The organism is Pseudomonas sp. B37(2017) (assembly GCF_002112885.1).
GTDB lineage: Bacteria > Pseudomonadota > Gammaproteobacteria > Pseudomonadales > Pseudomonadaceae > Aquipseudomonas > Aquipseudomonas paraglycinae.
The window spans coordinates 56,124-113,024 of sequence record NZ_NEIX01000011.1 but is presented as its reverse complement, the minus strand read 5'-3'; the positions used below and the strand labels follow the sequence as shown (position 1 = coordinate 113,024).

Sequence of the window (56,901 nt, the reverse complement as noted above, 5' to 3'; positions counted from 1 at the left end):
GTTGACCCTTTCCGTGAATGCCGCGCCGCTGACCCGTGACAACGGTGCGGCGGTCGGCGACAACCAGAACTCGCAAACCGCCGGCGCCAACGGCCCGGTACTGTTGCAGGACGTGCAACTGATCCAGAAGCTGCAACGCTTCGACCGCGAGCGCATTCCCGAACGCGTTGTGCATGCCCGAGGCACTGGTGCCCATGGTACGTTCACTGCGACCAACGATCTGAGCGATCTGAGCAAGGCCAAGGTGTTTACTGCCGGCCAGGTCACGCCGGTGTTCGTGCGTTTCTCGGCGGTGGTTCACGGCAATCACTCTCCGGAAACCCTGCGTGACCCTCGGGGTTTCGCGACCAAGTTCTACACCGCCGACGGTAATTGGGATCTGGTGGGTAACAATTTCCCGACGTTCTTCATCCGCGATGCGATCAAGTTCCCGGACATGGTGCATGCCTTCAAGCCCGATCCGCGTACCAACCTTGACGATGATTCGCGCCGCTTCGACTTCTTCTCCCATGTACCGGAAGCCACTCGCACATTGACGGAGTTGTATTCCAACTCGGGAACACCGGCCAGTTATCGGGAGATGGATGGCAACAGTGTGCATGCCTACAAGTTGGTCAATGCCAAGGGCGATGTTCACTATGTGAAGTTTCACTGGAAAAGTTTGCAGGGCATCAAGAATCTCGATCCGCAACAAGTTGTGCAAGTTCAGGGCCGGGATTACAGTCACATGACTCACGACTTAGTAACAAATATTAACAAAGGTAATTTTCCCAAGTGGGACTTGTACGTCCAAGTCTTGAATCCGAAAGATTTGTCCAAGTTTGATTTCGATCCTCTTGATGCAACCAAGATCTGGCCAGGTATTCCTGAGCGAAAAGTTGGACAAATGGTCTTGAACCGCAATCCTGCGAATGTCTTCCAGGAAACCGAACAAGTGGCCATGGCACCCTCGAATGTGGTGCCGGGCATCGAGCCTTCGGAAGACCGCCTGCTGCAAGGCCGGATATTTGCCTATGCCGATACGCAAATGTATCGCCTCGGCGCCAACGCCCTGCAATTGCCGATCAATGCCGCCAAAACCGCCGTCAACAATGGCAATCAGGATGGCGCGATGAATGTTGGTGCGAGCAGCTCGGGCGTCAACTATCAGCCAAGCCGTCTGCAACCTCGTGAAGAGACGCCAGGTGCGCGATACAGCCAGACCGCGCTGCAGGGCAGCACGCAACAGGCGAAGATCCAGCGTGAGCAGAACTTCAAACAGGCCGGTGATCTGTATCGCTCGTTCAGCAAGAAGGAACGTCAGGATCTGATCGAGAGCTTTGGCGGTTCGCTGGCGGGCGCCGATGACGAGAGCAAGCACATCATGCTGTCCTTCCTCTATAAGGCGGATCCGGAATACGGCGCCGGTGTGACCAAAGTGGCCAAGGGTGATCTGGATCGGGTCAAGGCCCTGGCGGCCAAACTGGTCGACTGATAGCGGCCCTTTCAAGCCCCGGCAATTGCCGGGGACTGACCGGCAGCAGCGCCGCGCGTCTGGCCAGCGGAGAAATCCGTCCCGGCGCGCCGCGCTGATCGACGATGGCTGCGTTATCATCGCTGTTTTTGCCGGGGGTTCAGATGGCCAAGGCCAAGCGCATGTACGGCTGCACCGAGTGCGGCGCAACCTTTCCCAAGTGGGCCGGGCAGTGCGGCGAATGCGGCGCCTGGAACACCCTGACCGAAACCATGGTCGAGAGCGGCGGTGCCGCCGCCCCGAGCGGGCGTACCGGCTGGGCCGGGCAGCAGGCCCAGATCAAGACCCTGGCCGAAGTCAGCATCGAAGAGATTCCGCGTTTTTCCACAGCCTCCGGCGAACTCGACCGAGTGCTCGGCGGTGGTCTGGTGGACGGTTCGGTGGTGCTGATCGGTGGGGATCCGGGTATCGGCAAATCAACGATCCTTTTGCAGACCCTGTGCAACCTCGCCAAGAGCATGCCGGCGCTGTACGTCACCGGTGAGGAATCCCAGCAACAGGTCGCCATGCGCGCGCGCCGCCTGGGCCTGCCGCAGGATCAACTGCGGGTCATGACCGAAACCTGTATCGAAACCATCATCGCCACCGCCCGTCAGGAAAAACCCAAGGTGATGGTGATCGACTCGATCCAGACGATCTTCACCGAACAACTGCAATCGGCGCCGGGCGGCGTGTCCCAGGTCCGCGAAAGTGCGGCGTTGCTGGTGCGTTACGCCAAGCAAAGCGGCACGGCGATTTTCCTGGTCGGCCACGTGACCAAGGAAGGCGCGCTCGCAGGGCCGCGGGTTCTGGAGCACATGGTCGATACCGTGCTGTATTTCGAAGGTGAGTCCGATGGCCGGTTGCGTTTGCTGCGAGCGGTGAAAAACCGTTTCGGCGCGGTCAACGAACTCGGCGTTTTCGGCATGACCGACAAGGGCCTGAAAGAAGTCTCCAACCCTTCGGCGATTTTTCTCACCCGCGCTCAGGAAGAAGTCCCGGGCAGTGTGGTGATGGCAACGTGGGAAGGCACCCGGCCGATGCTGGTGGAAGTTCAGGCGCTGGTGGATGACAGCCATCTGGCCAACCCGCGTCGGGTGACGCTGGGTCTGGATCAGAATCGTCTGGCGATGCTGTTGGCGGTGCTGCACCGTCATGGCGGCATTCCGACTCACGATCAGGACGTGTTCCTCAACGTGGTCGGCGGGGTGAAAGTACTGGAAACCGCGTCTGACCTGGCCTTGATGGCCGCCGTCATGTCGAGCCTGCGTAACCGGCCGTTACCCCATGACTTGCTGGTGTTCGGTGAAGTCGGCCTGTCCGGCGAAGTGCGCCCGGTACCGAGCGGTCAGGAGCGATTGAAGGAAGCCGCCAAGCACGGCTTCAAGCGCGCGATTGTGCCCAAGGGCAACGCGCCGAAGGAAGCGCCTCCAGGTTTGCAGATCATTGCGGTGACACGACTGGAGCAGGCGCTGGACTCGCTGTTCGAGTGATCAGACGTCTATCAGCGCCGCGAGCTCGCGTTCCAGTTCGGTTTCGTCGGCCAGATTGAGTTCGATCAGGCGACGCAGGCGCTGAATCGACTCCAGGCTGATATGCCGGCACACGAAACCGAGCTGGCCGTGATCTTCATGAGCCAGTTGCACATCCATCTCGATGTGTACGTCCTCGCTCAGATGAATATCGACGAAAAAATCCTGCTCGGAATTGCCCAGCCAGGGCTCGGGCCGCTCGATCAACAGCCCCTTGAGCGACAGATCGATCAGCTTCACCGGCCAGATGTACTCGCCCTGGCTCAATTCGGTTCGGGCATCGAACGCGATACGTTTGAAGCGGCGACGCTCGGACGGGTGCTCGCTCATGGCGCAATCCTCAGGAAGGTCAGCTGACTATAGACCCGACCGGCGGGGTGTTGCCAACGAATGGACTGTCTAGACCAATGTCGGGGTATGGCCTTTGCCGCCAACAGCGCTAAACTCGGGGTGGCTGTCTTTCTTGTCCACCCTGGCTGGAATAATAAAATGAAAAATAATAATAGCCTGCTACGCCACTTACCCTGGCTGCTGCTGGCAATCGTAGGAGCGTGCGCCCTTGGCGTAGTGGCATTGCGCCGAGGCGAGGCGATCAACGCCTTGTGGATTGTGGTCGCCGCCGTGGCCATTTATCTGGTTGCGTACCGTTACTACAGTCTGTTCATCGCTAACAATGTGATGCAACTCGATCCGCGTCGGGCCACCCCCGCCGTGCTCAACAACGACGGTCTGGACTACGTTCCAACCAACAAACACATTCTCTTCGGTCACCACTTCGCGGCCATCGCCGGCGCGGGGCCGCTGGTCGGCCCGGTACTGGCGGCGCAGATGGGCTATCTGCCCGGCACGCTGTGGCTGATTGCCGGCGTGGTGCTGGCGGGCGCGGTGCAGGACTTCATGGTCCTGTTCATGTCGACCCGTCGCAACGGCCGTTCCCTGGGCGACATGGTGCGAGAAGAAATGGGCCGTATCCCCGGCACCATCGCGCTGTTCGGCTGCTTCCTGATCATGATCATCATCCTCGCGGTGCTGGCGCTGATCGTGGTGAAAGCCCTGGCTGAAAGCCCGTGGGGCATCTTCACCGTGATGGCGACCATCCCGATCGCGATGTTCATGGGCATCTACATGCGCTACATCCGTCCGGGCCGCATCGGCGAGATCTCGGTAGTCGGCGTGTTGCTGCTGCTGGGTTCGATCTGGCTGGGCGGGCAGATTGCCGCCGATCCGGTCTGGGCCAAGGCCTTCACCTTCACTGGCGTGCAGATTACCTGGATGCTGGTCGGTTACGGTTTCGTCGCCGCTTCGCTACCGGTGTGGCTGATTCTGGCGCCGCGTGACTACCTCTCCACTTTCCTCAAGATCGGTACCATCGTCGCTCTGGCGATCGGCATCCTGGTGACCATGCCCGAGCTGAAAATGCCGGCCCTGACCCAGTTCGTCGACGGCACCGGTCCGGTGTGGAAGGGCGGTCTGTTCCCGTTCCTGTTCATCACCATCGCTTGCGGTGCGGTCTCCGGTTTCCACGCGCTGATCTCTTCCGGGACCACGCCGAAACTGCTGGATAACGAAACCAACGCCCGCTACATCGGTTACGGCGGCATGCTGATGGAATCGTTCGTGGCCATCATGGCCATGGTCGCTGCCTCGGTGATCGAGCCTGGCGTGTACTTCGCCATGAACAGCCCGGCCGCCGTGGTCGGCGGTGACGTGGTGTCTGTGGCAACCGCAGTCAGCAACTGGGGCTTTGCAATTACCCCGGAAGCCCTGCAAGCCGTGGCGCATGACATCGGCGAAACCACCATCCTGGCCCGTGCCGGTGGTGCGCCGACCCTGGCGGTCGGTATCGCGCAGATCCTGCACAGTGTGCTGCCGGGTGAAAACACCATGGCGTTCTGGTACCACTTCGCGATCCTGTTCGAAGCGCTTTTCATCCTGACCGCAGTCGATGCCGGTACCCGTGCCGGTCGCTTCATGCTGCAGGACCTGCTCGGCTCCTTCGTACCGGCGCTGAAACGTACCGAATCCTGGTCCGCCAACCTGATCGCCACCGCCGGTTGTGTGGCGATGTGGGGCTGGTTGCTGTATCAGGGCGTGGTCGATCCACTGGGCGGTATCAACACCTTGTGGCCGCTGTTCGGCATCTCCAACCAGATGCTGGCGGGTATCGCGCTGATGCTCGGCACCGTGGTCCTGATCAAGATGAAGCGCCAGCGCTACATCTGGGTCACCCTGCTGCCGGCCACCTGGCTGCTGATCTGCACCACGACCGCTGGCTTCATCAAGCTGTTCGACGCCAACCCTGCGATCGGCTTCCTGTCGCTGGCCAAGAAGTACAGCGATGCACTGGCCAACGGTCAGGTGCTGGCGCCGGCGAAAAGCGTCGAGCAGATGCAACACGTGATCTTCAACGCCTACACCAACGCTACATTGACCGCGCTGTTCCTGTTCGTGGTATTCAGCATCCTGTTCTATGCGCTCAAGGTCGGCATCGCCGCCTGGGGCAAAAAAGAGCGTACGGACAAAGAATCGCCATTCCAGGCCCTGCCGGACGCGTAACCAGAGGATTGCAGCATGTTCAATGACCTGAGTCGCCTCGGTAAATACCTCGGTCAGGCCGCGCGCCTGATGGTCGGCATGCCCGACTACGACACCTACGTCGAGCATATGCAGACCAAACACCCGGACAAACCGGTGATGAGCTACGAGATGTTCTTTCGCGAACGTCAGGAAGCCCGTTACGGTGGCAAGGGTGGGCCGAAGTGCTGTTGATCTGACAGCCTTCGGTTGATGCAGTCCCCAACTGTGGGAGCGGGCTTGCTCGCGAAAGCGGTGTGTCATTGAGCAATGATGTCGACTGACACGACCCTTTCGCGAGCAAGCTCGCTCCCACATTTGTTTTGTGTTGTTCATCAATTTTGTGAAGGGGATCGATGTTGTCTTCTCCAATACCTGTAACGGTGCTCAGCGGTTTCCTCGGCGCCGGCAAGACCACCTTGCTGCGCCATCTGTTGAAAGCCGAGCACGGCCTGAAAATCGCCGTGATCGAAAACGAATTCAGCGACGCCGGCATCGACACCCAATTGCTGGGCGACGAGCCGGTGCAAGTCATGACCCTGGCCAACGGCTGCGTCTGCTGCACCATCCACACCGATTTGACCAAGGCTCTGTATCTGCTGCTCGAACGGCTGGACAGCGGCGAAATCGCCTTCGATCGGCTGGTCATCGAATGCACCGGCCTGGCCGACCCGGCCCCGGTGGCACAGACCTTTTTCATCGACGAAGAACTGCGCGAGCGTTACCTGCTCGACGGCATCATCACCCTCGTCGACGCGGCCCACGCCGAGCTGCACCTGACCCAGACCATCGCCCAGGCGCAGATCGGTTTTGCCGACCGCTTGCTGGTGAGCAAGACCGATCTGGTGGACGAGGCTGCCTTCACGGCGCTCAGCGAACGACTGACCCGCATCAACCGCCGCGCACCGATCCGCGTGGTCGAACACGGCAACATCGATCTGGCTGAATTGCTCGATGTGCGCGGTTTCAACCTGAACGCCGATCTCGGCGGCGGGGTAAGCCTGCGTCCAGTCAGCAAGGCGCCGTCCATCGACCGGATTTCCAGCCTGGTGCTGCGTACCGATCAGCCGCTGGATATCGATCAGCTCAGCGAATTCATGAACGAGTTGCTGGAAGAGCACGGCAAGCAATTGCTGCGCTACAAGGGCGTGTTGAACATCGCGGGCGAAGATCGGCGGCTGGTGTTCCAGGGCGTGCTGAAGCTCTACGGCTTCGACTGGGACACCGAGTGGCCCGAGGGCGAGACGCGGGAAAGCGTGATCGTGTTTATCGCCGACGATTTGCCGGAAGAGAAAATCCGGGCGGGGTTTGCTCGGGTGGCAGCACAGCAAAACTGAATTTGTGGAGTCTCGAAGGGCCTCTTCGCGAGCAAGCCCGCTCCCACAATAGATCGCATTATGTCAGGAAGAATGCAGTTCATTGTGGGAGCGGGCTTGCTCGCGAAGGCGTTCTAACCAGCAACACAATATCCAGACTCTGAACCCAGCAGTGCCTGCTCCAGGTGATCCAGATGACGGTTCATCAGCGACACCGCCTCGGCAGCGTCATCACGCTCGATCGCCTCGACGATCCGGGCGTGATCCTGCCAGCCGCAACAGCTGTGCGTGATTTCAGTGCATCGCGCAATCGCCAGTGAAGTCAAAGGCACCAGCGTGCCGAGAAAATGCGCCAACGGTGCATTCCGCGCCATTTTCGCCACCTGCAAATGAAACTCCCCGGACAGGCGAATCGCCGCCCCGCGCCGATCTTTATCCACAGCCTGGCGTTCGCGTTCGATCAACGCTCGCAGGCGCTTCAGATCTTCAGCCTGCGCATGCTGACAAGCCAATCGCACCAGCGTGTTCTCGGCCAGACGCCGGGCGTGCAGGGCCTGACGTGTCTGCTCGGCATCCGGCGCGGCCACTCGCGGTCGGTGGTTGGCCCGCAGCACGATGATCTGTTCGTGGGACAGCTGGGTCAGCACCCGACGCACATCAGCGCGGCTGACGCCGAACATCTGCTTGAGACTTTCTTCGGTGAAACGGCTGGCGGCATCGATGCGTTGCTCGAGGATTGCGTCGAACAGGCGCGGATACAGATCGTCCACCGGCGCTTGCAGGCGGGAGAAGGGCAGGGCCGCCGAGGTCGGGCGAGGGTGCGACGGCGTGGCAAGACTGTTCATGGCCGGTCTCCAGTGTGAGGCGTTTCAGTGGCTCAGGTTGTCATCCGGAATATTCAGCTCGATGCCCATCCGCTGGCCCTCACGCAAAATGTGCCGGCGCATTTCGGCGCTGGCCTGAGCGCTGTTCTTGCTGCGGATCGCGCGCACCACGGCTTCGTTTTCCTCAAGGCGTTCGGCCAGGTGCTCCGGCGAATTGCGCAGTACCTCGGCGCTTTGCTTGAGGGCGTTGCTGGTCTGTTGCACCACGCTCTGGAAAATCGGGTTCGAGGTCAGGGTGAACAGTTCTTCGTGGAAGGCGATGTAGGCGCTGACCCCGGCCTCGCTGTCGCCGGCTTCGAGGGCTTCGCGCATGTCCATCAGGGTCAGGCGCAATTGCCCGACTTCCTTGCTGCTGATCGACTGCGCCACCAGACCGACGATGAACGGTTCAAGGGTGTAGCGCAGTTGCAGCACGTCTTCGAGGCTGGCGCCGGCCACTGCGCTGTCGTGGCTTTGGCTGTCACTGGCTTGGGCGTCGAGAACCACCACGCCTTTGCCGGGCATCGAGCGCACCAGGCCAAGGGTTTCCAGCACGATCACCGCTTCGCGCAGGCTCGGGCGGCTGATGCCCAGTTGCTCGGCCAGCTCGCGCTGACCCGGCAGCATCTCGCCGGAGCGCCACTGACCACGGGCCAGCGCGGCCCGGAGTTTTTCCACCACTGAGTTGACGACGGTTGATGTAGTAATCACGTGTTCGCTCCATGAGCCGTGCCTGCATTGGCGCAGGCACGGCGCTCATTCAGAATTCTTTGGCCGCCGCTTGAGCGACCGTTTTTCTCGGCTGAAAGTTATAGCCCTGCTCGCCGTTGAGCACCTTGTTCGCCCGCTGCACGTCGATGTCCTTTTCCCAGCGGGCGATGGCCACGGTGGCGACGCAGTTGCCGATCAGGTTGGTCAGCGCGCGGCCGATGCCCATGAACCAGTCCACCGCCAGCACCAAAACTAGGCCGACCACCGGAATCGCCGGGATGGCCGTCAGCGTGGCCGCGAGAATCACCAGCGCCGACCCCGGAATGCCGTGGGCGCCTTTGGAGGTAATCAGCGACACCAACAGAATCGTCAGCAGATCGGTCATGGCCAGCGGCGTGCCGGTGGCGTTGGCGATGAACACGATGGCCAGGGTCAGGTAGATCGAAAAACCGTCGAGGTTGAACGAGTAACCGGTCGGAATCACCAGCCCGACGGTCGAGCTGCCGATGCCCAGATGTTCAAGCTTGCGCATGATCTGCGGCAGCACGGCATCGGAGGAGGCGGTGCCCATGACGATCAGCAGCTCTTCACGCAGGTACTTGAGCAACGGCCACATGCGCAGACCGGAAAGACGCATCACCAGACCGAGAATCAGCGCGACGAAGGCGATGCAGGTCAGGTAGAACAAACCGACCAGACTGCCCAGATGTTGCAGCGAATCCAGGCCATATTTACTGGTGGTGAAGGCGATGGCACCGAACACACCGATCGGCGCCAGACGCACGATCATGCCCATGATCCGGAAGATCACATGGCTCAGCTCGTTGATCAGCCGCGAGATCCCGGAAGCCGCTTCGCCCACCAGATTCAACGCGCTGCCGAACAGCACCGAGAACAGCAGCACCTGGAGGATATTGTTATCGGCGAAGGCGCCGAGTACCGAGGTCGGGATCAGGTCCATCAGGAACTGGGTGGTAGTGTGCATGTGCTGGCCGCGCTCGGCGATGTCGCCCATGTCGGCGGCGGACAGCTGCTCCAGATGGATGTTGGCGCCGCTGCCGATCCCGGTGCTGAACGCGAACACCAGACCGATCACCAGCGCGATGGTGGTCAGCACTTCGAAGTAGATCACCGACTTGAGGCCGATGCGCCCGACCTTCTTCAGGTCGCCGGCGCCGCTGATGCCGCTGACCACCACGCAGAACACGATCAGGCCGATGAGCATCTTGATCAGTTTGATGAAACCGTCGCCGAGCGGTTTGAGCTGGGCTGAGTATTCAGGAAGGGTCAGCCCGCAGACGATGCCGAGCACCAGTCCGAGAACCACTTGGAGGAAGATTGAACGCGAGCACCATCTGAGCATGGGAGGAATCCTGGTCGGTGTCCTGGCTGCCGTGCGCGGGGCGCATCAGATTCAGGACTTAATTATTGTGGTCTTACCGGTATGTCCAGTGCGGGTGCAGTCTAGGCGCTGTTTTTTACGGATCGCAAGTGAAAAATGACGAATTGGCATGACCGGTCTGACCAGTTGGGTGCAAGGCCCCGATCTTGAGCCATTCACAGTCCGAAACTTTTTTGCGGACGAAAAAAAACCGGCCAATCACTTGGCCGGTTTTTCAGCTGCGGGTTTAACGTCGCAATTAAGCGCCGTATACCGGCAGTTTCTTGCAGATGGCTTTAACTTTTTCACGAACGGCGTCGATTACCGCTTCGTTGTTCAGGTCAGCCAGGATGTCGCAGATCCAGCCGGCCAGCTCTTTACACTCTGCTTCCTTGAAGCCGCGAGTGGTCACAGCCGGAGTACCGAAGCGCAGGCCGGAGGTGACGAACGGGGAGCGTGGGTCGTTTGGCACGGAGTTCTTGTTCACGGTGATGAACGCTTTGCCCAGAGCGGCATCGGCGTCTTTACCGGAGATTTCCTGTTTGATCAGCGACAGCAGGAACAGGTGGTTTTCAGTACCACCGGAAACCACGTCGAAACCGCGCTCGATGAACACGCCGGCCATGGCCTGGGCGTTTTTCACCACTTGTTGCTGGTAAGCCTTGAACTCAGGCTGCAGTGCTTCCTTGAAGCAGATCGCTTTGGCGGCGATCACGTGCTCCAGCGGGCCACCTTGGGCGCCCGGGAATACGGCGGAGTTCAGCTTCTTCTCGATGTCGGCGTTGGCCTTGGCCAGGATCAGGCCACCACGTGGACCGCGCAGGGTCTTGTGGGTGGTGGTGGTCACGACGTCAGCGAACGGAACCGGGTTCGGGTAGACGCCAGCGGCGACCAGACCGGCCACGTGAGCCATGTCGACGAACAGGTAGGCGCCAACCTTGTCGGCGATGGCGCGGAAGCGTGGGAAGTCGAGGATCTGCGAGTAGGCAGAGAAACCGGCCACGATCATTTTCGGCTTGTGTTCAACCGCCAGACGCTCGACTTCGTCGTAGTCGATCAGGCCGTTGGCGTCGATGCCGTACTGGATGGCGTTGTACAGCTTGCCGGAGGAGGAAACGCTGGCGCCGTGGGTCAGGTGACCGCCGTGAGCCAGGCTCATGCCCAGAATGGTGTCACCGGCCGACAGCAGGGCCAGGTAGACAGCGGCGTTGGCTTGGGAGCCAGCGTGCGGCTGAACGTTGGCGTAGTCGGCGCCGAACAGTTCCTTCGCGCGGTCGATGGCCAGTTGCTCAACAACGTCGACGTACTCGCAACCACCGTAGTAGCGCTTGCCCGGGTAGCCTTCGGCGTACTTGTTGGTCAGTACCGAGCCTTGAGCTTCCATCACCGCTGGGCTGGTGTAGTTCTCCGAAGCGATCAGCTCGATGTGTTCTTCCTGGCGCTGGGCTTCTTGCTCCATGGCGGCAAAAAGATCGGCGTCGTACTTGGCAATAGTCAAATCACGGCTGAACATGGCGGTCCTCAAGGATCGGGGGCAGAAAAGGGGGGCATTCTAACCCATCGGGTTTTGGATGGCATATGAAACGACATCATGTCGCAGACAAGTGGCGTTCATGACAGATGTGCGGTGCTTTGAAGGCCTCACAATGGCCGCGTTTCAACCGGAGAATACTGATCCACAGCAAGGCCCTGTGGGAGCAAGCCTGCTGGCGATGGCTGCACCGCAGATTTTTCCAGCGTCTGTACCGGCCCTTTCGCGAGCAAGCCCGCTCCCACATTTAACCCGGTTTCTTCAGGAAAAATGCGGTCCACTGTGGGAGCGGGCTTGCTCGCGAAGGCGTCATGAGCAGCACCGCAAAAAATCAGTCGAACATGAACAGCGCATCATTGCTGAACTGCGCCTCGAACCGTCCCGCCGGCATCGGCCGGCCGAACAGATAACCCTGAACCTCGTCGCAGCCATGCTCGCGCAGGAAGTCCAGTTGCTCATGGGTTTCCACGCCCTCGGCGATCACTGCCAGATTCAGGCTGTGGGCCATGGCGATGATCGCCCGGGCGATCTGCGCGTCCTGCTCGCCGGACGGCAGGCCGTCGACGAAGGTGCGGTCGATCTTCAGCACGTCGATCGGGAATTGCTTGAGGTAGTTCAGCGATGAGTAACCGGTGCCGAAGTCGTCTACCGCGATGCTTAAACCGAGGTTTTTCAGGCCGGCAAGGATCTGCATCGCTTCGCTGACTTCGCGCATCAGGATACTTTCGGTCAGTTCCAGCTCCAGGCACGCCGGCGGCAGGCCGGTTTCCTTGAGGATGGTGGCGATCCGCGTGCCGAGCTGGCCGTCGGAGAACTGCCGGGCGGAAATGTTCACCGAGACCTTCGGCACGCGCACGCGGCTCTGGTGCCAGGTCTTGAGCTGGCGACAGGCCTCGCTGATGACCCAGTCGCCGACGTCTACCACCAGCCCGAGCTCTTCGAGCACCGGAATGAAATCTCCCGGCGGCACCAGCCCGCGACGCGGATGACGCCAGCGCAGCAGCGCTTCGGCGCCGGTCAGGCGTTTGCCGTCGCCGCTGAACTGCGGCTGGTAATACAGCACGAATTCGTTTTGCTCGAGGGCGTGGCGCAGATCGCTTTCCAGCTCCAGACGCTCCAGCGCACTGGCGTTCATGTCGGCCTGATAGAACTGGAAGTTGTTCTTGCCGCGCTCCTTGGCGTGGTACATCGCGGTGTCGGCGTTCTTCATCAACTGGCTGAGTTCGTTGCCGTCCTGTGGGCTCAGGGCGATGCCGATACTGGCGGTGACGAAGAACTCGCGACCTTCCAGCACGAACGGTCGCACCAGACTGGCAAGAATCTGCTCGGCCACGTGGATCGCGCGGTTCAGCGCCATCTCGCGGCTGGAGCGGTGTTGCAGCAACAGGGTGAATTCGTCGCCGCCCATCCGCGCCACGGTGTCGTCATCGTCGACACAGGCCAGCAATCGCGTGGCCATGTCCTTGAGCATGCGGTCGCCGGCGGCGTGGCCGAGGGAGTCGTTGATCGGTTTGAATCGGTCGAGGTCGAGGAACATCAGCACCACCCACGACTTCTGCCGCTCGGCCGATTGCAGCGCGGTGTGCAGACGATCCTGGAACAGCGTGCGGTTTGGCAGGTGGGTCAGGGCGTCGTAGTAGGCGAGGCGGTGAATCCGCTGCTCGCTGGCCTTGCGCTCGCTGATGTCGCTGAAGAAGCACACGTAACTGGCCAGATCGCCCTCGTCATCGAGCACGGCGGTGATGCCGACCCACGCCGGGTAGTGCTCGCCGTTGCGGCGCTTGAGCCAGACTTCACCTTCCCAGGTGCTGTGCTGATGCAACTGCTTGAGCACGTAGCGCAGGTGCGCGTCCTGCTGTTCGTCGACGGTCAGCATGTTCGGCAACTGGTCGAGCACCTCGCTCACCGCGTAGCCGCTGACCCGGCTGAACGCCTCGTTGGCCTGGACGATGTAACCGGCCGGGTCGGTGATCAGGATCGCCGAGGTCGAGTGCTCGAAAACCGTGGCCGCCATGCGCAGGTCTTTCTCGGCACGGCGCTGCTGGCTGATGTCGCGACCAACCCCGAGCACGCCTTCGAAGGCGCCGTGTTCGTCCCACACCAGCACCAGACGCAGTTCGATCGGGATCTTGCGGCCGTCGGCGCGCAGGCAGTCGAACAGGAACATCTGGGTCTGCACCTGGCTGCGCAAAATCACCAGTTGCTCGGGTTTGCCCAAGGCTTTGCTGACCCGATCCATCAGGTGATAGATGCCGCTCAGCTGCTGCGGGTTGGCGATGGTCGATTGCCAGCCGTTCTGGAAAATCCACTCGGCGTCATAACCCAACACCGCTTGTACCGATGGGCTGACGTAGTTCAGCGACAGCTTGCTGTCGGTGGAGAAAATCACGTCGCTGATGCTTTCGGCGAGCATCCGGTAGCGCTGTTCGCTGTCGCGCAGGGACTCGCTGGCTTCGATCTGCTCGGTGATGTCCTTGGCCACGCCGATGATCCGCGTGACCTGATCGTGCTTGTCCCGGGCCAGCGCCTGTTCGCGAATGTCGAAGCGCCGCCACTTGCCGTCGCGATGACGGAAGCGCAACTGACACTGCAACAACTGGCTGTAACCGGCGTGACGCTGCATCTGCCGCGAGCGGTGGTAATAGTCGGCGTCTTCAGGGTGCAGGAGGATTTCCCAGAAGTACTCGCCCATCTGATGCAATTCGGTACGGTTGTAACCGAGGGTCTGGCCGAGGTGGTGGTTGCTGAAGATCATCCGCTGGCTGATCACGTCCTGCACATACAGATGATCCGGCACGGTACGCACCACGTCCGACCAGAAACCTTCGCGCTCCAGCAGCGACAGCTCGATCAGCTTGCGGCTGGTGATGTCGTTGATGCTCAGGATCACGGCCTTGTAGTCGTGCTGTTCCTGAGGCAGGCGCAGCACCAGCCACAGGTGCTGGTCGCGGCCATTGATGTCCGGCAGTTTGATTTCCAGTTCCAGCTGCTTTTGCTGCTGGAGCACCGCGTCGAGCACCTGATTGCCGATGGCGCACTGACTGTGTGGCTGGCCGTCGATCAGCAGTTGCCAGGCGTGGTCGCAGGAATTGACGTTGAGCAGTTGCAGCGCAACCTGGTTGACCTCGGTGACCCGCAGTTCGTGGAGCAATTGCTGGCGCTGCGCCGGCTGGTCGAGCCAGGCCTTGAGCTGGTCGCTGGTCTGGATCTGGGCCTTTTCAAAAACCTGCTTTAGCCCCGAAAGATCCAGCACGCACAGCGCCACGCCGGTGCCTTCGAAAATATCCTGATAACGCCGACGCCCTTCATGCACCTGACGCTGACGGCGGCGCATGTTGAGCAGCGCGATAAACGGCAGCAGCGAGAGTGCCAGGCCCAACAGGCATTTGCCGATGAACGCCGGCAGCAGTTGTTCGAGCACATGCTGGCGGTCGAACAGGCCACGCAGTTGCCAGTCGCTGCTGCTCAGCGGCACGGTCAGTACGCTGTTGGCCAGATCGTCCGGGGTCAGGGTGCTGGTCTTGGAAGAAGGCAGGGCTTCGTCGCGGCTGATGATCTGATGGTTGACGCGGTTTTCCACCAGCCACAGCGGGCGGATACCGCTGTCGCCCTGTTTGGTCAGTGCGTCGAAGAAGGTCGGCGTCAGGCGCAGCGCCCAGTAACCGCGCGTGCTGCCGCTAGCCTGATGCAGCAATAGATGCACCACCGAACCGTCGTCGGCGTTGCTGAAGTAGTGGGCCTGAGCGCGGCTGCGGCGTACCAGATCGCTGAGGTAATCGGCGTCGTGGCTGTCAGTCGCGCTGTCGCTGAGGATTTTGCCGGACGGGCTGAGCAGGGCCAGGCTGCGCAGGTCAGGCAGCGATTGCTGAAGCTTGCGCAGCAGCGCCTGCTGTTCGTCGGCCGATTGGGGCTGTTCGACGATCGGTAGCAGATTGAGGGCGATCTGCGCGTTCAGCGCCATGTTCAGGCTGACCTGAGCGGCGAGGTCAGCGGTGTAGTCGATGGTGTACTGACGCTGGTTTTTCTGGGTTTCGCGCAGTTGATCGAGCAGCTGCCAGAACAGCAGCGCTAGCAGCAACAGCACCAGTGTCGCCAGCGCGCCTTTCAATGTTCCGCGCAGGGACGAGCCGGGCGCCGGTTGGGTGCTGCTCACAGAGGCTGGCGGAGTGACGTTGGACAAGCTGTAATCCTGCGGTCTGGCTGGACTGGCGCGACGTGCACTATAAGCCGGACGCCCAAGGGGCGGCTAGCATGCCTTGAGTTGTGGCGAAGTGCCAGCCCCACTCGGCTGGACTGCCATCGGTCATTCAGGTAGCTTTGCCGGTTACGCGGGAGCGTTCCAGCTCCTAGAATCAGACTTTTTTCAGCGCGCACGCATTGATCACCATCAAGTGAACGACGCGCATGGTCTGGCCGGGCATCGCCTGCGCTCCAATCATTCATCTGTCACTGACCCAAGGTTCTCCATGGCTCAATACGTCTTCACCATGCATCGGCTGGGCAAAGTTGTTCCGCCGAAGCGGGAAATCCTGAAAAACATTTCGCTGTCTTTCTTCCCCGGCGCCAAGATCGGCGTACTCGGCCTCAACGGTTCGGGTAAATCCACGCTGCTGAAAATCATGGCCGGCGTCGACACCGAGTTCGAAGGCGAAGCGCGCCCGATGCCGGAACTGAACATCGGTTACCTGCCGCAAGAGCCGCAACTGGATCCGACCAAGACCGTGCGTGAAGTGGTCGAGGAAGCGGTCAGCGTGATCAAGGATGCGCAAGCGCGTCTGGACGAGGTCTACGCCGCTTACGCCGACCCGGATGCCGACTTCGACAAGCTGGCCGCCGAACAGGCCAAGCTCGAAGCGATCCTGCAGGCCAGCGACGGTCACAACCTGGAGCGCCAGCTGGAAGTTGCCGCCGATGCGCTGCGTCTGCCGGCCTGGGACGCCAAGGTCGAACACCTGTCCGGTGGTGAAAAACGTCGTGTGGCCCTGTGCCGTCTGCTGCTGTCCGCCCCGGACATGCTGCTGCTCGACGAACCGACCAACCACCTGGACGCCGACTCCGTTGCGTGGCTCGAACACTTCCTGCACGACTTCCCGGGCACTGTGGTAGCGATCACGCACGACCGTTACTTCCTGGACAACGTCGCCGGCTGGATTCTGGAACTCGACCGCGGCGCGGGCATTCCTTACGAGGGCAACTACTCGGGTTGGCTGGAAGCCAAGTCCGATCGTCTGGCCCAGGAATCCAAGCAGCAATCGGCCCACGAAAAAGCCATGAAGGAAGAACTGGAGTGGGTGCGCAAAGGCGCCAAGGCCCGCCAGTCGAAATCCAAGGCTCGTCTGCAACGCTTCGAAGAAATGCAGTCGCAGGAATTCCAGAAGCGTTCGGAAACCAACGAGATCTACATCCCGGCCGGTCCGCGCCTGGGTGACAAGGTCATCGAGTTCAAGAACGTCACCAAGGGCTACGGCGATCGCGTCCTGATCGACAACCTGTCCTTCTCGATGCCCAAAGGCGCCATCGTCGGCGTGATCGGCGGTAACGGTGCCGGTAAGTCGACCCTGTTCCGCATGCTGATGGGCAAGGAAACCCCGGATTCCGGCAGCATCGAGATCGGCGAAACCGTGCAACTGGCCTGCGTTGACCAGAGCCGCGAAGACCTGGACGGCAGCAAGACCGTGTTCCAGCAGATCTCCGATGGTTCCGACCAGATCCGTATCGGCAACTACGAGATCCCGTCGCGTACCTACGTCGGTCGCTTCAACTTCAAGGGCGGCGATCAGCAGAAGTTCGTCAAGGACCTGTCCGGTGGTGAGCGCGGTCGTCTGCACCTGGCGCTGACCCTGAAGGAGGGCGGCAACGTCCTGCTGCTCGACGAACCGTCCAACGACCTCGACGTTGAAACCCTGCGTTCCCTGGAAGAAGCCCTGCTGGACTTCCCGGGCGCCGCCATTGTGATCTCTCACGATCGGTGGTTCCTTGACCGCGTCGCGACTCACATCCTGGCGTACGAAGACGACTCGCAAGCCGTGTTCTTCGAGGGCAACTACACCGAGTACGAAGCCGATCGCAAAAAGCGCCTCGGCGAAGCAGCGGCCCAGCCACACCGGGTACGCCACAAGAAACTGGCCTGATAACAGGTTGGTTGCATGAAAAAGCGGGGCCTTCGGGCTCCGCTTTTTTTTGCCTGCAATGCAGACTGTTTTATAGCGTGTGTACTATTTGTTTTCATAAATGCGACATTTTTGTCTGTTGCTGTGTACATATCGTTTGTTACAGTCCGGCTCAATCTCCTCCAACGACAACAAATTTGCCGAGACTTTTCCCATGATCGAATCCGTCGAATCCTTCCTCGCCCGTCTGAAAAAGCGCGATCCGGATCAACCCGAATTCCACCAGGCCGTCGAAGAAGTCCTGCGCAGCCTGTGGCCGTTTCTCGAAGCCAATCCGCACTATCTGACCTCGGGGATTCTGGAGCGCATTTGCGAGCCGGAGCGGGCGGTGGTGTTCCGTGTGTCGTGGGTCGACGATCAGGGCAAGGTCCAGGTCAATCGCGGTTTCCGCATCCAGATGAACAGCGCCATCGGCCCGTACAAGGGCGGCTTGCGCTTCCACCCTTCGGTGAACATGGGTGTGCTGAAATTCCTCGCCTTCGAACAGACATTCAAAAACTCCCTGACCTCGTTGCCTATGGGCGGCGGCAAGGGCGGTTCGGACTTCGATCCGAAGGGCAAGAGCGACGCCGAAGTCATGCGTTTCTGCCAGGCGTTCATGAGCGAGCTGTACCGCCACATCGGTGCCGACGTGGACGTGCCGGCCGGTGATATCGGTGTCGGCGCCCGGGAAATCGGTTTCCTGTTCGGCCAGTACAAGCGCCTGAGCAACCAGTTCACCAGCGTGCTGACCGGCAAGGGCATGACCTACGGCGGCAGCCTGATCCGCCCGGAAGCCACCGGTTTCGGTTGTGTGTATTTCGCCGAGGAAATGCTCAAGCGCCGCGAGCAGGCCGTCGAAGGCAAACGCGTGGCGATCTCCGGTTCCGGCAACGTTGCGCAATACGCGGCTCGCAAGGTGATGGATCTGGGCGGCAAAGTGATTTCCCTGTCTGACTCCGAAGGCACGCTGTATTGCGAGGCGGGCCTGAGCGAAGAACAGTGGCTGGCGCTGCTGGAACTGAAGAACGTCAAGCGCGGACGGATCAGCGAATTGGCTTCCGCCTTCGGCCTGGAGTTCCGCGCCGGTCAACTGCCATGGTCGTTGCCGTGCGACATCGCGCTGCCTTGCGCCACCCAGAACGAACTCGACGCCGAATCCGCCCGCACCTTGCTGCGCAACGGCTGCATCTGCGTGGCCGAAGGCGCCAACATGCCGACCACCCTCGAGGCTGTCGATATCTTTATCGAGGCCGGCATTCTGTTTGCGCCGGGCAAGGCATCGAATGCCGGCGGCGTGGCGGTGAGCGGTCTGGAAATGTCGCAGAACGCCATGCGCCTGCTGTGGACCGGCGGCGAGGTGGACAGCAAGCTGCACGGGATCATGCAGTCGATCCACCACGCCTGCGTGCATTACGGTGAGGAAAACGGCCGGATCAACTACGTCAAAGGCGCGAACATCGCCGGCTTCGTCAAAGTCGCCGACGCGATGCTGGCGCAAGGCGTAGTTTAAGAACGCTCGATGCGGATCACTTCGATCAGTTGATCGCCGGCCGGACGCTGCCACAGCACTTCATCGTTGAGCCGCGCGCCAAGCAGCGCACGGCCCAGCGGTGAGGCCCAGTTGATCAGACCGTTGGCCGCATCGGCCTGATCCTCGCCGACCAGTTGCACCCGGCGCTCGGTGTCGTGTTCGTCGGCGTAGGTCACCCAACTGCCGATCTGCACCTTGTCGTTCGACGTCGGGGCCGGGGCTACTTGAGCGCTGCCGACCCGTTGATTGAAATAACGCAAATCCCGTTCGAGATCGGCCAGCCGCTGCTTGTCGGCCTGTTCGCCCTTGGCGGACTGTTCGGCGTGCAGGGTTTGCAGTTCGGCGACTTTCGCCTGCAACTGGGCAAGGCCTTGCGGCGTGACGTAATTGGGCTGTGTGCTGACCTGCCGTTCGACCGGCTGATCGGCTTGCGCAGCGGCGTTGTCTTCGTTGACGAAGGCGCGACTCATGATGGGCTCCTGTTACAACCGTTGGGCCATGGTCGCAGGCAAAAGGTTTCGCTGGATGTCTGGAAACGACCTACTGCGAACGATAAGCCCGCGCTGCGCCCTGATCCTTTTCCTGCTGCCAGGCGCGCTCGCGCTCGTCCCAGTGCTCGTTGCGATACTGTTCGCGATCCTTGTTTTCCAGCATCGCCTGACACTGGCGGAAGCCGTCGCTCCAGCCTTCGGCGTATTGCTTGTCCTTGAGATAGCGCGGCACGTTCTTGCGAAACTCGCCGCTGATCGAACCGGCCGCCTGCCGACCGCTGATGCAACCGTCATCGAACCCGTCGGCGAACGCCGGTGGATAACCCTTGGCAATCAGATCTTCGTGGGTGCTCTGACAGCCACCCAGCAACAGCAACACGCCCGCAAAAACCGCACACCGCCACATCACACTCTCCCGGGCCGTTAAACGGCTGATAGGGAAAGTCTAGAAGCGGATTCGTCGATGGGGCGTGAAAGAAAGATCAAAACCTCAGTAGTGATACCACTTCACTTCCAGCATCACTTCGGTTTCCGGCGTGGCCAGATGGCTGAACTCGCGCTGGGCGCTCAGGCGCAGGCCAAGGTTGCGCGACAATTCCCACTGCTGATTCAGACTCAGGCTACGGCGCACTTCACCATTGAAGAAGTAATCGCCTTTGGCCTCCAGGCTGAGATTGCCCAGCGGGTTTTTCCACAACACGCCGGTATTGAAACCGCCGGCGGGTGAAACGAACTCGGCGAAATCATTGTTGTGTTCAACGCGCACCGTACCGAGGGCAAAACCCAGCACATCGTCACCCAGCGCCCAGGTGCCGCCTCCGCCACCGTTGACGTGGCTGACCAACGTCTCGTCATCATGCTTGCCCGGTACACGTTCAAGACCACCGGTGACTTGCCACGACAGCGGCTGCAACAGCGCATTGCGCGGCGTCAGCGAGCGGATGGTCGCCAGATCCAGTTGCTGGAATTGCCAGTGATTGCCTTCGTACTGGCGCAGCTTCATTTGCAGGATTTCGATCTGTGCGCCGAGGGGGAAACTCTCGGCGTTGTCGTTGAGGTCGTGATAGGCCATGCGCAAGCCGTACTCGCCGAAGGCGCGGTCACCGCGCGTGCCGAGACCGGCCTGCCAGGTGCGCGATTCATGGCCGTCTTCGGGCAGGCCCGGTTGTGGAATCTGCAGCTCCGGCGCCGGATTCTTGTTGATCGCCCGCAGCAATTCGAAACTGCGCTGCGCTCGCTGTGGATCACGTTCCTGGCCGTTGGCGCGGTAGCGCTCCAGCCGATACGCGGCGTCGATGATCAGCGCTTGCCGGTCGCGGGGCAGGGCCTTGAAAACCGGATCCTGCAATTGCTGTTGATCGGCGCTGACTTTCAGCACCCAGTCCTGTTCTTCGCCGCTCAAGGGCTCGGCGCGGCTGAGCAGTTCGCGCTCGCGGGACGGGCGGTATTCGATGTGTTCGACCAGCCCGGCTGCTTTCACCGCTTTGACGGTGTCGGTCGGGATCGCGGTCAGCGGGAATTGTTCGGTCAGGCGCAGGCTCGGGCGCGCCACCTGCAACAGTTCGAGCAGGCGATAGGAGCAGTTTTCATCGAAGAAGAAGTAGTCGAACTGGATCTGCTTCAACTCCCACACATGCTCGACCATCCGCGCGGTTTCGGCTTGCGTCAGATTGAGCCGGTACTCCCACAGGTCGCGGTTTTCCAGACTGCGGTATTCCGAGAGTTTTTCCTGATAGGGCACCAGCGCGAACAGCCCCGGATAGCCGCCCATCAGGCCTTTCCAGGCGTAAAGAATGCTGTTGTCCGAACCTTCGATGTAGGCGCCGAAGTTGATCGCGTAACTGAGCAGCGAAGTCTTGTCGCTCTGTACGTCAGCCTGGTCGATGCGCAGCAGGGTGTGGCCGAACATCGACGACGGGCTGTTGAGGTAGGCCGCGGGGAAAATCATCACCGCACTGTGGGGCGAGACGTCCTTGAACCACTTCTTGAATTCGGCGCAGTCCGGTGTCGGCAGGTCGGTCAGGTTGAGTTGATCCTTCAACCAGCGGGTGCGTGCCGGGTAGACGCACTGGGCGTGTTGCTCACCGAGACTGGCGGGGGCGTACAGCGCTTGCACGGTGGCCGCCAGTTCATGGTCGGGGTGTTCGTTGCCGTCGGCGGCAAGAAAGAATTTTTTGTCGCTGACGTAGCTGCGCCAGCCACCGAGTTTGGCGGTTTCGTAATGACCGAGGGAAATCCAGAAGCGGTCGTTGGCCAGTTGCTGCAAACGTTGAGGGTCGACGTGAGGCGCGGCGGACAGCGGGGCGCAGACACACAGCGCCAGCCAAGCAAGGCGTTTGAGCATAAATGGCAACTTAAGTCGAAAGAAACAAAGCCCAGGAAGGGCGGGTCGAAAAAATAAAACCCGCTTCCCGAAAGAAGCGGGTGGGTCGAGCTTAAGCCTGAGTCGCGTACTTGGCCAGACGTGGGTCTGCTTTCAGAACGGCCAGGGTGTTGGTATGCACGTCTTCGGCGGTCACGTCAGCCTTGCTGAAGATCTGCTGGAAGTGCTCGTGAGTGACGGCGGCGAAGTGCGCACGGTCTTCCGGCGCCACGCCCAGTACCACGGCATAGGTCGTCAGCGCTTCGCCGTTGCCCTTTGCCATGTCTTCGGACAGCTCGTTCATCATGCCATTCATGGCAAACCAGGATTTGCCGCCGTAGGTCAGCGATGCGTTGGTGGAGCAACCGTTGGTGCCGGACGTCATGCCGAATGTGGCATTGCCGGAGGTGCCGTTGGTGGTGGATGCCAGGAAGTGAGCAGGGGTGCCACGCTGACCTTCGAACAGCATGTTGCCCCAACCGCAATCCGGGCCGCCTGGAGCTTGCGCCATTGCGTTGATGGATACAGCGGTGAAGAGAGTACCGAGAAGAATCCGTTTCATAGCTTTGTTCTCTTTATGTGCATACCAATGGACAGGGTTCTGGCCCCCCAAGCTCTGTAGAAACAGATCCAAACGAAGCCAGTGGGCCGGTATTAGTTCCAGCCGCGCAGTTTGGAGTTTAGGCACGTTCCCGGGGTTCCGTGATTTTTTACAAAAGATTTGGCAATCCCCCCGGTTTCACTGGGGCTGCGTCAAGGTTGGCCGGTTGTCTATGCTTTGTCGTATGGCGCGCCTTGCCAGTGGGGCTCGGGCAGCGCCAGAATGCCGCTATCTGCCCCGCCTGATTGTTAAGGAAGCCCGATGCCTGATCCTGTTGCTGCCAGCTTGCGTCTAGCGCCCGAAGCGCTGACCCGTCCGTTTTCCGCTGAACAGTTCAGCTTCACTACCACCAATGATCTGGAGCCCTTTCGCGGTGTGCTCGGCCAGGAACGTGCGGTCGAAGCCTTGCAGTTCGGTGTGGCCATGCCACGCCCCGGTTACAACGTATTCGTCATGGGCGAGCCCGGCACCGGCCGTTTCTCGTTCGTCAAACGCTACCTGAAGGCCGAAGGCAAACGCCTGCAGACCCCGGCGGACTGGGTTTACGTCAACAATTTCGATGAGCCGCGCGAACCCCGCGCCCTGGAACTGCCATCGGGCAGCGCCGCCGCCTTCATCGGCGACATCAACGGCCTGATCGACAACCTGCTGTCGACCTTTCCAGCGGTGTTCGAGCACCCGTCCTACCAGCAGAAGAAGAGCGCCATCGACCGCGCCTTCAACCAGCGCTACGACAAGGCGCTGGATGTCATCGAACGTCTGGCCCTGGAAAAAGACGTCGCCCTGTACCGCGACAGCAGCAACATCGCCTTCACCCCGATGCTCGAAGGCAAGGCGCTGGACGAAGCCGAATTCGCCCAGTTGCCGGAGACCGAGCGCGAGCGCTTCCACGAGGACATTTCCGGCCTCGAAGAACGCCTGAACGAAGAACTCGCCAGCCTGCCGCAATGGAAGCGCGAGTCGAGCAACCAGCTGCGTCAGCTCAACGAAGAAACCATCACCCTGGCCTTGCAGCCTTTGCTCGCACCGCTGTCGGAAAAGTACGCGGAAAACGCCGCCGTCTGCGGTTACCTGCAAGCGATGCAGGTCTATCTGCTGAAAACCGTGGTCGAGCAACTGGTCGATGACAGCAAGACCGACGCTGTCGCGCGCAAGCTGCTGGAAGAGCAATACGCCCCGAGCCTGGTGGTCGGCCATCCGGCCAGCGGCGGTGCACCGGTGGTGTTCGAGCCGCATCCGACCTACGAAAACCTGTTCGGCCGTATCGAGTACACCACCGATCAGGGCGCGCTCTACACCACCTACCGCCAGTTGCGTCCGGGTGCACTGCACCGCGCCAATGGCGGTTTCCTGATCCTTGAAGCAGAAAAAATGCTCGGCGAGCCGTTCGTGTGGGATGCGCTCAAGCGCGCCCTGCAATCGCGCAAGCTGAAGATGGAATCGCCGCTGGGCGAGATGGGCCGTTTCGCCACCGTGACGCTCAATCCGCAGCACATTCCGTTGCAGGTCAAAGTGATCATCATCGGCGCCCGTCAGCTGTATTACACGCTGCAGGACCTCGATCCGGACTTCCAGGAGATGTTCCGCGTTCTGGTGGACTTCGACGAAGACATCCCGATGGTCGACGAAAGCCTGGAGCAGTTCGCCCAGTTGCTGAAAACCCGCACTTCGGAAGAAGGCATGGCGCCGCTGACCGCCGACGCGGTGGCGCGTCTGGCGACTTACAGCGCGCGTCTGGCTGAACACCAGGGGCGTTTGTCGGCGCGGATCGGCGATCTGTTCCAGCTGGTCAGCGAGGCGGATTTCATCCGGCATCTGGCCAACGATGAAATGACCGACGCCGGCCACATCGAGCGTGCGCTCAAGGCCAAGGCCACCCGCACCGGTCGGGTGTCGGCGCGGATTCTCGACGACATGCTGGCGGGGATCATTCTGATCGACACCGACGGCGCGGCGGTCGGCAAATGCAACGGCCTGACCGTGCTCGAAGTCGGTGACTCGGCGTTCGGTGTGCCGGCGCGGATTTCCGCCACGGTGTACCCGGGCGGCAGCGGCATCGTCGACATCGAGCGCGAGGTCAACCTCGGCCAGCCGATCCATTCCAAGGGCGTGATGATTCTCACCGGGTATCTGGGCAGCCGTTATGCACAGGAATTCCCGCTGGCGATTTCCGCGAGCATCGCGCTGGAGCAATCCTACGGCTACGTCGATGGCGACAGCGCGTCGCTGGGTGAGGCGTGCACGCTGATTTCGGCGTTGTCGAAAACCCCGCTCAAGCAGTGCTTCGCGATCACCGGCTCGATCAACCAGTTCGGTGAAGTGCAGGCGGTGGGCGGGGTCAACGAGAAGATCGAAGGCTTCTTCCGTCTCTGCGAAGCACGCGGGCTGACGGGCGAGCAGGGCGCGATCATTCCGCAGGCCAACGTCGCCACCTTGATGCTCGACGAGAAGGTGCTGGCGGCGGTGCGTGCCGGGCAGTTCCACGTTTACGCGGTGCGTCAGGCCGACGAAGCGTTGAGCCTGCTGGTGGGCGAGCCGGCCGGTGAGCCGAACGAAGAGGGCGAATTTCCGGAAGGCAGCGTTAACGCGCGGGTAGTGGAGCGCCTGCGAGTGATTGCCGAGATGATTAGCGAAGAGGATCTGAAAGAAGCCGAGAAGGAACTGGCACAGGAGGCGCTGGCGGAGGCCAAACCGGCCTGATATCAGTCTCCTTGTAATGCCCCTGTGGGAGCGAGCTTGCTCGCGAAGGCGTCCTGTCAGTCGACGAAAATGTTGCCTGATGCGCCGCTTTCGCGAGCAAGCTCGCTCCCACAGTTATTTCGGGTGCAATCATCGAAAGTGCCATCACTCTGGCGTCAATATTCACACAATGACCATTCGGCGCCTTCTGGTTCTGTGCGGCTTGCGTGGCGGACTTTTCTTCTATTCTCTGCTCAAGGACATCGACAGTATCACTGGATCGAAACAGCTCTTCAGCAAGGGCTGAACACCGGCTTTACCGAGGGTCGCCGCCATGTCGCGCAACCTCTGCCTCACCCGTCAATGCCTGGGTCTCGTGACCCGTATCGAATGCGCCATCAAGCCGTTGGCCGGCGATAACGGCATGTGGACGTTGCTCTTCGCCGCCGGCATGGCCGGTGAACAACCTTCCGCCATCAAGGCCCAGGGCCCGTTCCACGGGCCGATCGCCGCCGAGTCGATTCTCGACACCATCGTTGAAAGCCTGACGATGCACGGCTATGAGCTGGCCAATGATCCACAGATCTGGTCGTTGCATCTGCAGGCGCAGTTGCGGCAGATCAACGGTGGGCGCGGACGCAGCATCGGCACTTTCGATCACTAGATCATCAGCGCCGACCATTAGCGTCGATCAGGGCGCAGCGCCCTGGGTCTGCGCCTTGTCGAGTTTGACCTCAAAGCCGTATTGCACGGTGGCGAGGTTGGTTCGCTGATAGGTTTCCACGCGCGTCGGACGGCCGTAGAAATAATGCACGCCGAATAACGCTGGTCCTTCAGCGCTTGCGTCGTGGCTGACCGACAGAATCTGTTTCAGATAATGACCGCTGTCGTCCTTGACGAAGAATCGCCATTCGTTGGCGGGGTATCGCTTCAAATCCACCACCAGCGCGTTGTTTCTGATTTCGAGCCCTTTGGGCAGGGCCTTGGCTTCGTAAGCCTGTTTGTCCACCGTGGCCAGGAACAACGGCATCGAGCCGACGGCAATCGCCGGGGTTTCCGGGAACAGGTTCAGGTCGTAGGTGATGGTCGCCTGTAGCGGGTCGACCTGATACGCCTCGGGCGGCAGTTCGATCGGCTCGTCGAGTTTGCCGTTGTGCTTTTCAGTGAAGAACGTCACCGGGCTTTCGCCGGGGCTGAAGTCGTCGCCGAGCATTTCATCGTTGAAAGTTTTGCGATGCTCGAACTCGATGCGCGCGGCGCTCGGTTCTTCAACCGACTGGCGGATATGAACGCCGCTTTTCAGCTGTTCTTCTGTCAGAGATGCACCCTTGAGCCAGTCGGGCGCCTGGTCGTCGTAGACGGTGATCGGCAGGTCGAGCGGCTGCACGGTTTTTTCCGTGGTGTGTGGATCGAATTCGCGCACGGGCAGATCCAGCGCCTTGCGGGTGACGGTCGCTTCCGAAAAATCCAGCAGGCTGACTTCGAGGGTGTCGATCGGGCCGTTGAAATACACCTTGTTGTAGTGGTGCGGATGCTGCTGTTCAAAGGCCTGCTGTTCATCGTCCAGCTTTTTCTCCAGCGTCTCGCTCCAGGCTTTTTGCTGTTGCAGGTATGCCAGCTGTTTTTGATAGAACGCCACCTGCTCGGGGTTTTCGTTGATGGCGCCGGCACGCACCAGATACTGGCCCGTCGAGTCGCGGGCCTGGACGATCAATGGATTGAGCCGGGTGTTGGCAACTTCCGGGGCGAGCGGCAGCTGGTTGCTGAACTCGAGTTCGGCGTAGTGTGTGTCCAGTTTCAGCAGGGTCACGCTGAGGTTGCCGTCGGAGCGGGTCTGGCCGACATCCTTTTTACCCAGATTGAAACTGTGCAGGCGTTTCGGGGCGATGACTTCCACCTGGCCTTGCAGGCTGACCGGGCGCGGCAGGTTCTTCTTGTCGACATTCAGCCCTTCGATGAACGGGTAGGTGACGGTCAGGTCATCGGGGTTGGTGACGTTGGAGCTGGACGGACTCAACTGAATGCCCGGATCGGTTTCCGACCATTCCGGCTGATAGGCGATGACCCGTTTGTTGCTCAGGGTTACCGATTGCCATTCCACGCCATGGGGGAACAGAAAGCCGCCGGGGATGTTGAGCACGAAAGGGAACACCGGTTGCAGGTCGGTGAGGTAATCGGAACTGGAATCCTTGTGCAGCACAAACAGGCCGTTGATGAAGGTGTCGACCAGCGCCTGCGGTGTCGGGTAATGCCGGAGTACGCCGAGGGCGTCTTCGCCGTATTCGGTCCGGGACGGTTTGTTGTCGAGTCGCTGTTGCGCGCGTTCGAGCAACAGCAGCGAGCCGCCGAGTTCGGTCACGGCGTCCTTGAGTTTCGGGTCGGTGATGGCGTCCAGCGATTGCTCGAACTGCGCGGTCTTTTCTTCGAGGCTGACGGCGGGTTTTTCATCGCCGGGCGAACACCCGCCCAGCAACAGGGCGAAGCAAATTCCGGCAGTCGTTATCGGCAATCGCACATCCATTTCCAGTCGTCCTGTCCACTGTCGCTGGGCTGTCAATGGTTTGGACACTAGCAGAAAAACTTTGACACACACACGCAGGTGGCGGATTTCCGGGCGGTTTCTGGCTGTCATGGGCGACTGGTATACTCGCCGCCGATTTCAACCCTTCTTGTGTGAGAGTCAATGGAACGCTTTATCGAAAATGCAATGTACGCCACGCGCTGGCTGCTGGCGCCGATCTACATCGGGCTGTCCCTCGGGCTGCTGGCGCTGGCATTGAAATTCTTCCAGGAAGTGTTTCATGTCATTCCCAATGTTTTCTCCATGGCTGAGTCCGAGCTGATTCTGGTGCTGCTGTCGCTGATCGACATGGCGCTGGTCGGCGGCTTGCTGGTGATGGTGATGATTTCCGGCTACGAGAACTTCGTGTCCGAGCTGAACATCGATGAAGGCAAAGAGAAGCTCAGCTGGCTGGGCACCATGGACTCCTCGTCGCTGAAGATGAAAGTGGCGGCGTCGATCGTGGCGATTTCCTCGATCCACCTGCTGCGAATCTTCATGGATGCCAAGAACGTCGATCCCGAGCACCTGATGTGGTACGTGATCATCCACATGACCTTCGTGATTTCGGCGTTCGCCATGGGTTATCTGGACAAGCTCACCAAGCACTGATGAGCTGACGATTGCTGTAACAAAACCGCCCGTCTGTTGCGAAACAGACGGGCGGTGTCGTTTGTGGCTTGTACTTTGATCCGCCGAGGCATATCCCTGTAGGTCTCAAGGCTCGCCACCGTGTGAGGTGCGTTCATGAACCTGCAAGAACTGAATGCGTTTGCCGTCGCCAGAAAGGTCGACGAACTGAACCTGATCTCCATGGAAGGCGGGATCTATCTGCTTGAAGCCCGGATGCATGGTGCGGCGTATCCGCTGAGCGATCCGCAGGGGAAAATGCTGATGCTGCGTTCGGTCGAGCATGCCCGGGATGTGCTGCATAACTTTCCGGTGCTGCCGTTCAATCTGGTGCACACCTCGGTGCACGATGAAATGTGCGGTCTTGGCGCCAGCGGCGAAGAAAGCCTGAAGGTGCCGCTGGCCTGGCGATCCGCGCTGTAGGCCCGAGGGCCTGATCAATGCCGGAACATCTGTGCTAGTCTGCTCGCCCTTTTGGTTCCGGGCGCGCCGGGACGCGCTGTGCACGCACGGCATGTCCTGAGGCCGTCCGCACAGCGGAGCAGTGTCATGTCCGAAGTAAATCTGTCCACCGACGAAACGCGCGTCAGCTACGGCATCGGCCGTCAGCTGGGTGACCAGCTGCGCGACAACCCGCCACCGGGTGTCAGCCTGGACGCCATCCTGGCTGGTCTGACCGACGCATTCGCCGGTAAGGAAAGCCGTGTAAGCCAGGAAGCCATGTCCGCCAGCTTCAAGGTGATCCGCGAGATCATGCAAGCCGAAGCCGCTGCCAAAGCTGAAGCCGCTGCTGGCGAAGGCCTGGCATTCCTGGCTGAAAACGCCAAGAAAGAAGGCATCACCACCCTGGCTTCCGGCCTGCAGTTCGAAGTGCTGACTCAAGGTGAAGGCGCCAAGCCGTCCCGTGAAGACACCGTGCGTACTCACTACCACGGCACGCTGATCGACGGCACTGTGTTCGACAGCTCCTTCGAGCGTGGTCAGCCGGCTGAATTCCCGGTTGGCGGCGTTATCGCTGGCTGGACCGAAGCCCTGCAACTGATGAATGCCGGCAGCAAATGGCGTCTGTACGTGCCGAGCGAACTGGCTTACGGCGCTCAAGGCGTTGGCAGCATCCCGCCGCACAGCGTTCTGGTGTTCGACGTCGAGCTGCTCGACGTTCTGTAATCCCGTTACCCTGCACAAGCGTGGCTTGTGCAGGGTTTCTCCGTCGTTCTCATACTTCGATCTTGTTGTGCAGTTCACTGGTCGGGCGCAAGGCCCGGGCATAGCAGAACAGGAACAGATTGCGCACCAGCTCCTTGAGCACCAATGGCTCGCTGGAACTCAAGCCGCTGACGTCCAGATCCCCTTGATCCTGCAACTCGTGCAGGGCTTCTTCTTCCAGTACCGCGCAGACTTCACCGGTTTCCCGATGCAGGATCCTGAGGTACGGGTGCGGGCGATCCAGCCAGGCGTCGATCAAATAAGTCATGGGTCTCATCTCCATTGAAAGGGTTTCAATGAGAATAATTCTTATTCGTCAAATAGCAAGCGCCTATTGGCGGTTTGTGATTTTTTGCGGGTAAAGATTGCGTAAGGTCAAAACGGCTGGCGCTTGGCAATCGCGAGGATTTGCTGGGGATTGCGGGGGAGGGCGAAGCTCCATCCCACGGCGGGCGCGGGATGGAAGACGGCAGAATCAGACTTTTCTGACGAACTCGGATTTGAGTTTCATCGGGCCGATGCCGTCGATCTTGCAGTCGATGTCGTGATCGCCATCGCACAGGCGGATGTTCTTGACCTTGGTGCCGACCTTGACCACCAGCGAGGTGCCCTTGACCTTCAGGTCCTTGATCACGGTGATGGTGTCGCCGTCCTGCAGGACGTTACCGACCGAATCCTTTTTCACGGCATCGTCGGATGCCACTTCGGCTTCACCGCCGGCAGACCACTCGTGGGCGCACTCCGGGCACACCAGTTGGGTGCCGTCTTCGTAGGTGTATTCGGAATTGCATTTCGGGCAGGGTGGCAACGTGCTCACTAAGGCTCCTTGGAGAGGGGATCGCTAAAAGTCGCACATTGTATAGGGTTTTAGCCGCTGATGGCAGGCAACAAAAAACCGCAGGCTCCGACGGAGGCTGCGGTTTTTTATGATGCGGCGTTGATCAGTGCGTGCGGGCGACCGCGAACTCGCTCAGCTCAACCAGTGCATCGCGGTATTCGCTGGCCGGCAGCGCGTCGAGGCACTTGATCGCGCGGGCCACGTAGTCACGGGCCAGTTGCGCGGTGTATTCCAGGGAGCCGGAGGCTTCCACGGCGATGCGGATGCTTTCCAGGTCTTCGATCCCGCCTTTCTGAATCGCCTGGCGTACCAGTGCAGCTTGCTCTGGCGTGCCTTCGCGCATGGTGTAGATCAGCGGCAGGGTCGGCTTGCCTTCGGCCAGATCGTCACCGACGTTCTTGCCCAGGGTTTCGGCGTCGCCCTTGTAGTCGAGCAGGTCGTCTACCAGCTGGAATGCCACGCCCAGGTGGTCACCGAAGGTACGCAGCGCTTCGCTCTGCTCGGCGGTGGCACCGGCCAGCGCGGCGGCGCTGTGGGTCGAAGCCTCGAAGAGCATCGCGGTCTTGCCGCGGATGACTTCCATGTAGGTTTCTTCAGTGGTGCTGGCGTCGCGAACCTTGGACAGTTGCAGCACTTCGCCTTCGGCGATGATGCGCGTGGCCTGGGACAGGATCTTCATTACCGGCATCGAGCCCAGTTCGACCATCATCTCGAACGAGCGCGAGTACAGAAAGTCGCCGACCAGTACGCTCGGGGCGTTGCCCCACATGGCGTTGGCGGTCGAACGGCCACGGCGCATGCCGGACATGTCGACCACGTCGTCATGCAGCAGGGTCGCGGTGTGCAGGAATTCGATGGTGGCGGCCAGCAGGCGCATGTCGTCGCCTTCGCGACCCAGGGCCTTGCCACACAGCAGCACCAATAAAGGGCGCAGGCGTTTGCCGCCGGCCGACGTGATGTAATCGCCGATTTTCGATACCAGCGGCACTCGGGAAGTCAGCTGCTTCTTGATGATGCCGTCGACGGCGCTAAAATCGTCCGCCACCGCGCGGTAGAAAGCTTGGGGTTGCATCAGCGACAGGTGCTCCAGAAGGGTTGCGCGGCATGCTAGGACCCACGTCCGGGCCTGTCAAGGCGCGATGGACGGCCCCTTGCATGACTTCGAAGGCTTGCGTACAATCGCGCACCCTGAACTTCCTGGGCAGCACCTGCCTTACGCAATTGCAAACGGGCCTCCAGCCCATTGCAGCCATGCCAGCCAATACCTCTTCTTATAAAGAGCTGGGTGAGCAGGATTATCGGAGAAATACCATGTCTTATGCAGTAATCGTTACTGGTGGCAAGCAGTACAAAGTTGCACCAGGTGAATACCTGAAGATCGAAAAACTGGAAGTCGCTACTGGCGAATCCGTAACTTTTGATCGCGTTCTGTTGGTTGCCAATGGCGACGACGTGAATATCGGCGCTCCAGTTGTTGCTGGCGCTACCGTTGTGGCTGAAGTGATCTCCCAAGGTCGTCACGATAAAGTCCGCATCATCAAGTTCCGTCGTCGTAAGCACCACATGAAGCGTATGGGCCACCGCCAGTGGTACACCGAGATCAAAATCACCGGTATTCAGGCTTAATTTCAGCCTAATTCCTCACTAGGAGAATTGACTCATGGCACACAAAAAAGCTGGTGGTAGTACCCGTAACGGTCGCGACTCAGAAGCCAAACGCCTTGGCGTGAAGATGTATGGCGGCCAGGTCATCAAGGCCGGCAACATCATCGTGCGTCAGCGCGGCACCCAATTCCACGCTGGCTACGGCGTTGGCATGGGTAAAGATCACACTCTCTTCGCGAAAATCGAAGGCGTGATCAAGTTCGAAGTAAAGGGCGCTTTCAACCGCCGTTACGTGAGCGTAGTCGCGGCTTAATCGCGAGTATGCTGGAGAAGCCCTGTCTTGCGACGGGGCTTTTTCGTTTGTGGGGTGAGTCTCTTGCAAAGCTGTTTGTATGGGCTGTCGGCGTGCGATGCAGGTCGTGAGTTGGGGTCGCTGCGCTCATTTTTGCAAGAGTCTTATGTCTTGATTGTTTTTCGGCTCGTCCGTACGGCGAGAGGCGTTGGTTATGAAGTTTGTTGATGAAGTATCGATCCGCGTAAAGGCTGGTGACGGCGGCAATGGCTGCATGAGTTTCCGTCGGGAAAAATTCATTGAAAACGGCGGTCCGAACGGTGGTGACGGCGGTGACGGCGGTTCCATCTTCATGATGGCCGACGAAAACCTCAACACCCTGGTGGACTACCGTTACACCCGGCACTTCGATGCCGAGCGTGGTTCCAACGGTGGCAGCACCGACTGCACCGGCAAGAAGGGTGAAGACCTGATCCTGCGCGTGCCTGTCGGCACCACCGTGATCGACTCCGCCACCCAGGAAGTCATCGGTGACCTGACCAAGGCCGGTCAGAAACTGATGGTGGTTCAGGGCGGCTGGCACGGTCTGGGCAACACCCGTTTCAAATCCAGTACCAACCGTGCGCCGCGTCAGACCACCCCGGGCAAGCCGGGCGAGCAGCGCGACCTGAAACTGGAAATGAAGGTTCTGGCTGACGTCGGCCTGCTGGGTCTGCCGAACGCCGGTAAAAGTACCTTTATCCGTTCGGTATCGGCTGCCAAGCCGAAGGTCGCCGATTACCCGTTCACCACTCTGGTGCCGAACCTGGGTGTTGTCAGCGTCGATCGCTGGAAGAGCTTCGTCATCGCCGACATTCCGGGGCTGATCGAAGGCGCTTCCGACGGTGCCGGTCTGGGCATTCGTTTCCTCAAGCACCTGGCGCGTACTCGTCTGTTGCTGCACCTCGTGGATATGGCGCCGCTGGACGACAGCAGTGCGCCGGACGCCGCTGAGGTAATCGTCAACGAGCTGATCAAGTTCAGCCCGTCGCTGGCCGAGCGTGATCGCTGGCTGGTACTGAACAAGTGCGACCAGATCCTCGAAGAAGAACACGAGGAGCGGGTCAAGGAAGTGGTCGAGCGTCTGCAGTGGGAAGGTCCGGTCTACGTGATCTCTGCCATCGCCAAAGAAGGCACCGAGCGCCTGACGCGCGACATCATGCGTTATCTGGAAGATCGTGCCGATCGCCTGGCCAATGACCCTGCCTACAAGGAAGAACTGGCCGATCTCGATCAGCGCATCGAAGACGAAGCCCGTGCTCAGTTGCAGGCGCTGGATGACAAGCGTGCCCTGCGTCGCAGCGGCGTGAAGTCGGTCCATGACATCGGCGACGATGACTGGGACGAAGAAGATGTGGATGACGAAGACGGTCCGGAAATCATTTACGTGCGTGACTGATTCGTTGCAGTAAACTTAAGCGCCGCTCAATCGAGCGGCGTTTTAGTATCTGGAAATCGATTGTTGGTCACGAAGAACCACGAATAACGTCACGGGCAGTGCCAGGTCGCGCTGCCCTCAAGCTAAGGTTGAAGATGATGCGGAGCAAGGTGACAGGTGCGCAGCGTTGGGTCGTGAAGATCGGCAGCGCTTTGCTGACAGCGGATGGCAAAGGGCTGGATCGCGCGGCAATGGGTGTCTGGGTCGAGCAGATGGTGGCTTTGCATGAGGCCGGCGTCGAGCTGGTGCTGGTGTCCTCCGGGGCAGTGGCGGCGGGCATGAGTCGCCTCGGCTGGACCGCGCGACCCAGTGCGATGCACGAGCTCCAGGCCGCTGCAGCAATCGGTCAGATGGGCTTGGTGCAAGCCTGGGAATCGAGCTTTGCCGAGCATGGCCGGCACACTGCGCAGATTCTCCTGACTCACGACGACCTGTCCGATCGCAAGCGCTACCTGAACGCCCGTAGCACCTTGCGTGCGCTGGTCGAGCTGAAAGTCATCCCGGTAATCAACGAAAACGACACCGTGGTCACCGACGAAATCCGTTTCGGCGACAACGACACGCTCGCGGCGCTGGTGGCCAACCTGGTCGAGGCTGATCTGCTGGTGATCCTGACGGATCGCGACGGCATGTTCGACGCTGATCCGCGCAATAACCCTGACGCCCAGCTGATTTACGAAGCGCGCGCCGATGATCCGACGCTGGATGCAGTGGCGGGCGGTACTGGCGGTGCATTGGGTCGTGGCGGCATGCAGACCAAGCTGCGCGCGGCGCGTCTGGCGGCACGTTCCGGCGCCCATACCATCATTGTTGGCGGGCGTCTGGAGCGCGTGCTCGATCGGCTGAAAGCGGGTGAGCGCATTGGTACGTTGCTGTCGCCTGAGCGCGGCATGCTCGCGGCGCGCAAGCAGTGGCTGGCCGGGCATCTGCAAACCCGTGGCACGCTGGTGCTGGATGATGGCGCGGTTTCCGCGTTGTCCCAAGGCAACAAAAGCCTGCTGCCGGTCGGCGTCAAACTGGTTCAGGGCAGTTTCCGTCGTGGCGAAATGGTGGTTTGCGTGGCGCCGGACGGTCGTGAGATCGCCCGTGGCCTGGCTAACTACAGCGCGCTGGAAGCACAAAAAATCATCGGTCAGTCGTCGGATGCGATTGTCGGTTTGCTGGGTTACATGGCTGAGCCGGAACTGGTTCACCGTGACAACCTGATTCTGGTGTAAGGAAAACGCGATGCGCATGGCAAAAGGATTGTTGGGCTTGTTGATGGCGCTGCCATTGCTGGCCTCGGCCGAGGAAATCGGTCAGGTGTCGACGGTGTTCAAGTTTGTCGGGCCGAACGACCGGATCGTGGTCGAGGCATTCGATGATCCGAAGGTTGAAGGCGTGACTTGCTACCTGTCGCGCGCCAAGACTGGCGGTGTGAAGGGTGGGTTGGGTCTGGCCGAGGATCGTGCCGAGGCGTCCATTGCTTGTCGTCAGGTCGGGCCGATCAACTTCAAGGGTGAATTGAAGGATGGCGAAGAGGTGTTCAAGGAGCGCACTTCGCTGGTGTTCAAGACCATGCAGGTGGTGCGCTTCCTCGACAAGAAGCGCAATACGCTGGTGTACCTGGTCTACAGCGATCGCCTGATCGAGGGTAGTCCGCAGAATGCGGTGACGGCGATCCCGATTCTGCCGTGGGCGTCGGCTCATTAATCGCGCGTAAAAAAAGAGGAGCCGGCTGGCTCCTCTTTTTTTGCCTGCGATTTGCTGAAGTCAGGGCAAATCGCAGGCAATAAAAAACCGACCCTGAGGTCGGTTTTTTAATGACTACGTCGCTTAGGCAGCTTCTTTCAGTGCCTTGACGTGGCCATTCAGACGGCTCTTATGACGAGCAGCCTTGTTCTTGTGGATGATGCCTTTATCGGCCATACGGTCGATAACTGGCACAGCCAGAACGTATGCAGCTTGAGCTTTTTCAGCGTCTTTTGCGTCGATGGCCTTAACTACATTCTTGATGTAGGTACGAACCATGGAACGCAGGCTGGCGTTGTGGCTGCGACGCTTCTCAGCCTGTTTTGCACGTTTTTTGGCGGAAGGTGAGTTGGCCACCGTCGAGCTCCTCGAAAGACTTTTTAGGAAATAGCAAACAAAATAGGCCGCGAATCATGCCGATGAAGAGATGTCTTGTCAAGGGCGCTTGAGACGTTCCGCTAAGTGGTAGGTATAAAGAGGCGGGATATTTATTTCCGGCGCTTGACCTGTAAACTCGCGAGCTTTGGCTCTGTGCTGTTGCGGCGCGGAGTATCGCACAAGTGGGCGCGTTATTCGCCTGCTGTTTATCGACAGGCACACATTCCTTCAATGAATCTGCTCAAATCGTTGGCCGCCGTCAGCTCTATCACGATGCTTTCCCGGATTCTCGGGTTTGTTCGCGACACGCTCATCGCCCGCACTTTCGGCGCCGGAATGGCGACCGACGCCTTCTTTATCGCCTTCAAACTGCCCAATCTGCTGCGCAGGATCTTCGCCGAGGGGGCGTTTTCCCAGGCTTTTGTGCCGATCCTGGCCGAATATAAAAGCCAGAAGGGTGAAGAGGCGACCCGCACCTTTATTGCCTACGTTTCCGGCCTGTTGACGCTGGTACTGGCGCTGGTCACCGCGCTGGGCATGATCGCCGCGCCCTGGGTGATCTGGGCCACGGCCCCGGGTTTTACCGATACGCCGGAAAAATTCCAGCTGACCTCCGACCTGCTGCGAGTGACCTTCCCCTATATATTGCTGATCTCCCTGTCTTCACTGGCGGGTGCGATCCTCAATACCTGGAACCGTTTCTCGGTGCCGGCATTCGTGCCGACCCTGCTCAACGTCAGCATGATCGTGTTTTCGCTGTTCCTGACGCCGTACTTCGATCCGCCGGTCATGGCGCTTGGCTGGGCGGTGCTGGTGGGTGGTCTGGCGCAGTTGCTCTATCAACTGCCGCACCTGAAAAAGATAGGCATGCTGGTGCTGCCGCGCCTGAACCTGCGCGATACCGGTGTCTGGCGGGTGATGAAGCAGATGTTGCCGGCAATCATCGGCGTCTCGGTCAGCCAGATTTCCCTGATCATCAACACCATCTTCGCCTCGTTCCTGGTGGCGGGCTCGGTGTCGTGGATGTATTACGCCGACCGTCTCATGGAGTTGCCGTCCGGTGTGCTCGGTGTGGCGCTGGGCACGATCCTGCTGCCGACATTGGCCAAGACCTACGCCAGCAAGGATCGCCACGAATATTCGCGGATTCTCGACTGGGGCCTGCGCCTGTGCTTCGTGCTGGTGCTGCCGTGTGCGCTGGCGCTGGGGATCCTGGCCGAGCCGTTGACCGTTTCGCTGTTCCAGTACGGCCAGTTCAGCGGGTTTGACGCTGAGATGACTCAGCGGGCGTTGATTGCCTATTCTGTCGGTCTGCTCGGAATCATCGTGATCAAAGTGCTGGCGCCAGGCTTTTATGCGCAACAAAACATCCGTACGCCGGTAAAAATCGCAATCTTCACCCTGGTGGTCACGCAGCTGTTCAACCTGGTGTTGATCGGCCCTCTGGCGCATGCCGGTCTGGCACTGGCGATCAGCGCCGGTGCCTGCCTGAATGCCGGGCTGCTGTTCTATCAATTGCGCAAACAGCAGATGTATCAACCGCAGCCGGGCTGGTTGAAGTTCGGTTTCAAGCTTGTGGTTGCGGTGGCGGTAATGTCAGCGGTGCTGTTGATCGGCATGCATTTCATGCCCGCTTGGGATCAGGGACACATGCTGGAGCGCTTCCTTCGTCTGGGCGCGTTGGTGGTTGCCGGCGTGATCGCTTATTTCGGCATGTTGCTGCTGCTCGGTTTCCGCCTGCGCGACTTCAATCGCAAGGCGTTGAGCTGAGGTTTTTTCCCTGAAAAACGGGCGCGAGCCGGCAGTTTTGTCGGCTCGATCACTTTGGGTTACGGTGTTGCCTGTCGTCGGCCGTCGGGTGTGGTTATAATCGGCCACTTTATGAGCAAGAAGCGCGTTATGCAGCTGGTTCGAGGCCTCCACAATCTGCGCCCCCAGCATCGGGGCTGCGTCGCCACTATTGGCAACTTTGACGGTGTTCACCGTGGTCACCAGGCTATTCTGGCCCGACTGCGTGAGCGTGCGCTCGAGTTGGGCGTACCCAGCTGCGTGGTGATTTTCGAGCCGCAGCCACGGGAATTCTTTGCCCCGGAGACCGCGCCGGCGCGTCTGGCCCGGTTGCGCGACAAGCTGCAACTGCTGGCCGCTGAAGGCGTCGACCGGGTTCTGTGCCTGGCATTCAACCAGCGCTTGAGCAAGCTCAGCGCCAGTGAGTTCGTCGATACGATTTTGGTCGATGGCCTCGGCGTGCAGCATCTGGAGGTCGGTGACGATTTCCGCTTCGGTTGTGACCGTCTCGGCGATTTCGATTTCCTCCTGCAGGCCGGGCAGGTCCACGGTTTTACCGTGGAAGCCGCGCAAACCGTCGAGCTGGACGGCATCCGCGTCAGCAGCACCCAGGTGCGCAACGCATTGGCCGCCGCCGATTTTGCCTTGGCTGAACGCCTGCTGGGCCGTCCGTACCGAATTGCCGGACGCGTGCTGCATGGCCAGAAACTGGCCCGCCAACTGGGTACGCCCACGGCGAACATTCAACTCAAGCGCCGTCGCGTGCCGTTCACCGGGGTTTACCTGGTCGACGTCGACATCGACGGCAAGACCTGGCCCGGCGTCGCCAATATCGGCGTGCGGCCCACGGTGCAAGGTGATGGCAAGGCCCACCTTGAAGTCCATCTTTTAGATTTTGCCGGCGATCTGTATGACCGGCGTTTGACGGTGGTTTTCCACCAGAAGCTGCGTGAAGAGCAGCGTTTCGCCTCCCTGGAGGCATTGAAAACGGCGATCAGCGCGGATGTCGCCGCCGCCCGTGCACTAGCCGCACCTAGCGCCCATCGCTAATGAAGAGCCTTAAATGACCGACTATAAAGCCACGCTAAACCTTCCGGACACCGCCTTCCCAATGAAGGCCGGCCTGCCACAGCGCGAACCGCAGATCCTGCAGCGCTGGGACAGTATTGGCCTGTACGGAAAGTTGCGCGAGATTGGCAAGGATCGTCCGAAGTTCGTCCTGCACGACGGCCCTCCGTACGCCAACGGTACGATCCACATCGGTCACGCACTGAACAAGATTCTCAAGGACATGATCATCCGCTCGAAGACCCTGTCGGGCTTCGACGCGCCGTATGTCCCGGGCTGGGATTGCCACGGCCTGCCGATCGAGCACAAGGTTGAAGTGACCCACGGCAAGAACCTGGGCGCGGACAAGACCCGCGAACTGTGCCGTGCCTACGCCACCGAGCAGATCGAAGGGCAGAAGTCCGAATTCATCCGTCTCGGCGTGCTGGGCGACTTCGCCAACCCGTACAAGACCATGGACTTCAAGAACGAGGCGGGCGAAATCCGCGCTCTCGCCGAAATCGTCAAGGGCGGTTTCGTGTTCAAGGGCCTGAAGCCTGTGAACTGGTGCTTCGATTGCGGTTCGGCTCTGGCCGAAGCGGAAGTCGAGTACGAGAACAAGAAGTCCTCGACCATCGACGTGGCCTTCCCGATCGCTGACGAGGCCAAACTGGCCGCCGCGTTCGGTCTGCCGTCGCTGGGCAAACCGGCCTCGATCGTGATCTGGACCACCACCCCGTGGACCATCCCGGCGAACCAGGCGCTCAACGTTCACCCGGAATTCACCTACGCCCTCGTCGACATCGGCGACAAGCTGCTGGTGCTGGCTGAAGAGCTGGTCGAATCCTGCCTGACCCGTTACGGCGTCGAAGGCACCGTATTGGCGACCGCACCGGGTTCGGCGCTGGAACTGATCAATTTCCGTCACCCGTTCTATGACCGTCTGTCGCCGGTGTACCTGGCTGACTACGTGGAACTGGGCGCTGGCACCGGCGTGGTTCACTCCGCCCCGGCCTACGGCGTGGACGACTTCGTGACCTGCAAGAAGTACGGCATGGTCAACGACGACATCCTCAACCCGGTACAGAGCAACGGCGTCTACGTGCCGTCGCTGGAGTTCTTCGGCGGCCAGTTCATCTGGAAGGCCAACCCGGCCATCGTCGAAAAACTGACCGAGGTCGGTGCGCTGCTGCACACCACCGTCATCGAACACAGCTACATGCACTGCTGGCGCCACAAGACCCCGCTGATCTACCGCGCCACCGCGCAGTGGTTCATCGGCATGGACAAGGAGCCGGTCAGCGGCGACACCCTGCGCGTACGCTCGCTCAAAGCCATCGAAGAGACCAAGTTCGTCCCGGCCTGGGGCCAGGCGCGCCTGCACTCGATGATCGCCAACCGTCCGGACTGGTGCATCTCCCGTCAGCGCAACTGGGGCGTGCCGATCCCGTTCTTCCTGAACAAGGAAAGCGGCGAGCTGCACCCACGCACCGTCGAGCTGATGGAAGAAGTCGCCAAACGTGTCGAAGTCGAAGGCATCGAAGCCTGGTTCAAACTCGACGCCGCCGAACTGCTGGGCGATGAAGCGCCGCAGTACGACAAGATCAGCGACACCCTCGACGTCTGGTTCGACTCGGGCACCACGCACTGGCACGTGCTGCGCGGTTCGCACCCGATGGGCCACGAGACCGGCCCGCGTGCCGACCTGTACCTGGAAGGTTCGGACCAGCACCGTGGCTGGTTCCACTCGTCCTTGCTGACCGGTTGCGCCATCGACAACCACGCTCCGTATCGCGAGCTGCTGACCCACGGTTTCACCGTGGACGAGTCCGGCCGCAAGATGTCCAAGTCCCTGGGCAACGTGATTGCGCCGCAGAAAGTCAACGACACCCTGGGCGCCGACATCATGCGTTTGTGGGTCGCGTCGACCGACTACTCCGGCGAGATGGCCGTGTCCGAGCAGATCCTGCAGCGCAGTGCGGACGCCTATCGTCGTATCCGTAACACCGCGCGCTTCCTGCTTTCCAACCTGACCGGTTTCAACCCGGCCACCGACCTGCTGCCGGCCGAAGACATGCTGGCGCTGGATCGCTGGGCGGTGGATCGCACCCTGCTGCTGCAACGCGAGTTGCAAGAGCACTACGGCGAATACCGTTTCTGGAACGTCTACTCGAAGATCCACAACTTCTGCGTGCAGGAGCTGGGTGGTTTCTATCTGGACATCATCAAGGATCGCCAGTACACCACCGGCGCCGACAGCAAGGCCCGTCGTTCCTGCCAGACCGCGCTGTTCCACATCTCCGAAGCGCTGGTGCGCTGGATCGCGCCGATCCTGGCGTTCACCGCTGACGAGCTGTGGCAATACCTGCCGGGCGAGCGCAACGAATCGGTGATGCTCAACACCTGGTACGAAGGCCTGACCGAGTTGCCGGAAGGCTTCGAGCTGGGTCGCGAGTACTGGGATCGCATCATGGAAGTGAAGGTTGCGGTCAACAAGGAAATGGAAATCCAGCGCGCGGCCAAGGCCGTCGGTGGCAACCTGCAAGCCGAAGTGACGCTGTTCGCCGAAGACGCGCTGACCGCCGACCTGGCCAAGCTGAGCAACGAGCTGCGCTTTGTCCTGATCACCTCGACTGCCACTGTTGCGCCGTTCGTGCAGGCTCCGGCCGACGCCGTGGCCACCGAAGTCAGCGGCCTGAAGCTGAAGATCGTCAAATCCGCGTTCCCGAAATGCGCCCGTTGCTGGCACTGCCGCGAAGATGTCGGCGTGAACCCGGAGCATCCGGAAATCTGCGGCCGTTGCGTGGACAACATCGATGGCGCTGGCGAGGTTCGTCACTATGCCTAATGCCGTTGGCCGTTTCGGACGGCTGAGCTGGCTCTGGTTGAGCTTGCTGGTTCTGGTCATCGACCAGGCCAGCAAGTTCTACTTCGAAGGCAAGCTCGAGATGTATCAGCAGATCGTGGTGATCCCCGATTACTTTAGCTGGACCCTAGCCTACAACACCGGGGCGGCGTTCAGCTTCCTGGCTGACAGCTCTGGCTGGCAGCGCTGGCTGTTCGCCCTGATCGCGATCGTGGTCAGTGCGGTGCTAGTGGTCTGGCTCAAGCGTCTGGGGCGCAACGAAACTTGGCTGGCGGTTGCTTTGGCGTTGGTGCTGGGCGGCGCGCTGGGCAATCTGTATGACCGTATTGCCCTCGGCCATGTGATCGATTTCATTCTGGTGCACTGGCAAAACCGCCACCACTTCCCAGCCTTCAACTTCGCCGACAGCGCCATCACCGTTGGCGCGGTGATGCTGGCACTGGACATGTTCAAAAGTAAAAAAACCGGAGAAACCGTTCATGACTGAACAGGTATTGGCTGAGCAACGCATCGGCCAGAACACGGAAGTCACCTTGCACTTTGCATTGCGCCTGGAGAACGGCGACACGGTCGACAGCACTTTCGACAAGGCACCGGCGACCTTCAAGGTCGGCGACGGCAACCTGCTGCCGGGCTTCGAGGCGGCGCTGTTCGGTTTCAAGGCCGGCGACAAGCGTACGCTGACCGTCGAGCCGGAAAACGCCTTCGGCCAGCCGAACCCGCAAAACGTACAGATCATCCCGCGTTCGCAGTTTGCGGACATGGAGCTGTCGCCGGGTCTGCTGGTGATCTTCAACGATGCGGCCAATACTGAGCTGCCGGGTGTGGTGAAAGAGTTCGACGACGCGCAAGTGACCGTCGACTTCAACCACCCGCTGGCCGGCAAGACGCTGACCTTTGACGTGGAAATCTTCTCCGTCAAAGCGCTGTAACTGACCGCACGCGGTCAAAAATGTGGGAGCGGGCTTGCTCGCGAATGCTGACTGACATTCAACGTAGATGTTGTCTGACACACCGCTTTCGCGAGCAGGCTCGCTCCCACAATGTTTTCCACCGTTTTCGCTATTTCTTGCGCGCAAGACACGAGGCACCGCATGCAAATCAAACTCGCCAACCCCCGTGGCTTCTGCGCCGGCGTGGACCGGGCGATCGAAATCGTCAACCGCGCCCTGGAGGTCTTCGGGCCGCCGATCTATGTGCGTCACGAAGTGGTGCACAACAAGTTCGTGGTCGAAGACCTGCGCAGTCGTGGCGCGATCTTCGTCGAAGAACTGGATCAGGTACCGGACGACGTCATCGTGATCTTCAGTGCCCACGGCGTCTCACAGGCTGTGCGTACCGAAGCCGCCGGCCGTGGCCTGAAAGTGTTCGACGCCACCTGCCCGCTGGTGACCAAGGTGCATATCGAAGTCGCGAAATACAGCCGCGACGGTCGCGAGTGCATCCTGATCGGCCACGCCGGTCACCCGGAAGTCGAAGGCACCATGGGCCAGTACGACGCCAGCAATGGCGGCGCGATCTACCTCGTCGAAGACGAGAAGGATGTCGCCGAGTTGCAGGTACATAACCCGGACAAACTGGCCTTCGTCACCCAGACCACGCTGTCCATGGATGACACCAGTCGTGTCATCGACGCACTGCGTACGCGTTTCCCGGCCATTGGCGGGCCGCGCAAGGATGATATCTGCTACGCCACCCAGAACCGTCAGGACGCGGTCAAGCAACTGGCCGACGAATGCGACGTGGTGTTGGTGGTGGGCAGCCCGAACAGCTCCAACTCCAACCGCCTGCGTGAGCTGGCCGAACGCATGGCCACGCCGGCCTACCTGATCGATGGCGCCGAAGACCTGCAAAAGAGCTGGTTCGACGGTGTCGAGCGTATCGGCATCACCGCCGGCGCCTCCGCTCCGGAAGTCCTGGTGCGTGGCGTGATCCAGCAGTTGCAGGCCTGGGGCGCCACCGGCGCCGACGAACTGGCCGGGCGTGAGGAGAACATCACGTTCTCGATGCCTAAAGAGCTGCGCGTTCGCTCGATCTGATCGCTTTATCCTTTCGGCACAACGCCTGTTCAGTCTTTTGACTGGCCAGGCGTACGCGGCCGGTCGCCGCCAGAACAACTTGAAGCTGGCTGACCGGCTCGCGAGCCGAGCATAGATGTAACGTCCCCGCCTGAAACTTCCGGTCCGGCACCAGTGGCTGGCCCAGGCTGCTGAAGCGTATGTACCGGCTCACCAGCCAGTTGCCGACAATCGGTATCCGTCCGTCACTCGCCTGCTCGATCAGCAATGGATTATCCGCATCCCCCGATCCCTTTCCGCTGATATCCAGAATGATCCGCCAGCCCTGGCCCCAATCACCGTTGATGCCATGAATCACCACGCTCTGGTTGCGCGTAATGGCCATGGTCCGGGCATTGCGAATCCCGTCGAGTAAAGACTGCGCGGCCTGTTGCCGCCGGTTTGATTCGGTGAAGTCCGCCAGTGCCGGACTGACCAACGACAGAACAATTGCGCCGATCGCCAGTCCCATTAGCAGTTCGACCAGACTGAAACCCTGTTGGGGCATGTGCGCGTCCTCCCTGGATTGTGCACAGCGGCGCAATCCGTGCGCCGTTCGCGGTAAATCAACCGACGCATGCCGGTCGAATGTTCTAGGTTTGTACAGGTATAGCCGACGGCAACGGAGGGCATCGATGGATCATCGTACAAAAGGTTTCACGCTGATCGAGCTGTTGGTGGCGCTCGCGGTGTTTGTGATCCTGATCACGATGGCGGTGCCGGCATTCACCCGTTCGGTACAGGGCAGCAAGGCCGACACCGAGGTCGGCGACCTGCAACGGGCCCTCAATTACGCAAGGCTCGAGGCGATTAACCGGGGCGTCACTACCCGCTTGCGGCCGAGTGCCGGCGGCACTGTCTGGACCGGCGAACTGTCGGTCTACGACAGTACTGGCACTCCGGCCAATGTATTGCGGGTTGTTCCAGCGATGAGCAGCGGCGCGACTCTGACGCTACCCTCTGGAGTGACCGCGCTGGATTTCAACAACCTGGGCGGACTGGCGGCACCGTCCACGGCGGTGGTCATCAGTTATGTGCTGGGAACGCAAAGCAGGACGCTGAACGTGTGTCTGAACGGACGAATTCAATTGGGTGGAAGTTGCGGATGAGGGCAGGGAGCAAGCACGCACAGGAGGGCATGACGCTGATCGAAGTGCTGGTCGCGTTGTTGATTCTGACGGTTGGGTTGCTGGGCGCGGCGGCGGTTCAGCTCAATGCGCTGAAGTACACCGACAGCTCGCGCATGACCAGCCAGGCGAGTTTCATCGCCTACGACATGATGGACCGGATACGCGCCAACTCGGGCGCCGACTACACCGTCACACCGCCGACCACGGGTAATCTGAGTGTCGCCCGGGATCAGGATCTCTACGACTTCACCACCAACATCGTCAATTTCGGCGGCCCGACCGCCACCGGCAGCATCACCCTCAATCAGCGCGTGTACACCATCACCATCACCTGGAGTGATGCGCGCGCCGCCAATACGAGCAGTGCGCCCCGCAGCTTTGTCCTGACCAGCCGCGCCGCAGTCGATCCGGTGGCCACGCCATGAAGCGCCAAAACTTGGGGTTCGGCCTGATCGAAATGCTGGTCGCCCTGGCGCTGGGGCTGATCGTGGTGCTCGGTGTGGTGCAGATTTTCCTGGCGGCGAAAAACACCTACGTCAGCCAGAACAGCGCCGCCGCCATGCAGGAAGATGCGCGGTTCGTGCTGAGCAAGATGATCCAGGAGCTGCGCATGGTGGGTATGTTCGGCTGCCTGGGCACGATTACCGATTCAAGCTCGACGGGGGATTTCACTGCGGCCCAGATCACGCCGATCAGCTGGGACAACGCCAACCTCAAGCTGACCCTGGTTACCGCCGATGTCGGCAGTGCGGGCGGGACACCGACCTGGACTGTGGTCTCCGATTGCCGTAACAGCGCCACCGCTTATACCGGCGCGCGAGCGGCGGCGACGGGCCAGATCGCGTTTCCGATCCGTCGGCTGGTCTACAGCTTCAGCAACAACCAGATTCTGATGGGGACCGGCAGCGGTAACCCGGCCCAGCAGGTGCTGGTGAACAACGTCAGTGCGTTCACGGTGATGTTTGGTCTTGCGAGTTCCGCGACCGATGTGGCGGCGTCCACCTATAGCGCCAACCCCGGTGATCCCGCGCGGATCCGCAGCGTGCGCCTGAGCCTGACCCTCACTGACCCGAATAACCGGGTCCGCAATCAAACCTTCAACGTGGTTGCCGCCTTGCGCAACCGCTTGCAGTGAGGGGCGAGCGATGAATGTTTCTCTCCATCGGCGACGGTCCCAGGGCGGCATGGTGTTGCTGGTCAGCCTGGTGTTTCTGCTGCTTCTGACGCTGATCGGCCTGTCATCGATGCAGAGCGCCAACCTGCAGGAAAAAATGGCCGGCAGCGTGAGCCTGCGCAATCAATCGTTCCAGACTGCCGAGGCGGCGCTGCGCATCGGCGAAAGCGCGGTGCAACTGGACGGCTACGCGCTGGCGGTGTGCGCCAGCACCACCCAATGTGCGCCGCCGGCGGAATCCTCGGTGGTCAGCGCGGCGGGGCTCAACTCCACGTCGGGCGTGACCTGGATCGCGGCCGGCAGCGGGTTCTACGGGGTGCAGAACATCGGCACGACCCTGACGGCGGTGAACGTGCCGAGCAACACCTCGGCGACCTTGTACCGGGTCACGGCCGTCGGCATCGCCGGTACTTCGCGCAGTGTGGTGGAGAGTGTCTATGCGAAGTACTGAGCGACGCTTCAAGTGGCTGTCGCTGCTGCTTGGCATGCTGACCGGGCTCTATCTGGCTGCACCGGCGTTTGCTTTCACGCCGTCCGATTCGCCGCTGTTGAGCGCGGCTGCGGTGTCCCCGAACGTGATGTTGATGATCGACGACTCGGGCAGCATGAACAGCATCATCTATGCGACAGGATTTGATCCGACCGTGGATCGCACGGCGGCCCGCCAGTGCAACGCAGTCATTGGCCTGTGCCTGAGCTCGACCGCCATTACCGGCGATACGATCTTTCTCTCGAGTCTGCCAACCTCCGGCTGCTCTGGCGGCGCCTATGCGTTCTACAACAACAGTCTGACGCCGCTCTGCCTGAAGCTGCCGGATCCGGTGGGCAGCGGCAACACTCGCTATTCGGCGGATTACATTTCCTACGTGGTCGGGCTGGCGATCAACAACGGCACACGCGACTTCACCACCGGGGCAATTCCCAACGATTACCGGATCAACGTGGCGCGCAACGTCTCCACCGCACTGGTCACCAGCAACCGCAACCTGCGCATGGGCCTGGCCACCTTCAACCCGGCCACCAGCAATAACCCTGGCAACGGTGGTTTCATTGCCCGCTCCATCAGCGACCTGTCACCGGTCAGCGGCAGCGTGACCCAGGCCCAGGCCGACACCAACTACAACGCACTTATTTCCTCGATCAACGGCCTGAGCGCGGTGGCCAACACGCCGCTGGCCGAGACCTACTACGAAATCACCCGCTACATGCGCGGGATGGCGCCGTACTACAACAGCACGCCGAGCACTTACACCAGCCCGATCCAGTACCGCTGCCAGAAAAACTACGGGGTGGTCATCACCGACGGTTTGCCGACCTACGACCGAACCTTTCCGAACAATGACCCGCTGGGTGGCAGCCGCTTGCCGAACTGGGACGGCATCAACAATGACGGGAACAACCTGAACGGGGACGGGGAGGGCGATACGCTGTATCTGGACGATATCGCCAAGTTCGCCTTCGATATCGACATGCGTTCCTCCGGCACCGACGCTGCGGGCAAGAGCTGGAATGCCGTGGACTTTCCCAGGCAGAACATGAACACCTACACCGTGGGTTTTACCGCTTCCAACGACATGCTCTCGGACGCCGCCGATTACGGACAGGGCCGCTACTACCAGGCGACCGACAGCACCGGCCTGAATGCCGCGCTGTCCTCGGCGTTGAGCGACATCACCTCCAAGGCCGGTTCCGGTGGCAGCGGTGTCGCCAGTGGCACGACGCTGGCGAGCGGCACCAGTTATTTCCAGACCAGTTATGACCCCAAGGACTGGCGCGGCACGATCAAGTCCTTTGGCTTCAACTCGGCCGGGGCAGTCAACACCTCGGCGGTATTGTGGACCACCGACACCGCCATCGTGCCCGGCGCTACCGCGCCGACCTACCAGTCGTGGAACACCCTGAACAACGCGGCGGTGACGCTGGCTTACGGCAATTTCTCCCCGGCCCAGCAGACCGTTCTCAGCCAGGGTTTGCCCACCGGCATCAGCGGCATCGACCTGGTCGAGTGGAGCAAGGGCACCAACAAGGCCGGGCTCAAAGTGCGCAGCGTATTGCTCGGGGACATCATCAACTCGCCGCTGGTGCTGGCCTCGCCTACGGAAAAAACCGCCTCCGATCTGGCCGGTGACACCACCTACAGCACCTACCTGACCACCAAGGCTTCGAACATGAATGCCAGCCTGGTGGTGAACGCCAACGACGGTTTTGTCAGCGTCATCAACTCGGCCAACGGTACCCGGCGCTATGCCTACATGCCGTCCAGCGTATTGCCCTCGCTGCGCCTGATTGCCGATCCGAACTACGTCAACGGCGTCAGCCACAAGTTTCTGGTGGATGGTCAGATCGGTGTGTTCGACGCGCAATTCGGCACGGCGTGGAAAACCCTGGCCATCGGCGGGACGGGGGCCGGGGGCAAGAGTTTCTACGGGCTTCAGCTGTTCGACGCCTCGGCGGGCAACGTTATCCGCGCCTTGTGGGAAGTCAGCGCGCCCGCCACCGCCAGTACTTCCAACGCTTTCAATGATCTGGGTTACGCCTATGCCCGTCCGGAAGTGGCACGCTTGGCCGATGGTCGCTGGGCGGCATTCATTGCCAATGGTTATGGCAGCAACTCCGGGGTGGCGGCGCTGTATGTGCTGGATGTGCGTGACGGCTCGCTGATCAAAAAAATCGTCATCGACAGTTCGGAAACCACCAACGGTTTGTCCTCGGTGAAGCTGCGGGTCAATTCGCAGAATGTGGTGCAGGCGGCGTATGGCGGTGACTTGAAGGGACGGTTGTGGAAGTTCGATCTGAGCGCTAGTTCCTCCGACAGTTGGGGTGTAGCTTTTTCCGGCAAGCCGTTATTTACCACTGCTGGCGGGGCTACTCAGCCGATCACCGCGCAACCGTTGCTGGCGGACAACGCTCTGGGCGGCAAACAGATTTTCGTCGGCACCGGCAAATTCAACGAAACCGCCGACAAGACCAACAAGGATTTGCAGGCGTTCTATTCGGTGTGGGATGCCGATGGCGGGTCGGGCCAGATCACAGTCAGCAGTTTGCAGGCGCAGGCGATTACCGGGGTGTTCTCCGGCAGTACCGGGCAGTTCGTTACCACCAGCCAGAACGACACGACTTATCCGGCGGAGAAGGGCTGGTACCTGCCGCTGGTGTACAACAACGCGTTGACCGGCGAACGGGTGATCAACCAGGCCAGTCTGGTGCTGGGACGCATCGTGTTCACCACGGCCAGTGTCGATACCACCGACCCGTGTTCCAGTTTCGGTACCGGCAAACTGATCGAACTCGATGCGTTCAGCGGTAAGATGCTCAACTACGCGGTGCTCGACACCAACGCCGATGGCGTGGTCGACAGCAACGACACGATTTCCAGCGGCGTGGTGTTCACCGGCGGTATCCCGACCCTGAACGCCATCGTCAACGGTGCATCACGCAAGGTCGTGAACGATTCCAGTGGCGGCATCACCACCCTGGTGGAAAAGTCCGGCGGCGGCAGCCGTCGTATCATGTGGCGACAAATACAGTAAGTGAGAGTTGAGGCATGCGCAGATCCAACCGAGGTTTCACCCTGATCGAAATCATGATCGTGATTGCGATCATCGGTATCGTCATCACCATCGGCTATCCGAGCCTCACCGAATACGTGAAGAAGGGCCGCCGTGCCGACGTAGTCAGCAATTTGTCGGAACAGGCACAGATCCTTGAGCGTTTCTATTCGAAGAACAACGTCTACACCGGTGTCACCGGGTTGAGCACCGGCAACGATTTCTACACCATCACGCCGACGATCACCGATCAGACCTTCCTGCTGACCGCGACCCGCAAGACCGGCACGGCCATGGCCACTGACAAGTGCGGGGATTTCACCCTTACCAACACCGGTGTCAGAAGCATGAACAACGCGACCACCGGGCTGACCACCAAGGATTGCTGGGGCCGCTGAGCCGCTTTATTTCGGGCGCCATTTGCGCCCACTGTCTTTTTTACGGTTGGATCAAACATGACCAGGCAACAGCAAGTGGTGATTGTCGGTGGCGGGGTGATTGGCCTGCTCACTGCGTACAACCTCGCCTCCGAGGTCGGCAGCGTGGTGCTGCTGGATCGTTCGAACGTCGGCCAGGAATCGTCCTGGGCCGGCGGCGGTATCGTCTCTCCGCTGTATCCTTGGCGCTACAGCCCGGCCGTCACCGCGCTGGCGCACTGGTCGCAGGATTTTTATCCACAACTGGGTGAGCGCCTTTTTGCCGATACCGGGGTAGATCCCGAAGTGCACACCACCGGCCTGTACTGGCTGGACCTGGATGACGAAGCCGAAGCGCTGGCGTGGGCTGCGCGGGAAAACCGTCCGCTGCGGGCTGTGGATATCTCGGCGGCGCATGATGCGGTGCCGGTGCTCGGTGGCGGTTTTTCCCGGGCGATCTACATGGCCGATGTGGCCAACGTGCGCAATCCTCGGCTGGTGAAGTCTTTGAAAGCGGCGTTGCAGGCGCTGCCGAACGTGACGATTCATGAGCAGTGTGAAGTCAGCGGGTTTGTCCGTGATCGCGAGCGGGTGGTGGGCGTGCAGACCTCCACGGGTGTGATCACCGGTGATCAGGTCGTTCTTACCGCAGGTGCGTGGAGCGGCGAACTGCTCAAGACCTTGAACCTGTCGCTGCCGGTGGAGCCGGTCAAAGGCCAGATGATTCTCTACAAGTGCGCGGCGGATTTCCTGCCGAGCATGGTGCTGGCCAAGGGGCGCTACGCGATTCCGCGCCGCGACGGGCACATTCTGATCGGCAGTACGCTGGAGCACGAAGGTTTCGACAAGACCCCGACGGACAACGCGCTGGAAAGCCTCAAGGCTTCGGCAGTCGAGTTGTTGCCGGCGCTGGCCGATGCTGAAGTGGTGGGGCATTGGGCCGGGCTGCGACCGGGTTCACCGGAAGGCATTCCTTATATTGGGCGGGTTCCGGGGTTTGACAGTCTGTGGCTGAACTGCGGTCATTACCGCAACGGACTGGTGCTGGCGCCGGCGTCCTGTCAGTTGTTTGCCGATGTGATGCTGGGGCGTGCGCCGATCATTGATCCGGCGCCGTATGCACCGGCCGGACGGATCTAGTCAGTTTTTCTTCCGATGACTGACAAATCGCCTTCGCGGGCTTGCCCGCGAAGGGGCCCTCAATCCAGCCCCAGTTTCTTGAGCCTGTAGCGCATCGAGCGAAACGAAAGACTCAACCGCTGCGCTGCCGCCGTGCGATTCCAGCGAGTCTCCTCCAGCGCCTGCAAAATCAGTTTGCGCTCGACGCTTTCCAGATAGTCTTCCAGGTTGTCGATCTGCGTGAGATCGGCAATGCCGCCTTCAGCAGTGCCGTTTCCTTCACTCAGACGTAAATCCTCTGCCTCGATCGTGCGGTTTTCACACAGGGTATGTGCCCGCTCAAGCACGTTCTCCAGCTCCCGCACGTTGCCCGGAAACCGGTAGTTTTTCAGCGCCTCGAGGGCATGGGGATGAAGACGTGCCGCCGGCTGCCCGGTGCCATTGGCCAGGCGTTTGAGCATATGGCCGGCCAAGGCTTCGATGTCCTCGCGACGTTCGCGCAGGGACGGTACGCGCAGTTCGATCACGTTCAGCCGGTAATACAGATCCTGACGGAAACGCTCGGCAGCCACTTCCGCATCGAGGTCCTTGTGCGTCGCGCAGAGGATGCGCACATCGACCACGGTTTCCTGTTGGCCGCCAACGCTGCGCACGGCTTTTTCCTGAATCGCCCGCAGCAGCTTGACCTGCATCGGCAGTGGCAGGTCCGCCACTTCATCGAGAAACAGCGTGCCGCCGTGGGCAGCCTGAAACAGCCCCGGTTTATCCTCCACCGCGCCACTGAAACTGCCTTTGCGGTGGCCGAAGAACTCGCTTTCCATCAACTCAGACGGAATCGCCCCGCAGTTCACCGGCACGAACGGCTGGCTGGCGCGCGGGCCCTGTTCATGAATCAGCCGGGCCACCAGTTCCTTGCCGCTGCCGGATTCGCCGCTGATGTAAACCGGTGCCTGGCTGCGGGCCAGTTTGTCGATCTGCTTGCGCAGATTGCGCATCGGTGGTGAATCGCCGAGAAGCAGCCGGTCGATCGAAGTGCAGACATTGCCCGGCGCCGGCATGCGCAACGCCGAGCCAACCAGTTCGCGAAGGCGTGTCAGGTCCACCGGTTTGGTCAGGAAGTCGAAAGCCCCGGCCTTCAAGGCGTTGATCGCCGTTTCCAGGCTGCCGTACGCGGTGATCATTGCCACCGGCAGTTGTGGATAACGTTGCTGGATATGCTGCACCAGTTCCAGGCCCGTGCCGTCGGGCAGGCGCATGTCGGTCAGGCACAGGTCGAAGGTCTCGCGGTGCAGCAGCGCCTGGGCTTCATTGAGATTGCGTGCGCTGAAGGTGTCGAGTTTCATCCGTCCCAGGGTGATTTCCAGGAGTTCGCGGATATCCGGCTCGTCGTCGACGATGAGGATTTTTTGCCGTGGGCTCGTGTTCAACTTTGTTTCCGTCCGTGAGCAAAGGTGATGCGAAAGCAGCCGCCGCCTTGGCGTGATTTGAAGTCTAGGCGCGCTTGATTGCTTTCGCACAGCTCACGGGACAGATAAAGCCCAAGGCCGGTGCCCTGGCTGCTGGTGGTAAAGAACGGTTCGAACAGGTGAGCCTGTTGATCCAGCGGCACGCCGGGGCCGTTGTCCTGCACTTCGAGCACGGCCAGCGTGCTTTCGGGGTCGATCAACAGCGTCAGCCAGACCTCGGCCGGATCGTGCAAAAGGGCACTGTGGCGCCAGCCATTGCGTAACAGATTGTCGAGAATCTGCGTGAGCTGTCCGGGATCCATCAACGTGCGGAAATCCCCCGGGCCGATGTGCAGGTGAATGTGCTGGCGCTCGCCGGCCTGTTCGCGGCTCTCGCTGACGAACTGCTCCAGCCACGGTTTGAGATCCAGCCGTTGCGGTGCGCTCTGCTGACGGCGGGACAGTTGCAGGACGTTTTCGATGACTCGGTTCATGCGCTGGGAGTGGTCTTGAATGATCTGCGTCAGACGCCGATCCGCGCCATCGAGTTCCTCGGATTCCTGCAACAGCTGCGCGGCATGACTGATGGCCCCCAGCGGATTGCGGATTTCATGGGCGATACCGGCAGTCAGCCGGCCCAGTGCGGCGAGTTTCAATTGCTGGGCCTGCTGGGCGATCTGGGCGAGGTCTTCGAGAAACACCAGGGTCTGGCGATTCGGACTCTGTTCCAGGGCAATGAAGCTCGGCTGCAGGTCCAGGCCATTGCCGGCGATTTTCAGGCTTTGCGGGCGCAGGGTCGGGTTGTTCAGCCACAGTTGCAGGCGTTCAACCAACGCGCTCGAGTGCTCGTCGATCAAGTCGCCTTCAAGGTGTGTCTGGCCCAGCAGGGTTTTGGCGCTGTGATTGGCCAGTTGCACCCGGCGCTGTTCGTCGAGCACCAGAATGCCGGTGCGCATGCGTTGCAGGATCAGCGCGTTGAGGGCTTCGAGCCCCACGACCTCGCTGGCGCGCAACTCGGCCAGGTTCTCACTGACTTCGAGACGGCGCATCAATCCCTGCACCAGCAGCGAGGCGGCGAAGCACAAGGCGCCGAGGGTGCCGGCCTGCAGATAGTCGTTGGCGCTCAGGGGATGGCTGAAACTCAGCAGAAAGCTGAGCCCGACGATGCCGAGGGTGGCGACGGCGGCGATCAGCAGGCCGATGCGTCGTCGCAGCAAGGTGTTGCTGATGGCTACCGAGACGATCAGCAAGTTGCCAATCGCACTGGCCACACCGCCGGCCGCATAGAACACACCGCACAGCAGCAGAATGTCGACCAGTGCCAGGCCGAACAACTGGGCTGGGCGGCGGATATTCTCGAGGAACACCACCAGCAGGATGTTCAGCACCAGGTACAACCAGCTGCCATTGCGCAGCAACTCGTCGTTGGCGGAGGTCAGCAGGCGGTTGTCCATGTTGCTGGAGATCAGCAACACCAGGGTGATGCCGACACTCAAACGGTACAGATGATAGAGACGCAGCAGTCGCTGGGCCTGTTTGCTGTCGGCGTTGTCGGCCTCAGCGATCACTGGAACCGGGGCCTTGCTCAAGGTGAGCCTGGCTGCAATACCACTGTTGTTGAAGGTTCAGCGCGCGGTCGCGGGGCAGGTGCACGCCGCAATGGGCGCAGCGCACCATCGGCGCGGCATCCTGTTCGCGAGGCGATCGGGTGGACGAGGCGGGGGCCTTGAATTTGCGCCACAACCAGACAGCAGCGGCGATCAAGGCAATCCAGAACAGTAAACGAAGCATGATGGGCGGCTTTTCGGCTAATGATTCGGCAGTTTAGCCAAGGACCCGACAAGCGCACAGCCCAATCACACGCCGCAATAAAAAGGGAGATCCGAAGATCTCCCTTTTTGGCATCACCGAAGTGATCAGTCGAACAGACCGAAGGTCATGTAGCTGAAGATGGAACGGTCGCTGTCGCTCGACTCCGGTTCCGGCTCTTCGATCACGTCGCCGTTTTCGTCTTTTGGCTTGAGCTCGTTCGGGATCGCGTCTTTCGCGTCCTGGAACTGCTTCTGCACGTCCTGGTTGGCGCGGGTTTCTCCCGGCGGCAGCGGCGGACGGGATTCGATCAGACCCAAGGTGGCCTTGCTCAGGAACGAACGGTTGTCGGCTTCGGCAACACGAGGCACGAACTGGCCGTCCTGCAGGCTCGGGTGGTTCGGGTAGTTGAGCTTCAGGGTTTCCAGACTGGTGGCCGCCAGTTCGTCCAGATGCAGACGCTGGTAGGCTTCGGTCATCACCGCCAGGCCGTCACCGACCGATGGAGTTTCCTGGAAGTTTTCCACTACATAACGACCACGGTTGGCAGCGGCGACATAGGCCTGACGGGTCAGGTAGTAGTCGGCCACGTGGATTTCGTAGGCCGCCAGCAGGTTGCGCAGGTAGATCATGCGCTGCTTGGCGTCCGGCGCGTAGCGGCTGTTCGGGTAGCGGCTGGTCAGCTGGGCGAACTCGTTGTAGGAGTCGCGGGCGGCACCCGGGTCACGCTTGGTCATGTCCAGCGGCAGGAAGCGCGCCAGCAGGCCGACGTCCTGGTCGAACGAAGTCAGGCCCTTCAGGTAGTAGGCGTAATCCACGTTCGGGTGCTGCGGATGCAGACGAATGAAACGCTCGGCGGCGGATTTTGCAGCTTCCGGCTCGGCGTTCTTGTAGTTGGCGTAGATCAGTTCCAGCTGCGCCTGATCGGCGTAGCGACCGAACGGATAACGCGACTCCAGAGCCTTCAGCTTGGCTGTGGCGCTGGTGTAGCTGTTGTTGTCCAGGTCCTGTTGAGCCTGCTGGTACAGCTCGGCTTCACTCAGGTTTTCGTCTACGACTTCCTTCGATGAGCAAGCAGCGGTCAATGCGAGGATGGCGATCAGCAGCAGGTGTTTCACTTGCATGGCGGCTTGCGTCCCTATGACGGCCGCTGTCTTGGGCGGGGCCGTCCTGTTATGATGAGCGCCCCGTTGAAAAGCCCCGGGGCAAAAGACGCCGTATTTAACCACAAGCGCGCAGCCGAAACCAAAGGCTGTAGCCGACGCCCAGTCCGAGCATGTCCGATAAAATTGAACTTCGCGCAGAGGTGCCGTCCGAATTGGGCGGCCAACGCCTCGATCAAGTCGCCGCCCAACTCTTCGCCGAGCACTCGCGCTCGCGCCTTTCCGCCTGGATCAAAGAAGGTCGCCTGACTGTGGACGGGGCGGTCATCCGCCCGCGCGACATCGTTCATGGCGGTGCCATCCTTGAGCTCACTGCCGAGCAGGAGGCCCAGGGTGAATGGGTCGCTCAGGACATCGAACTCGACATCGTCTATGAAGATGACGACATTCTGGTGATCAACAAGCCTGCGGGCCTGGTGGTGCACCCGGCTGCCGGTCACGCTGATGGCACCTTGCTCAACGCCTTGCTGCACCACGTGCCGGACATCATCAATGTCCCGCGCGCCGGTATCGTGCATCGTCTGGACAAGGACACCACCGGTCTGATGGTGGTGGCCAAGACCATTCAGGCGCAGACCAAGCTGGTCGCCCAGCTGCAAAGCCGCAGCGTCAGCCGGATCTACGAATGCATCGTGATCGGCGTAGTGACCGCCGGTGGCAAGATCAATGCCCCGATCGGCCGCCACGGCCAGCAGCGTCAGCGCATGGCGGTGATGGAAGGCGGCAAGCCGGCCGTCAGCCACTACCGCGTGCTGGAGCGCTTCCGCTCCCACACCCACGTGCGGGTGAAGCTGGAAACCGGTCGTACCCACCAGATTCGCGTGCACATGTCGCATATCAACTTCCCGTTGGTCGGCGACCCGGCATACGGCGGTCGTTTCCGCATTCCGCCGGCCGCGAGCCAGACCATGGTCGAATCCCTCAAGCACTTCCCGCGTCAGGCCCTGCATGCGCGGTTCCTTGAGCTGGATCACCCGACCACCGGTGAGCGCATGAGCTGGGAATCGCCGCTGCCGGAAGATCTGGTGTGGCTGCTGACTCTGCTCAAGCAGGATCGCGAGGCATTCATCGGATGAACTGGCTGACGCCGGACTGGCCCGCGCCGGCCAGCGTCAGGGCCTGTGTCACAACCCGCGAGGGCGGCGTCAGCGAGGCGCCGTTCGACAGCCTCAACCTGGGCGATCATGTCGATGACCGCCCGGAGGCCGTCGCCGAAAACCGTCGGCGTCTGACCGAACACTTTTCTATAAAGTCTGCCTGGTTGCAGCAAGTGCACGGGATTGCCGTGGCGCATGCGGATCCGTCCGTGGTGGCCACGGCGGATGCCAGCTGGACGGCAACACCCGGTATCGCGTGTGCGGCGATGACTGCCGATTGCCTGCCGGCGCTGTTCTGCGACCGTGCCG

The 56,901-nt window shown here is 60.7% G+C and carries 52 protein-coding genes (2 of these 52 running past the window's edge); 32 read left to right on the top strand and 20 right to left on the bottom strand.

The features are described 5' to 3' along the window. Both katB and radA read left to right on the top strand, forming a co-directional pair. Positions 1-1,474, top strand: the 3' portion of a protein-coding gene (gene katB / locus CAF90_RS23970) for a catalase KatB (protein ID WP_085608711.1). Its footprint begins 65 nt before the window's first position; 1,474 of the gene's 1,539 nt are visible here — the last part of the coding sequence; its start codon lies off the left edge, out of view; the stop codon is at positions 1,472-1,474. 143 nt (positions 1,475-1,617) lie between these two features. Then, the gene (gene radA, locus CAF90_RS23965) at positions 1,618-2,985 is read left to right on the top strand and encodes a DNA repair protein RadA (protein WP_007950985.1); all 1,368 of its coding nucleotides are present in this window, start codon (positions 1,618-1,620) and stop codon (positions 2,983-2,985) included. Here radA and CAF90_RS23960 read toward each other — a convergent pair whose 3' ends face one another. Beyond that, the gene (locus CAF90_RS23960; RefSeq protein WP_085608710.1) at positions 2,986-3,354 is read right to left on the bottom strand and encodes a PilZ domain-containing protein; all 369 of its coding nucleotides are present in this window, start codon (positions 3,352-3,354) and stop codon (positions 2,986-2,988) included. 159 nt (positions 3,355-3,513) lie between these two features. Between CAF90_RS23960 and CAF90_RS23955 the strand changes: the two genes are divergently transcribed. The 3 genes from CAF90_RS23955 to yjiA all read left to right on the top strand — a co-directional run bounded on the left by CAF90_RS23955 (position 3,514) and on the right by yjiA (position 6,935). Further along, complete coding sequence (locus CAF90_RS23955) at positions 3,514-5,580, top strand: carbon starvation CstA family protein (RefSeq protein ID WP_007950983.1); 2,067 nt, start codon at positions 3,514-3,516, stop codon at positions 5,578-5,580. A 15-nt stretch (positions 5,581-5,595) separates the two neighbouring features. Continuing rightward, positions 5,596-5,793, top strand: coding sequence for a YbdD/YjiX family protein (locus tag CAF90_RS23950; RefSeq protein ID WP_003228401.1), 198 nt, complete (start codon positions 5,596-5,598; stop codon positions 5,791-5,793). A gap of 161 nt (positions 5,794-5,954) precedes the next feature. Beyond that, the gene (gene yjiA / locus CAF90_RS23945; protein ID WP_371915876.1) at positions 5,955-6,935 is read left to right on the top strand and encodes a GTPase; all 981 of its coding nucleotides are present in this window, start codon (positions 5,955-5,957) and stop codon (positions 6,933-6,935) included. Between the two features lie 113 nt (positions 6,936-7,048). On the opposite strand, the gene CAF90_RS23940 is transcribed toward yjiA, so the two are convergent. From CAF90_RS23940 to morA, 5 genes are all read right to left on the bottom strand, one after another. After that, complete coding sequence (locus tag CAF90_RS23940) at positions 7,049-7,759, bottom strand: GntR family transcriptional regulator (RefSeq protein WP_085608709.1); 711 nt, start codon at positions 7,757-7,759, stop codon at positions 7,049-7,051. A gap of 24 nt (positions 7,760-7,783) precedes the next feature. Then, positions 7,784-8,488 carry a FadR/GntR family transcriptional regulator gene (locus tag CAF90_RS23935; RefSeq protein ID WP_007950980.1) on the bottom strand — a complete coding sequence of 235 codons (705 nt, stop codon included), beginning with the start codon at positions 8,486-8,488 and terminating at the stop codon, positions 7,784-7,786. Between the two features lie 49 nt (positions 8,489-8,537). After that, the gene (locus CAF90_RS23930) at positions 8,538-9,851 is read right to left on the bottom strand and encodes a C4-dicarboxylate transporter DctA (protein ID WP_085608708.1); all 1,314 of its coding nucleotides are present in this window, start codon (positions 9,849-9,851) and stop codon (positions 8,538-8,540) included. Between the two features lie 277 nt (positions 9,852-10,128). Beyond that, positions 10,129-11,382 carry a serine hydroxymethyltransferase gene (gene glyA, locus CAF90_RS23925; RefSeq protein WP_007950978.1) on the bottom strand — a complete coding sequence of 418 codons (1,254 nt, stop codon included), beginning with the start codon at positions 11,380-11,382 and terminating at the stop codon, positions 10,129-10,131. 349 nt (positions 11,383-11,731) lie between these two features. Then, positions 11,732-15,580 carry a cyclic di-GMP receptor MorA gene (morA, locus tag CAF90_RS23920; RefSeq protein WP_007950977.1) on the bottom strand — a complete coding sequence of 1,283 codons (3,849 nt, stop codon included), beginning with the start codon at positions 15,578-15,580 and terminating at the stop codon, positions 11,732-11,734. A 286-nt stretch (positions 15,581-15,866) separates the two neighbouring features. Here morA and ettA point away from each other — a divergent pair, with 286 nt between their 5' ends. Both ettA and gdhA read left to right on the top strand, forming a co-directional pair. Beyond that, on the top strand, positions 15,867-17,531 hold the full coding sequence (gene ettA, locus CAF90_RS23915; RefSeq protein WP_007950976.1) for an energy-dependent translational throttle protein EttA: 1,665 nt from the start codon (positions 15,867-15,869) through the stop codon (positions 17,529-17,531). Positions 17,532-17,724: 193 nt separating this feature from the next. Beyond that, the gene (gene gdhA, locus CAF90_RS23910; protein WP_085608707.1) at positions 17,725-19,062 is read left to right on the top strand and encodes an NADP-specific glutamate dehydrogenase; all 1,338 of its coding nucleotides are present in this window, start codon (positions 17,725-17,727) and stop codon (positions 19,060-19,062) included. Here gdhA and CAF90_RS23905 read toward each other — a convergent pair. From CAF90_RS23905 to CAF90_RS23890, 4 genes are all read right to left on the bottom strand, one after another. Then, entirely contained in the window at positions 19,059-19,553 is a 495-nt protein-coding gene (locus tag CAF90_RS23905; protein ID WP_007950974.1) for a GreA/GreB family elongation factor, read from the bottom strand. The two genes, gdhA and CAF90_RS23905, sit on opposite strands and share 4 nt — an antisense overlap. A gap of 70 nt (positions 19,554-19,623) precedes the next feature. Then, the gene (locus tag CAF90_RS23900; protein ID WP_007950973.1) at positions 19,624-19,980 is read right to left on the bottom strand and encodes a hypothetical protein; all 357 of its coding nucleotides are present in this window, start codon (positions 19,978-19,980) and stop codon (positions 19,624-19,626) included. A gap of 84 nt (positions 19,981-20,064) precedes the next feature. Continuing rightward, on the bottom strand, positions 20,065-21,918 hold the full coding sequence (locus tag CAF90_RS23895; RefSeq protein WP_085608706.1) for a DUF4105 domain-containing protein: 1,854 nt from the start codon (positions 21,916-21,918) through the stop codon (positions 20,065-20,067). Between the two features lie 91 nt (positions 21,919-22,009). After that, entirely contained in the window at positions 22,010-22,498 is a 489-nt protein-coding gene (locus CAF90_RS23890) for a DUF3015 domain-containing protein (protein ID WP_007950971.1), read from the bottom strand. 300 nt (positions 22,499-22,798) lie between these two features. Between CAF90_RS23890 and CAF90_RS23885 the strand changes: the two genes are divergently transcribed. Beyond that, positions 22,799-25,237, top strand: coding sequence for a Lon protease family protein (locus CAF90_RS23885; protein WP_085608705.1), 2,439 nt, complete (start codon positions 22,799-22,801; stop codon positions 25,235-25,237). 313 nt (positions 25,238-25,550) lie between these two features. After that, on the top strand, positions 25,551-25,880 hold the full coding sequence (locus CAF90_RS23880; protein ID WP_007950969.1) for a hypothetical protein: 330 nt from the start codon (positions 25,551-25,553) through the stop codon (positions 25,878-25,880). Between the two features lie 27 nt (positions 25,881-25,907). Here CAF90_RS23880 and CAF90_RS23875 read toward each other — a convergent pair whose 3' ends face one another. Continuing rightward, entirely contained in the window at positions 25,908-27,737 is a 1,830-nt protein-coding gene (locus tag CAF90_RS23875) for a hypothetical protein (RefSeq protein WP_085608704.1), read from the bottom strand. A 162-nt stretch (positions 27,738-27,899) separates the two neighbouring features. Between CAF90_RS23875 and CAF90_RS23870 the strand changes: the two genes are divergently transcribed. The 3 genes from CAF90_RS23870 (at position 27,900) to CAF90_RS23860 (ending at position 29,573) form a co-directional block, all read left to right on the top strand. Next, positions 27,900-28,388, top strand: a complete 489-nt coding sequence (locus CAF90_RS23870) for a TIGR00645 family protein (protein WP_007950967.1) — start codon at positions 27,900-27,902, stop codon at positions 28,386-28,388. A gap of 135 nt (positions 28,389-28,523) precedes the next feature. Beyond that, positions 28,524-28,829 (top strand): DUF6482 family protein, encoded by a 306-nt coding sequence (locus tag CAF90_RS23865; RefSeq protein WP_085608703.1) that lies wholly within the window; start codon positions 28,524-28,526, stop codon positions 28,827-28,829. A gap of 126 nt (positions 28,830-28,955) precedes the next feature. Next, a complete protein-coding gene (locus CAF90_RS23860) occupies positions 28,956-29,573 on the top strand; it encodes an FKBP-type peptidyl-prolyl cis-trans isomerase (protein WP_085608702.1) in 618 nt (205 codons plus the stop codon). A 49-nt stretch (positions 29,574-29,622) separates the two neighbouring features. Here the strand turns inward: CAF90_RS23860 and CAF90_RS23855 are convergent, their stop codons facing one another. From CAF90_RS23855 to CAF90_RS23845, 3 genes are all read right to left on the bottom strand, one after another. Next, positions 29,623-29,880, bottom strand: coding sequence for a hypothetical protein (locus tag CAF90_RS23855; protein ID WP_007950964.1), 258 nt, complete (start codon positions 29,878-29,880; stop codon positions 29,623-29,625). 207 nt (positions 29,881-30,087) lie between these two features. Next, positions 30,088-30,429, bottom strand: a complete 342-nt coding sequence (locus tag CAF90_RS23850; protein ID WP_007950963.1) for a zinc ribbon domain-containing protein YjdM — start codon at positions 30,427-30,429, stop codon at positions 30,088-30,090. 124 nt (positions 30,430-30,553) lie between these two features. After that, complete coding sequence (locus CAF90_RS23845; RefSeq protein ID WP_007950962.1) at positions 30,554-31,522, bottom strand: polyprenyl synthetase family protein; 969 nt, start codon at positions 31,520-31,522, stop codon at positions 30,554-30,556. A 239-nt stretch (positions 31,523-31,761) separates the two neighbouring features. Here CAF90_RS23845 and rplU point away from each other — a divergent pair, with 239 nt between their 5' ends. The 5 genes from rplU (at position 31,762) to CAF90_RS23820 (ending at position 35,516) form a co-directional block, all read left to right on the top strand. Beyond that, positions 31,762-32,076 (top strand): 50S ribosomal protein L21, encoded by a 315-nt coding sequence (rplU, locus tag CAF90_RS23840; protein WP_007950961.1) that lies wholly within the window; start codon positions 31,762-31,764, stop codon positions 32,074-32,076. Positions 32,077-32,110: 34 nt separating this feature from the next. Next, positions 32,111-32,368, top strand: a complete 258-nt coding sequence (rpmA, locus tag CAF90_RS23835) for a 50S ribosomal protein L27 (protein ID WP_007950960.1) — start codon at positions 32,111-32,113, stop codon at positions 32,366-32,368. Between the two features lie 193 nt (positions 32,369-32,561). Then, on the top strand, positions 32,562-33,785 hold the full coding sequence (gene cgtA, locus CAF90_RS23830; RefSeq protein WP_085608701.1) for an Obg family GTPase CgtA: 1,224 nt from the start codon (positions 32,562-32,564) through the stop codon (positions 33,783-33,785). A gap of 137 nt (positions 33,786-33,922) precedes the next feature. Next, the gene (gene proB, locus CAF90_RS23825) at positions 33,923-35,041 is read left to right on the top strand and encodes a glutamate 5-kinase (protein WP_045121906.1); all 1,119 of its coding nucleotides are present in this window, start codon (positions 33,923-33,925) and stop codon (positions 35,039-35,041) included. Positions 35,042-35,051: 10 nt separating this feature from the next. Beyond that, complete coding sequence (locus tag CAF90_RS23820) at positions 35,052-35,516, top strand: CreA family protein (RefSeq protein WP_007959533.1); 465 nt, start codon at positions 35,052-35,054, stop codon at positions 35,514-35,516. A gap of 123 nt (positions 35,517-35,639) precedes the next feature. Here CAF90_RS23820 and rpsT read toward each other — a convergent pair whose 3' ends face one another. Continuing rightward, a complete protein-coding gene (gene rpsT, locus CAF90_RS23815; protein WP_003228351.1) occupies positions 35,640-35,912 on the bottom strand; it encodes a 30S ribosomal protein S20 in 273 nt (90 codons plus the stop codon). Positions 35,913-36,164: 252 nt separating this feature from the next. On the opposite strand from rpsT, the gene murJ reads away from it, so the two are divergent. The 6 genes from murJ to ispH all read left to right on the top strand — a co-directional run bounded on the left by murJ (position 36,165) and on the right by ispH (position 43,673). Further along, complete coding sequence (murJ, locus tag CAF90_RS23805) at positions 36,165-37,703, top strand: murein biosynthesis integral membrane protein MurJ (RefSeq protein WP_085608700.1); 1,539 nt, start codon at positions 36,165-36,167, stop codon at positions 37,701-37,703. A 129-nt stretch (positions 37,704-37,832) separates the two neighbouring features. Beyond that, positions 37,833-38,771, top strand: a complete 939-nt coding sequence (ribF, locus tag CAF90_RS23800) for a bifunctional riboflavin kinase/FAD synthetase (protein WP_007959537.1) — start codon at positions 37,833-37,835, stop codon at positions 38,769-38,771. A 13-nt stretch (positions 38,772-38,784) separates the two neighbouring features. Then, positions 38,785-41,616, top strand: a complete 2,832-nt coding sequence (ileS, locus tag CAF90_RS23795; protein WP_085608699.1) for an isoleucine--tRNA ligase — start codon at positions 38,785-38,787, stop codon at positions 41,614-41,616. Continuing rightward, complete coding sequence (lspA, locus tag CAF90_RS23790; RefSeq protein ID WP_085608698.1) at positions 41,609-42,121, top strand: signal peptidase II; 513 nt, start codon at positions 41,609-41,611, stop codon at positions 42,119-42,121. Before ileS ends, lspA begins: the two co-directional genes overlap by 8 nt. Positions 42,122-42,128: 7 nt before the next feature. Then, entirely contained in the window at positions 42,129-42,566 is a 438-nt protein-coding gene (fkpB, locus tag CAF90_RS23785) for an FKBP-type peptidyl-prolyl cis-trans isomerase (protein ID WP_170928297.1), read from the top strand. Between the two features lie 162 nt (positions 42,567-42,728). Continuing rightward, the gene (gene ispH, locus CAF90_RS23780) at positions 42,729-43,673 is read left to right on the top strand and encodes a 4-hydroxy-3-methylbut-2-enyl diphosphate reductase (RefSeq protein ID WP_007959549.1); all 945 of its coding nucleotides are present in this window, start codon (positions 42,729-42,731) and stop codon (positions 43,671-43,673) included. Here the strand turns inward: ispH and CAF90_RS23775 are convergent. Next, complete coding sequence (locus tag CAF90_RS23775; protein ID WP_085608697.1) at positions 43,645-44,199, bottom strand: GspH/FimT family pseudopilin; 555 nt, start codon at positions 44,197-44,199, stop codon at positions 43,645-43,647. The two genes, ispH and CAF90_RS23775, sit on opposite strands and share 29 nt — an antisense overlap. A 127-nt stretch (positions 44,200-44,326) precedes the next feature. Here CAF90_RS23775 and CAF90_RS23770 point away from each other — a divergent pair, with 127 nt between their 5' ends. The 7 genes from CAF90_RS23770 to thiO are packed head-to-tail and all read left to right on the top strand — an operon-like array spanning position 44,327 to position 51,099. Next, on the top strand, positions 44,327-44,800 hold the full coding sequence (locus CAF90_RS23770; RefSeq protein WP_085608696.1) for a GspH/FimT family pseudopilin: 474 nt from the start codon (positions 44,327-44,329) through the stop codon (positions 44,798-44,800). Continuing rightward, positions 44,797-45,246 carry a type IV pilus modification protein PilV gene (gene pilV, locus CAF90_RS23765; protein ID WP_007959555.1) on the top strand — a complete coding sequence of 150 codons (450 nt, stop codon included), beginning with the start codon at positions 44,797-44,799 and terminating at the stop codon, positions 45,244-45,246. Before CAF90_RS23770 ends, pilV begins: the two co-directional genes overlap by 4 nt. After that, a complete protein-coding gene (locus CAF90_RS23760; RefSeq protein ID WP_085608695.1) occupies positions 45,243-45,956 on the top strand; it encodes a PilW family protein in 714 nt (237 codons plus the stop codon). The genes pilV and CAF90_RS23760 overlap by 4 nt, the downstream gene beginning before the upstream one ends. Positions 45,957-45,966: 10 nt before the next feature. Continuing rightward, positions 45,967-46,446: a PilX N-terminal domain-containing pilus assembly protein gene (locus CAF90_RS23755; protein ID WP_085608694.1), complete on the top strand. Its 480-nt coding sequence runs from the start codon at positions 45,967-45,969 to the stop codon at positions 46,444-46,446. Next, positions 46,433-49,525 carry a pilus assembly protein gene (locus CAF90_RS23750; protein ID WP_085608693.1) on the top strand — a complete coding sequence of 1,031 codons (3,093 nt, stop codon included), beginning with the start codon at positions 46,433-46,435 and terminating at the stop codon, positions 49,523-49,525. The genes CAF90_RS23755 and CAF90_RS23750 overlap by 14 nt, the downstream gene beginning before the upstream one ends. Before the next feature lie 14 nt (positions 49,526-49,539). Continuing rightward, a complete protein-coding gene (locus CAF90_RS23745) occupies positions 49,540-49,941 on the top strand; it encodes a type IV pilin protein (RefSeq protein ID WP_039771691.1) in 402 nt (133 codons plus the stop codon). A 57-nt stretch (positions 49,942-49,998) separates the two neighbouring features. Then, positions 49,999-51,099: a glycine oxidase ThiO gene (gene thiO, locus CAF90_RS23740; protein ID WP_085608692.1), complete on the top strand. Its 1,101-nt coding sequence runs from the start codon at positions 49,999-50,001 to the stop codon at positions 51,097-51,099. Positions 51,100-51,158: 59 nt separating this feature from the next. Here the strand turns inward: thiO and CAF90_RS23735 are convergent, their stop codons facing one another. The 4 genes from CAF90_RS23735 to CAF90_RS23720 all read right to left on the bottom strand — a co-directional run bounded on the left by CAF90_RS23735 (position 51,159) and on the right by CAF90_RS23720 (position 55,456). Next, positions 51,159-52,505 carry a sigma-54 dependent transcriptional regulator gene (locus tag CAF90_RS23735; protein ID WP_007959564.1) on the bottom strand — a complete coding sequence of 449 codons (1,347 nt, stop codon included), beginning with the start codon at positions 52,503-52,505 and terminating at the stop codon, positions 51,159-51,161. After that, positions 52,502-54,091, bottom strand: a complete 1,590-nt coding sequence (locus tag CAF90_RS23730; RefSeq protein WP_085608691.1) for a PAS domain-containing sensor histidine kinase — start codon at positions 54,089-54,091, stop codon at positions 52,502-52,504. The genes CAF90_RS23735 and CAF90_RS23730 overlap by 4 nt, the downstream gene beginning before the upstream one ends. After that, complete coding sequence (locus tag CAF90_RS23725; protein ID WP_039771683.1) at positions 54,081-54,314, bottom strand: PP0621 family protein; 234 nt, start codon at positions 54,312-54,314, stop codon at positions 54,081-54,083. Before CAF90_RS23725 ends, CAF90_RS23730 begins: the two co-directional genes overlap by 11 nt. A 125-nt stretch (positions 54,315-54,439) precedes the next feature. Next, entirely contained in the window at positions 54,440-55,456 is a 1,017-nt protein-coding gene (locus tag CAF90_RS23720; RefSeq protein ID WP_007959566.1) for an outer membrane protein assembly factor BamD, read from the bottom strand. Between the two features lie 152 nt (positions 55,457-55,608). Between CAF90_RS23720 and rluD the strand changes: the two genes are divergently transcribed. Together rluD and pgeF are read left to right on the top strand one after the other, a co-directional pair. After that, on the top strand, positions 55,609-56,571 hold the full coding sequence (gene rluD, locus CAF90_RS23715; RefSeq protein ID WP_007959567.1) for a 23S rRNA pseudouridine(1911/1915/1917) synthase RluD: 963 nt from the start codon (positions 55,609-55,611) through the stop codon (positions 56,569-56,571). Then, positions 56,568-56,901, top strand: partial view of a peptidoglycan editing factor PgeF gene (gene pgeF, locus CAF90_RS23710; RefSeq protein ID WP_085608690.1) — the start only. The gene runs 416 nt beyond the window's last position; only the first 334 of its 750 coding nucleotides appear in the window; it begins with the start codon at positions 56,568-56,570; its stop codon lies beyond the right edge, outside the window. The genes rluD and pgeF overlap by 4 nt, the downstream gene beginning before the upstream one ends.

What these genes read in the sequence shown, in the direction of transcription:
- radA (WP_007950985.1), top strand. Translation starts at nt 1,618, where the DNA reads ATGGCCAAGGCCAAGCGCATGTACGGCTGCACCGAGTGCGGCGCAACC.
- CAF90_RS23960 (WP_085608710.1), bottom strand. Translation starts at nt 3,354, where the DNA reads ATGAGCGAGCACCCGTCCGAGCGTCGCCGCTTCAAACGTATCGCGTTC.
- CAF90_RS23955 (WP_007950983.1), top strand. Translation starts at nt 3,514, where the DNA reads ATGAAAAATAATAATAGCCTGCTACGCCACTTACCCTGGCTGCTGCTG.
- CAF90_RS23950 (WP_003228401.1), top strand. Translation starts at nt 5,596, where the DNA reads ATGTTCAATGACCTGAGTCGCCTCGGTAAATACCTCGGTCAGGCCGCG.
- yjiA (WP_371915876.1), top strand. Translation starts at nt 5,955, where the DNA reads ATGTTGTCTTCTCCAATACCTGTAACGGTGCTCAGCGGTTTCCTCGGC.
- CAF90_RS23940 (WP_085608709.1), bottom strand. Translation starts at nt 7,759, where the DNA reads ATGAACAGTCTTGCCACGCCGTCGCACCCTCGCCCGACCTCGGCGGCC.
- CAF90_RS23930 (WP_085608708.1), bottom strand. Translation starts at nt 9,851, where the DNA reads ATGCTCAGATGGTGCTCGCGTTCAATCTTCCTCCAAGTGGTTCTCGGA.
- glyA (WP_007950978.1), bottom strand. Translation starts at nt 11,382, where the DNA reads ATGTTCAGCCGTGATTTGACTATTGCCAAGTACGACGCCGATCTTTTT.
- ettA (WP_007950976.1), top strand. Translation starts at nt 15,867, where the DNA reads ATGGCTCAATACGTCTTCACCATGCATCGGCTGGGCAAAGTTGTTCCG.
- gdhA (WP_085608707.1), top strand. Translation starts at nt 17,725, where the DNA reads ATGATCGAATCCGTCGAATCCTTCCTCGCCCGTCTGAAAAAGCGCGAT.
- CAF90_RS23905 (WP_007950974.1), bottom strand. Translation starts at nt 19,553, where the DNA reads ATGAGTCGCGCCTTCGTCAACGAAGACAACGCCGCTGCGCAAGCCGAT.
- CAF90_RS23900 (WP_007950973.1), bottom strand. Translation starts at nt 19,980, where the DNA reads ATGTGGCGGTGTGCGGTTTTTGCGGGCGTGTTGCTGTTGCTGGGTGGC.
- CAF90_RS23895 (WP_085608706.1), bottom strand. Translation starts at nt 21,918, where the DNA reads ATGCTCAAACGCCTTGCTTGGCTGGCGCTGTGTGTCTGCGCCCCGCTG.
- CAF90_RS23890 (WP_007950971.1), bottom strand. Translation starts at nt 22,498, where the DNA reads ATGAAACGGATTCTTCTCGGTACTCTCTTCACCGCTGTATCCATCAAC.
- CAF90_RS23885 (WP_085608705.1), top strand. Translation starts at nt 22,799, where the DNA reads ATGCCTGATCCTGTTGCTGCCAGCTTGCGTCTAGCGCCCGAAGCGCTG.
- CAF90_RS23880 (WP_007950969.1), top strand. Translation starts at nt 25,551, where the DNA reads ATGTCGCGCAACCTCTGCCTCACCCGTCAATGCCTGGGTCTCGTGACC.
- CAF90_RS23875 (WP_085608704.1), bottom strand. Translation starts at nt 27,737, where the DNA reads ATGGATGTGCGATTGCCGATAACGACTGCCGGAATTTGCTTCGCCCTG.
- CAF90_RS23870 (WP_007950967.1), top strand. Translation starts at nt 27,900, where the DNA reads ATGGAACGCTTTATCGAAAATGCAATGTACGCCACGCGCTGGCTGCTG.
- CAF90_RS23865 (WP_085608703.1), top strand. Translation starts at nt 28,524, where the DNA reads ATGAACCTGCAAGAACTGAATGCGTTTGCCGTCGCCAGAAAGGTCGAC.
- CAF90_RS23860 (WP_085608702.1), top strand. Translation starts at nt 28,956, where the DNA reads ATGTCCGAAGTAAATCTGTCCACCGACGAAACGCGCGTCAGCTACGGC.
- CAF90_RS23855 (WP_007950964.1), bottom strand. Translation starts at nt 29,880, where the DNA reads ATGACTTATTTGATCGACGCCTGGCTGGATCGCCCGCACCCGTACCTC.
- CAF90_RS23845 (WP_007950962.1), bottom strand. Translation starts at nt 31,522, where the DNA reads ATGCAACCCCAAGCTTTCTACCGCGCGGTGGCGGACGATTTTAGCGCC.
- rplU (WP_007950961.1), top strand. Translation starts at nt 31,762, where the DNA reads ATGTCTTATGCAGTAATCGTTACTGGTGGCAAGCAGTACAAAGTTGCA.
- rpmA (WP_007950960.1), top strand. Translation starts at nt 32,111, where the DNA reads ATGGCACACAAAAAAGCTGGTGGTAGTACCCGTAACGGTCGCGACTCA.
- cgtA (WP_085608701.1), top strand. Translation starts at nt 32,562, where the DNA reads ATGAAGTTTGTTGATGAAGTATCGATCCGCGTAAAGGCTGGTGACGGC.
- proB (WP_045121906.1), top strand. Translation starts at nt 33,923, where the DNA reads ATGCGGAGCAAGGTGACAGGTGCGCAGCGTTGGGTCGTGAAGATCGGC.
- CAF90_RS23820 (WP_007959533.1), top strand. Translation starts at nt 35,052, where the DNA reads ATGCGCATGGCAAAAGGATTGTTGGGCTTGTTGATGGCGCTGCCATTG.
- murJ (WP_085608700.1), top strand. Translation starts at nt 36,165, where the DNA reads ATGAATCTGCTCAAATCGTTGGCCGCCGTCAGCTCTATCACGATGCTT.
- ribF (WP_007959537.1), top strand. Translation starts at nt 37,833, where the DNA reads ATGCAGCTGGTTCGAGGCCTCCACAATCTGCGCCCCCAGCATCGGGGC.
- ileS (WP_085608699.1), top strand. Translation starts at nt 38,785, where the DNA reads ATGACCGACTATAAAGCCACGCTAAACCTTCCGGACACCGCCTTCCCA.
- lspA (WP_085608698.1), top strand. Translation starts at nt 41,609, where the DNA reads ATGCCTAATGCCGTTGGCCGTTTCGGACGGCTGAGCTGGCTCTGGTTG.
- ispH (WP_007959549.1), top strand. Translation starts at nt 42,729, where the DNA reads ATGCAAATCAAACTCGCCAACCCCCGTGGCTTCTGCGCCGGCGTGGAC.
- CAF90_RS23775 (WP_085608697.1), bottom strand. Translation starts at nt 44,199, where the DNA reads ATGCCCCAACAGGGTTTCAGTCTGGTCGAACTGCTAATGGGACTGGCG.
- CAF90_RS23770 (WP_085608696.1), top strand. Translation starts at nt 44,327, where the DNA reads ATGGATCATCGTACAAAAGGTTTCACGCTGATCGAGCTGTTGGTGGCG.
- pilV (WP_007959555.1), top strand. Translation starts at nt 44,797, where the DNA reads ATGAGGGCAGGGAGCAAGCACGCACAGGAGGGCATGACGCTGATCGAA.
- CAF90_RS23760 (WP_085608695.1), top strand. Translation starts at nt 45,243, where the DNA reads ATGAAGCGCCAAAACTTGGGGTTCGGCCTGATCGAAATGCTGGTCGCC.
- CAF90_RS23755 (WP_085608694.1), top strand. Translation starts at nt 45,967, where the DNA reads ATGAATGTTTCTCTCCATCGGCGACGGTCCCAGGGCGGCATGGTGTTG.
- CAF90_RS23750 (WP_085608693.1), top strand. Translation starts at nt 46,433, where the DNA reads ATGCGAAGTACTGAGCGACGCTTCAAGTGGCTGTCGCTGCTGCTTGGC.
- CAF90_RS23745 (WP_039771691.1), top strand. Translation starts at nt 49,540, where the DNA reads ATGCGCAGATCCAACCGAGGTTTCACCCTGATCGAAATCATGATCGTG.
- thiO (WP_085608692.1), top strand. Translation starts at nt 49,999, where the DNA reads ATGACCAGGCAACAGCAAGTGGTGATTGTCGGTGGCGGGGTGATTGGC.
- CAF90_RS23725 (WP_039771683.1), bottom strand. Translation starts at nt 54,314, where the DNA reads ATGCTTCGTTTACTGTTCTGGATTGCCTTGATCGCCGCTGCTGTCTGG.
- CAF90_RS23720 (WP_007959566.1), bottom strand. Translation starts at nt 55,456, where the DNA reads ATGCAAGTGAAACACCTGCTGCTGATCGCCATCCTCGCATTGACCGCT.
- rluD (WP_007959567.1), top strand. Translation starts at nt 55,609, where the DNA reads ATGTCCGATAAAATTGAACTTCGCGCAGAGGTGCCGTCCGAATTGGGC.